Raw genomic sequence first — 57,671 nt, 5'->3', positions numbered from 1 at the left:
GGGCGTGGGGGTTAGATATTGAAAATGGCATTCTAATAGAAGATCCCGACAAAGCGTTGTTGCCTCAAATTGAGTTAGAAAAGCAAGAGATCTTAAAACATTGCCGTCGCATTGAAAGCCACGATGATCTCGAGACACTAACGGATTATCCAGCACCTGTGAAAAAGCTCCTTGGCCAGGCTAAGCGTGTGAAAGTCGACTTTATTATCAAGCGTTTTATTTAACGCAAGAACTGATAATTTTAAAAAAGGGACGAGCGTCCCTTTTTTACTTTCTTATTTTTGATTATATGCTTCGTTGTGTGAGCTTGCTGCGCGACCTGATGGATCGGCATTGCGCTGGAAAGACTCGTCCCAAGCAAGCGCTTCAGGTGTTGAACACGCCACAGACTTGCCGTGAGGAACACACTTAGCTGCCGCTTCTCCTGGAAAGTGCGACTCAAAAATGGTGCGATAATAATAGGCTTCTTTGCTATCCGGTGTATTGATTGGATAGCGGTAATGGGCGTTTTCAAGATCTGAATCGCTCACTTGCTGATTGACATATTCTTTCAGTGAATCGATCCAGCTATAGCCTACGCCATCAGAAAACTGTTCTTTTTGGCGCCACAATACGTCATCGGGTAAATAGCCATCAAACGCCTCGCGAATAATGTGTTTTTCGATACGGCCATCTTTACACATTTTATAGTCTGGGTTAGTACGCATAGCAATATCGACAAATTCCTTATCTAAGAAAGGAACACGTGCTTCAACCCCCCAAGCTGCCATCGACTTATTTGCACGTAAGCAATCAAACATATGAAGTTTCGATACCTTTCGGTTTAGCTCATTGTGAAACTCCTCAGCGTTTGGTGCTTTGTGGAAATACAAATAGCCGCCAAATAGTTCATCGGCCCCTTCACCCGATAACACCATTTTAATGCCCATTGCTTTAATGTAGCGTGCCATAAGGTACATAGGAGTAGAAGCGCGAATGGTTGTGACATCGTAGGTCTCTAGGTGATAGACCACTTCTTTCAGAGCATCTATCCCTTGCTGTACAGTAAAGTGAATAGGATGGTGAACTGTGCCGATTTTATCCGCTACCTTTTGTGCTGCAGCGAGATCGGGTGAACCTTCCAAGCCTATGGAAAATGAGTGAAGTTTTGGCCACCAAGCATCGGATGCATCATCATCTTCGATACGCTTTGCTGCAAACTTTTGTGTGATAGCAGAAATCACAGAAGAATCTAAACCACCAGACAACAACACGCCATATGGCACATCGCACATCAATTGGCGTTTTACTGCGGCTTCTAGCCCATTTTTAACTGCTTCGGGGCTGGCCTCATTGTCTTTTACAGCACTAAACGCTTGCCAGTCGCGTTGGTAATACTCTCTTGGACCCCCTTCTTTTGAATACCAATAATGGCCAGGAGGAAACTCTTCAATTTGAGTACAAATAGGTGTGAGCGCTTTCATTTCGCTGGCGACATAGAGGTTACCGCTTTGATCACGGCCAGTGTAAAGTGGAATGATACCGATATGATCACGACCAATTAAAAAGGCATCTTCCGTTTCATCGTACAAACAAAATGCAAAAATTCCATTGAGATCATCTAAAAACTCAGGGCCTTTTTGCTTGTATAGCGCCAAGATCACTTCACAATCTGATTCTGTTTGAAATTCAAATGGAACGGTCAGTGCTTTTGCAAGCTCTTTATGATTATAAATTTCACCATTTACCGCTAAAATATGTGTTTTTTCAGGGTTAAATAATGGTTGTGCGCCGCTAGAAACGCCAACAATTGCCAAACGCTCATGAACTAGGATGGCTTTTTCACTCGAATATACCCCTGACCAGTCGGGGCCACGGTGTCTTAGTTTTTTTGACATTTCGATCGCTTGCTCGCGAAGTGCAAGGGGATCGGTCTTGATGTCAAGTACGCCGAAAATTGAACACATATTTCCTCATTCCTATTGATGTGTTGATAATATCAACAAATTATTATTGCTCACGGAAGCATAGTTACCATGAGATAGTTTAAGTTCTACCAAAAATAATTTGATAAGTCACACAATGAAATAGAGAAAATGTGAATTTTTTGTGATGTGCAATGGTGCAATTCTGCACCATTGTGGGGCATTACTTATTAGTGTGTCGTTCCAGCGACAAGCTTAATATCTTGCTTTTGTGTAATAGCACTGGTTAATAGGATTTTTATTCCTTTAACTAGGGTGTCAATGTCCATACTGGGTGCACCAGGGTGGTGCGCCGCTTGGGAGGGCAAGTATGGGATATGCACAAAGCCACCACGGCACGCTAAGTCATGTGTACTAAGATAGTGCAGTAATCCATACATCACATGGTTGCACACGTAAGTACCCGCAGTATTAGAAATACTCGCAGGAACCCCCGCCTGAAGCGCACTACTTAGCATACTTTTTATTGGTAAAGAGGCAAAGTAAGCATCGGGTCCGTGTGTAACAACCGGTGTGTCTATCGGCTGGTTTCCCGCGTTGTCAGCTATTCTGGCATCGTTGATGTTAATCGCGATGCGTTCGATGGAGATATCACAGCGTCCACCAGCCTGGCCTAAACAGATCACGATACTTGGGTGATACTTATCTATCGCTTGTGTTAAAGACTCAATACTTTTGTCAAATTCACAAGGTAACTCTTTTGTGTGGATCAGGTGACCTTCAATGGTTTCACCTTCTAATAGCTGAGCTAATTGCCATGAAGGGTTGATGGACTCACCACCAAATGGGGTGAACCCAGTCACGAGGACACAAGGTTTACTGTAACTGGACATTAAAAAACGACTCCGTACATAAGAAAAATATTAATCACCAATAACGTTATAGCGGTTGGTATTTGCACTTTAATGACTTGGTACTTATCTTTTAAATCTAACAGTGCCGCTGGCACGATGTTGAAATTAGCGGCCATCGGTGTCATCAGTGTTCCACAATAACCCGAATACATGCCAATTGCGACGAGCGGTGCAGGATCAGCGCCATGCCCTTGGATCAAAAATGGCAGTGCAATACCTGCCGTCATTACTGGAAATGCGGCAAAAGCATTGCCCATTATCATGGTAAAGAGTGCCATGCCAACACAATACAGCACAACGAGCATAAAACGGTTATCTGGCGAAATAAATAATGTCACTAAGTCTTGGATAGCAGTGCCAGTGTTTGCGACGATAAATACGCCGCCAAGCATTGCAAGCATCTGTGGCAATATCGCTGCCCAGCCTATTGAGTCGACCAAGCGACGAGACTCAGAAAGTGCTTGTAGTGGACTGCCATTGGTTATTTTCCAGCTCACCAGTAAAGCGATGGTGCAAGCGAGTGTCAGTGCTGAAAGCGTCACATGTTCCTGATCGAATAGATAAAAATCGCCGAGCTGGAGCTCACTTAAGATGATAGTACAGATAACAGTAACGATTGGAATAAGTACAGCAGGAACAAACAATTTATTACCAAACCGATTTGCATCTTCTGTTTTGGCTCGTTCGCACGGCATATCGTAATTTCCCATGGACACCATATTCATACCTGCAAGTAGTGCGATGATCACCACGTTGATGCCAATCCATAAATAAGTATTTCGCTCACCAATCAACGCGATAGAAGCATCACCAAAGATAAAGACAGAGCCAAATAAAAACCAAAATAGGGCGGTGGTGAGGCGCTTAGGATGGGCCTTATCTTGTAGCGTTTTCACCACTAAAAACATCACAATAAAGCCAATTAATAAATAGATGTTGTCAATTGAAAGTAAGCTAGATTGTGCGTCAGGAGTGTTCATTAAGCTCATAATGACTCCTCCTTAAGCGCTGAATTTGTATTGCTAGGTGTTTGCTCTTCTTCGCTTTGTTGCTGCTGACAGCGCGCAATTTCTGCCCGGATTTTTGCTTCAAATCGCGCTAACCGGAAAAGATGAACAATGAGCGCGGCAATTGCAGTTGGTATTGCCCAAAGTCCGATATGTAGCGGTTCAATCCCGGCAATGCCGTTTTCTTTTAGAAATGCATCCATCAGTAGTACAGCACCAAAGGCGATAAAAATATCCTCGCCAAAGAACACGGCAATGTTATCGCAGGCGGCAGCATGTGCGCCTATCATGTCTTTTACATCTTGTGGCAGGTCGCCGTATTGGTTTGCCGCAGCGCCGATCGCCATCGGAGCAAGCAGTGGTCTAACGGTTTGCGCTTGGCCCGCTAAATTGATTAACCCCAGCGCAGCGGAGCACTCACGGACCACAAAATACATACTTAAAATTCGAGAAGTGGTCGCCCCTTTTATCCCCGCAACCCAAGCTTTAGCGCGTTGCTGTAAACCGTAACGCTCTAAAATCGCAATCACGGGTAAGATAAGTAGAAAGCTTGCAAGCTGGCGAGAGTTCATAAACTTTTCGCCAAAGGTGGCAATTAAGTCGACAAAGTCTATCCCAACGGCAAAACCAGTAACTAGACCTGCCGAGGTGACAACCAATAAGGGATTAAACCTCAGAGCAAAGCCAATAACAATCACGGCAATGCCTGAGAGGGGAAGGAGATTTAGCTCAGTCATTTTGTTGTTCTTTATTTTTAAGCGCTAACCTTAGCTGATTGAGATGCGCCTGTACTCGGTGAGATTCCTTTGCTGCATCTATAAGGGATGTTGATTTTAAATGGATACAATCACCCGCGCCCAATTGGCTCAAGTGGCGCATATCGGCTTGAATGATGGTACCAATAATTGGATAACCGCCTGTGGTTTGGCAGTCATTCAATAGGATAATGGGCTCGCCACTGGGAGGCAGCTGAATGACTCCTGGGTGGACAGCTTGGGTTGCAATATTATGTGCATGCGCTAGGCTGCTATGACCGCTTAGGCGAATGCCCATACGATTACTGCTGGGATTTACTTTCCAAATGGTGTCGTTTAATACATTCAGTGTCTGTTTGGAAATTAACTCGAGATGCGGGCCTGGGATAAAGTGAATGAGTTTTTCATAGCTGGGCTGCAAGCCACCAACGGCGCTTTTGGTGGTGGTCGGCGTATAGCTTAGTTTGTCCCCTTGTTTAAGAGCTCGGCCGTTTATTCCCCCAAAGCCTGCCATGAGATCGGTTGAATAACTCCCAAGCAGCTTGTCTATGTTGGTAAATCCACCTTCGACCACCAAATAAGCGCGTAAACCATCGCGGTTTTGTTTAAATGTCAGCTTATCTCCGGCTTTAGCACTGTAGCGCCAGCAAGGGTATATCGCTCCATCGTTTAAAGCAGCATTGAGATCTGCCCCAGCGATAACAAAGTTAGTGGGGGCGTGGAAGTGAAACTCGCATAAGCCAATGGTCACTTCGATAGCTGCACTATCGTCGTCATTTGACAAGAGTGTATTTGCAAGTTTAAGCGCAACTGGATCAATGACACCAGCTTGACTTACTCCTAAGTGGCGAAGTCCTTGGCGGCCAATGTCTTGAATAGTTGAAAGTGGCCCAGGTTTAATAACTTCTAGCATGATTTCTCCACAAAACGCACAATATCTCCCGGTTGCAGCAAGCTTGCTGATGAAGAATTTGGGTCAAATAGCGTAGCATTGGTTTGTCCAAGTAAATGCCAGCCACCGGGAGATTGGCTTGGGTAAATTGCACTGTAGCTGTCTGCGATGGCAATACTGCCTTTGGGGACTTTGGTAAGTGGTGTGGATTTTCTGGGTAATTGAAGTGCGGCTGGTAACCCTGATAAGTAAGCAAAACCGGGTAAGAAGCCAATAAATTGTACTTGATAATCAACGCTTGAGTGTAGCTCGATAAGCTGTTTTGGTGTCAGTTGTAATTGGTCTGCTATGCGTTCAAAATCCTGTCCGAATTCTTTGCCATAAAACACCTCAATATGATGGTGTGTTGGCTTTACCTCGGCTATTTCTAGGTCTTGCCAATGTGCTTGGATTTGGTGTTGCCACGCATCGGCTTTACGGGGGTCTTTTAAATAGGCAGTAACGGAAGACTTAGCAGGCACCACATCAATAAAATCACCGCTACTATCAAGCCATTTCTTGAGGGCGAATAATCGTTGATTATTTGGGCTTTTGCTATCAGGCAAACACGTTGCATTTACAACAATTGCTTGCTCACCTAATAGATAACAACTCACATCGGACATAGACAATAACAGTTGGTTGCTTTGGTAAACGTTATATTTCTTATAACACACCTCGCAATTGAAACGAAGTTATTGCTACCAGTTGCCGTTTTGTTGCAGTTACAAAAAAGCCGTGTTTTAACACGGCTTAAAATCTGAGGATTTATTTAGCAGTTAATAGCCATTGACTTAGAAGACGAACACCATAGCCTGTACCACCTGTTGGTACTTCGTCTTTGGCTGAGCTTGAAAGTGCGTTACCGGCAATATCGATATGAACCCAACGGGTGTCACCTGCAAATTGTTGTAGGAAAGTTGCAGCAGTTGTTGCACCTGGACCACCTGAACCTACGTTTTGGAAATCGGCGATGTCAGATTTTAGTTTGTCCTTATAGCCAAGCGGTAGACGCCATACGTTTTCGTTCACAACTTTACCTGCGTTGGTAAATTCTGTAATTAAGCTATCATCTTCAGAGAAAATTGCTGAATATTCGTTACCAACAGCACGAATTTTAGAGCCTGTTAATGTCGCGACGTCAATCATGATCTCAGGGCTGTAATGTTTACGTGCATACCACATTGCATCAGACAGCACCAAACGGCCTTCAGCATCTGTGTTGACAACTTCTACGCTAATACCTTCTGCAGTGCGCAGTACATCACCCGGTGCGATTGAATACTGAGACACCATATTTGCAGCCATACCCATGACTGCTACCACGTTTACGTCTGCTTTGCTTAGCGCCATTGCTTTTACTGTACCAAGTACGGCAGCCGCGCCCGCCATGTCAGATTTCATGCGTGCAATCGAAGCGCCGGTTTTGATGCTATAACCACCAGAATCAAAAGTAATACCTTTACCGATCAGGGCAATCGGTGTCTCGCTGTTACCTTTATAATGTGCAACGACTAAACGAGAGCCGTGCTCACTACCACGGCCAACGCCCTCAAGTGCGCCCATTCCAAGTTCTTTAAGTTCAGCAGGTGCTAATACTTTTACTTCAACGCCATATTGTTCAAGTTCTTTTGCCGCTTTTGCAAAATCTACTGGAGTCATTTCTGTTGCGACTTCAGAGGTTAAGTCACGCGCTAAAAACACGCCAGCTTGAATGTGTTGTAGTGCTTTGTACTGAGTTTGTGTTGCTTGCTTATCAGCAACGTCGAAGTGATAGCTTACGTTAAAAGTGTTTGGCTCTTTTTTGTATACTTCGAAGGTGTGATCGCGAAGGTTTGCACCGTGTGCAAATTGTGCTGCTAACTCTGCATTTGAGAGCGCTCCCTCAACGTCTTCGAATGCAACTGCAACATTCTCCAGCTTTTTACCTTCAAATTTAGCGTGTAAGTTACCGCCAAGTTTGGTCATTTTGCTCGCGTTGAGTGCACCTGCATCACCCAAACCAACAATGAAGATACGCTTATAATCAGAGTCTACCGGTGCCAATACTTCAACTGTTTTGCCATATGCCCCTTTAAAGTCTTCAGCAGCAATTGCGCGCGCCAATTGTTTGCGAGTGTCTTTATCCAGGAACTTTAGGTTACTTTGGTCTTCACCAGCTTGAAAAAGTACCAGTGCATCAGCGTCTGCAAGCTTGGTATTGAACTCAAAGTCAGCGGCATTTGCAGAAGTCATGCTGGCAACCGCCAGCGCTAAAGCAGAAAAACGCGTAGTCAATGACATAATTTTATCCTCAGATAACTAAAATTGCGGCGTTTTTACCTTAATCAGAGAAATTTAGACACAATTTGTCGGTGAAGTAACAGGTTTTACCGTTCAGTGACATTAGGTAAGCGGCTTGTCAGCACAATGCCTAATATCGTGATCATAATGTAGAGTGCAAGTAACACTGTAATTGAAAATGCCGAGGCAATGACACCAAGTGCGCCTGTTAATAAAAGCACAATACCGATAATTGTGTTACTGAGCGTGACGTAACTGGTGCGTTTGTTTCCTTCAGCCATATCGACCACGTAGGTTTTGCGGCCCACGCGCACGCCTTGATGGGCGATAGCAATAACAAAATAGCAAAGTGGAATGAACCAGATTGTTTCTAGCAGTGAAGAATAAAATAGAGAAGTTGCCAGTAGTATTGCAGTGATAGCAACGGTGATTGTAGCGCCATACATCATCACGTGTTTACTTGATTGATCGGCAAGACGACCCCAAAAAGCCCCACTGACTAAACTGGCAAGCCCAGACACCGCTAATAAAGCTGCCAACACCCATGCTCCGTTGCCGATATTCTGCTGCGCCAGCACGGTGAAATAGGGTGGAATAAGCGCGGAACTTAACAAAAGCCCACGCGCAAAGATAAACTTTTTCAGTGTTGGGTCTGTTTTTAACAGCGTGAAATCTTGCTTTATTTTATCTAATCCGTTTTCTCCGCCTTCGGTGGCGCCTTCATATTCTTTAATTTTTGAGAACGTTAACGCACCTATCAGCCAAAAAATTGCTGCCAGTACTAGTGTGATCACAAAGTTGACGTTGTTTACTTGAGTGGCAGCGATAAAAAACCCAACACCAAATGTAACGGTTATAAGTCCACTGACAGAGGCGGCTTGGCCGCTAAGCTGGCCGCGCTTTTGTTTAGGGATAGTTTTACCTATGACATCTTTTGACGACACAGAACTTAAGCTGCGAGCGATGCTAAAAATCGTCAGTAATCCAAGTACCAACCAAGCGTACAATTGATTTTCAGTTTGTTGCCATGCAAGCAGTGCCATAAGCAGTACACAAATAGCTTGAGTGAGTGCGCCGAGAGACCAAAGGTGCTTTCGTTTAGCGTGCTTACGCACCCATTGGCCAATAAACAATTGTGGGATCAGTGAACCGGACTCGCGAATGGGGACCAGAGCCGATATCAAATAAGCAGGAGCACCGAGTGATTGCATCAGCCAAGGTAGCGTGATCTTTGGGTTGAGTAGGGCATCTCCCAATTGACTAAATAGTTGACTCAATAAAATAAGCACGTAGTTACCGGGAACTTCTTTACACGCCTTATCATCAATTGCTTTACAGGCACGCGCTTCATCATCATTGGTTAGCTTTTGATAGAGATTCTCACTTATTTTACTCACACCTATTCCTTTATTTTGCAGTTTTGCAGACAGCACTACTTCACTATCATGAACGACTTTAGATGAAATGATAATTAACCTTAGACGGTCTCATTTAATACGCAGTAAATCATATTAAGTTCAATAAGTATGAAGTGATAATCATACTTAGTTGTGACATACAGTATTGAGAGGGTAGTAATGAGAACATTACAGGTAGCCGCATCGATAGGGTTTATCATGATGTTAGGTGTGGGTGTATCTGCGCTCGCGGGGACAGATATGCCCAAGCCTAAAGTAGATGGCGCAAGTAACCATATTAAAACGTTAGTGTTGGGCTCTGGTTGTTTCTGGGGTCCAGAAAAACGCTATGAGAAAATGACGGGCGTGATAGATGCTGAGTCTGGTTATGCAGACGGTAAAGGGTTTAAGCCAAGTTATAGAGAAATCATTAAATCGAGCCGACGCTTTGATGAAGACAACTATGCGGAAGTGGTAAAGGTAACTTACAACGCAAATCTTATCACCACCGATGCGCTGCTAAAGTACTACTTTGAAAGTCATGATCCAACCCAAAAAAATCGTCAGGGTAATGACGTTGGAACGCAGTATCGTTCGATCATTCTCTATACTGACGATCAACAAAGTGACAAGGCCCACACATTAAAAGCGCAGTATCAACATTTATTATCTGAGCAAGGCTATGGCGACATTCAAACCAAGATTAAGCCGCTTAGAAAATTCTATCCAGCAGAAGAGTATCATCAAAACTATTTAACCAAGAACCCCAAGGGATACTGCCCAGATCACAGCACGGGAGTGACCTTTGAAAAGGCGGCGAAAGATAAAACAGATAACACTATGCTAGCCCAAGGTAAGCATATTGTGATTGTTGATGCTAAAAGCTATTGCCCTTATTGCGAAAAACTAAAAAAAGAGGTGTTAAACGACTATCAAGGTGATATCCCACTTCATTTTCGCTATGCAGATCAACTCGAGGGGCTAATGATAAAAACCGCGACTTGGGCGACGCCAACGATCTTATTTATTGAAAATGGTGTTGAGTCCCTTGGCTTTCAAGGTTTTATGGCGAGAGAAGAGTTTTACAAGGCACTCGGTGCTTTTAAGCTAGGTCGTTCAGAAGCTTTTGACATTGCCTTTCAAAAAGGCACAGAAAGACCATTTTGCAAGCAGTATGATATCTTTAAAAACACACCTGATGGCGTATTTATCGATAAATTAAGCGGCAAGATTCTTTTTGACACCCGAGATAGATTTAACTCAGGCACTGGGTGGCTGTCGTTTACCCATCCTGTAAAAGACAGCGTGACCTATCACAAAGATTTAAGCCACGGAATGGTGAGAACCGAAATACGCTCAAAAAGCAGTGGCATTCATTTAGGCCATGTATTTAAAAATGAAGGGCCAAAGGGTCAAGACCGCTATTGTATCAATGCCCAAGTACTTGAGTTTAAAGCAAGGGAGGCGCTTTAGGTATTACGCCTAAAGTCACCTTTTGCTGAGTAGGCAGACATAAACCAAAGTCGAAGTTACTTTTGTGTATTAAGAGAACATGTTTACTTGTTAACTTTTCAAAGTGGTACTTTGGCTGCTTCCTCCTAAAATTTGATCTGCCGTTCATGTGGCCATTTATACTAATTTGGCTCTAGACTAATATGGTAACAGGTTGATTTTTATTCAATACCCAGTTAGTTTCGTCAACACTTAACTTCAAAATACGCAAAAGGAATTCTTATGCACCGTATACATATTCTGTGTCTAATTTGTTTGTGGTGGCTCATTACGGTACCGACAGCGGCTGCCAATGAAACTCCTCACCAAGTCAAAGCACTCAAAATCACTACGCTGTCGACCATGCTTGCGGATCGTGGCATTGGCGAGTGGGGATATGCAGCATTAGTTGAAGTGGACGGCCGAAAAATTCTTTTTGATACTGGTAATCGGCCGCAAACGGTGCTGCAAAATGCGCGAGACTTACGGATCGATTTGTCCGATGTGGAAGACGTAATTCTAAGCCATAATCATGGTGACCACACCGGCGGACTAGAAACGTTAAGGACCGAGCTAAGTAAAGAAAATGCAAAAGCAATGTCTCGCATTCATGTTGGTCACGGTATTTTCGCAAAACGTGCAGGTAGAGAAAACCGCATGCACGCGATGAAACTCGCGCTTGAAAAACAAGGTGTGGTTTTCAAACAATACAGTGAGGCGCAAGAAATTTACCCAGGGGTTTGGTTAACAGGCAATGTTGAGCGCGTTCACCCCGAACATAACTGGAGTGGAAATAGCAAAATTGAAGGTAAGCACGGCCATATAGAAGATAACATTCCAGAAGATATGTCACTGGTGATAAATACCAAAGATGGTTTTGTATTAATAGCTGGTTGTGGGCATGCGGGCATCATCAACACGATGGAACACATAGTAAAAACGATCCACCCCACAGATATTACGACGGCGATAGGCGGATTCCATTTAATGAATGCGGATGATAAACACTTGGCATGGACAGCAGGTAAATTACAGCAGTTTGGCTTAAAAAATATGATGGGGGCACATTGTACAGGCATTAACTCGCTATACGTGCTGCGTGAATTGATGAAGTCAAACCGCAAGCAGATGGTGGTGGGCTCTGTGGGGGACAGTTTTAGTTTAAGTGAGGGCGTAAAGGCTGGCTATATCGCCCGTTGAGCCAATGTAATTATCTGTATCGTTCGTCAGGCAAAAGATAAATCGGGAGATAATGTATTACCAAGTGTTGGTGAACTAAATGCGCTTATAAAACGTCCAACACTTTCGATATTCAAAGATTGAGGTTCCGATGAGTTTTCTCCGTAAATATAAAATAAGTGCTCTTTGCTGTATCAGTGGGATTTTGTGTTTACTTGCTTATGAGTTCACCGATTCATACATTGATGAGAATGGTTTCTTAGTTGAGCCATTTGGATTTATTCCGCTATTTTGGCTTTTCCAGCTACTGGCGTTGGTGACTTTGGTTATCACTTTCGTTAAACATAGGAAAGTTCAGTACACGGACAAGTGAAGCGAATTTAGTTCAATCAGTAATGTAATCACTGACATTGCGGGATTACACCGACAGAGATAGATGAGCTTGACCTGAATTATTATCATGGAAATATCTTTCAGAGTGGTTTTTTATGGCACTACATTTTTGTACTTTGCCAAAGATATTGATGATTTAGTTAGGGTATTCAGCGAAAAGATAATGTGAAGGCTGAATTTAGCCTTCGTAAAGTGTTTAGTGTAAGCACCTTTTTTCACCCATGCATAATATTGCAATGACAGGGACAGCTAATAAGAAAATAGCGCCTTCTGCGATATCTCTTAGTGGTGTCGTAATCGCTGCTGATGCCTTTTCTGAAAAACTTTGTGCAACGCTAAAGTGGATTACGAGTGGGTGCTCAAATTGTTTGAAGTGAGCAAAGTTCAGGTCCCGATTATCATATCTATCACCAACAAGTTTGACAGAAACACGACCAGACTTAAAACCATAGTCTTGGGCTTTTGTTTTTATCTCGTTCGGTGTATTAGGACTTAATAGAATATCAACCTTTCCTTCTACGCTTCGCATTGAACTGATGTGAAAGTCATTTCTTTCAAGAGAGATAAATGCCAAAAACGGGCTATCGAGTAGCTTGGCTAAGGTGGGATCAGTACGCAGTATGTAATGATGCTCTTTTCCAACAAAGATGAGATGTTTACCGTCTTCAGTTTTTAAAAAGGTCGAGATTTCATCTTGATAAGACGTGGTTTTAGTGATCTCATGATAGGTTGAACATGCTGTTGAAAAGCAGAGCAATATCGTTGTGAGTAGGGCTAATTTGAGGGTGTGTATCATTTTTGTCATTTTCCTTCCTTGACGCATTTTTTATTCGTCGCGAACAGTACGATAATCGGTACTAGATTGGCAACAAAAATTTAATTATTTGACGCGAATTACATTGCTAAAGTCATAAAATAGGCGTATACATCGCGTCGAATTCTCGCTTTCTTTTTTAGGTGTATCTGTGGACTTTTTTTGGGTGTTGTTACTCATTAGCTTGAGTGCAGTTTTCGCGCTGTGTGAAATATCATTGGCAGCGGCACGCAAAGTTAAATTACAAACCTTATTTGATCTTGGTGACATAAGAGCCAAGAAAGTATTATATTTGCAAGCCAATGCGCATCAGTTTTTTGCTGCGGTACAGGTGGTACTCAATGCCTTGGCAATTGTTGCGGGTATGATAGGTGAGTCGGTGTTTACCCCTTATGTATTGCAACTACTAAACTGGGTTGCAAGTTTTATGTTTGCTGATGTTGCGGCTCATGCCTCGATGTTATTGCAAATATCCACAGTGGTGTCGTTTTTACTGATCACATCGTTATTTGTATTGTTTGCTGATTTATTGCCAAAACGAATAGCCATGGTCATTCCAGAAACTATCGCGATGCGATTTATCCATCTTATGCTTGCCAGTGTATGGATTTTTAAGCCAATTATCTGGCTATTTAACGTGTTCGCTGATTGGATTATAAAGCTATTCAATTTACCAAATGAGCGTGACGAACAAGTCACGCGTGATGATATTTATGCGGTGGTTGATCAAAGTGCTGAGCAGGGGGAACTGTGCGAGCATGAGTACAATATCATTGGCAATGTGCTCGACCTTAACCAGACTAATATTACCCAAGCGATGATCAACCGCGATGCAATCGTGTGGTTAGACATTCAAGAATCAGAAGAAAACCTGAGCACGTTAATTCAAGCGCACAGTTTTCAACAATATCTGCTGTGTGACGGCTCGCTCGACAAAGTGATAGCTGCACCTGAAGCCAAACAACTGCTAAGCAATATTTTGGCTAAAAAGCCGTTACTGGATGGTCAACAACAAGAATTCCATAAGCCGGTCATTTTACTTGATACCCTAAGTCTTTCCGATGCGCTAGATGGGCTGAAAAGTCATGAAAGCAACTGTGCGGTGGTGATCAATGAATTCTCAACTGTGGTTGGGATGGTAACCTTATCCAGCATCTTGAATTTAATTGCACTGAAAGACGACCAAGCAATAGAAGCCCAATTTCGACAAAAGGATAACACCCGATGGCTAGTGCAGGGTGATATGTCGATTAAGGACTTTCAAGCTTCGGTGATTGAGTACGAGTTTGAACCGATTGAAGCCATAGAAACCCTAGCCGGTTTTGTGATCCACAGGTTAAAGCATTTTCCTGCCGAAGGAGAGTCGTTAGAAGTGGATGGTTTTAAGTTCAAAGTAATAGAAATTCAAGGATTGGCCATTAGGCAAATTGAAGTAACCAAAGAGCCCCAACTATAAGGGGCTCAGTGTTTCCAACACCGCGTTGATCTCTTTTAGCACCAAAGCCGAGGAATCCTGCATAAAAAAGTGCCGACCGGGTATCGCTTTAGGCGTGATACCTTGTTTAAAGCAAGTTTCCCAATGGTGCATATCCGCCCCTGTTGCTGCTTTATCCCGAGTACCATATAACACGGTTGCAGGGACGTCGAGTTTACAAGCCGACTCGTATTGATAGGTCTCTCCCAGCTTAAAGTCTGCTTTTAACGTTGGCAGCATCAGTTGTTGCAGCTCGATATCGTTGAGCAAAGCCGGTGGTAATCCGCCCATTAAATTTACCGCCGCAATGAACTTCTTATCGTCAAGAGTATGGTAGGGGGACTTTCTTATTGCATATTGCGGTGCCTTCCTAGCTGCAATAAACAGGTGTTTAACGATATTACAACCGCTATGTTGAAGTGCTAAAGCAAGCTCATACGCAATATAAGCGCCATTGCTATGACCGTAAAAAACGCTGGGTAGTGGTGTTGCCTCGCTCAAAATAGGTGCTATTGCTTCGACCAAGGTATGAATATTATCAATGGCAGCTTCATGACTTCGCTCCTTTCGCCCGGGTGCTTGGAGAGCATATAAAGCGACATCTTCTGGCAGTTTTCCTACCCAGTTTTGGTAAACAGCTGCATCTGCGCCAGCAAAAGGAAAGCAAATGAGTTGTTTGCGAATGGTGTTAGGCTTATTGAGTAAGGAAAACCATTTAGAAGTAGAAAGCTGGTGGTTTATGCGCTCTTCTATTTTATGGGTAATCACGATACCTCCTTCACGGAGTAATCGGTAGCACTTATTTTGCTAGCAATGAGCCCTAAATGATTTCTAGCTAAATACAAGCTTAAAGCCGCTTGAATAACCACAGTTATCACAGACAGATGCCATAGTAACTCTACGGAAACTCGTTGTGTAAGTACGAGCCAGATAACAGGTAAAACAAAAGTGAATAGTCTGGAAGCATTGCTTATAAGAGAGGGGAAAGTATTACCTGTAGCCTGAAATATTCCCGAGCAACTATAAACGATACCTGTGGCGATGAAGTTAAATGCAACAATCTCCAAAAAGTACTGCGTTTGTTCGATGACATTTGCATCATTTGAGAAAGGAGTGGCAAGCAGGTGGCCGCAGTTTATTGCGATAACAGACATGAGCAACATAATGATTGACACACAGCACATTACCCAAAAAAAAGCATATCTAAATCGTGCTAAGTTATTTGCACCAAAGTTTTGCCCTGCAACTGCAGGAAGCGAAAAGACAACAGCCATCATGGGTAGAGAAAGTCCTTGAATTATCTTTGAACCGATACTGAGTGCTGCTTGGACATCCGTTGAGAGATCTTTGATTGCCCAAAACGTCAGCGAAATGTAGCAAAAGGTTAGCGTTAACTCGAGCCCAACGGGTCCGCCGATAACGAGTAGTTTTTTGATGGTGGAATGATCAATTTTCCATGCTTTTAGATCAATTCTTAGATAACCATCTGCTTTTCTGAAATATAAAAGGGTAACGACAATAGCTAATATCATGGAAATTGAACTTGCAAGTCCAGCCCCCGAGATCCCCATGTAAGGGATGGAGCCCCAACCGGTTATAAGTAAAGGGGATAGCAAGATATTGAGAAGGAGAGATCCGAGCTGAGCAAACATCATAGGTTTAACTATTCCTATACCTCGCATCGCTGCTCCCAAAGTAATAAATAAAAATTGCATTGCGAGACAAGGAATAAACCATTTAGTGTAAATCATAGCCGCTTCTCGAACTGCCAAGTCTGTAGTGGTATGTTGAAGGTAAAATTGGATTACAAATAGCCCAAAAGATAGCACCACCAATCCTAATATGCAGGACAATAAAATCGCTTGATTGAAGATTGAGTTTGATTCAGCTTGGTTTTTCTTGCCCACGGAGTTCGCAATTAATGTAGCGGTTCCAACGTTTAAAATCTGGCTAATCGCAAAAATAAAAAAGAGTACATTGCCAACTAAGCTGAGTGCCGTCGTTTCTGCATCACCTAGCTGAGATACAAAATAGAGGTCGGTAAACATATAAAGTGTATGGACAAGCATACCGATAGCCAATGGCAAGGCTATTGATATGATATGTTTTGGAATTGAGCCTTGAGTTAAATCTTTCACACTATCATCCAATATCATGGGTTGTTGATGGCACTTTTTTCGGCCTATTTGCCGTGCGTTTATCAATATTGCTGTAATTTGGACGTTTGCCTTTTGAACTTATAAACCACTTAAAAGGGTGCAAAATACCAAGTCCAATGGCCGAAGGGGCAGGGAATAAATTTGGTTTAGTAACACCAATTTCCTGAGGTGAGCGCTCGGGGTGGTACTGGAAACTGTTAAAGGCTTTATCCCAAATACTTAGTTCAGAGCCGTAGTTTCCTGCTTCTTGTAAGTTGGTACTGTGGTGAAACCGGTGCAACTCGGGGGTTGCAATAAGATGATTTAGCCATCCCATTTTGACATTGATATTGGCGTGTATGAAGTACCCTTGCAATACCGTAAATTGACCGGCAATAAATACGCTTTCGGCAGAAAAGCCTAATAATAGAAAGATAAGTTGAATCGTAACTGCGCTTATAATTACTTCAAATAGATGTACAACAACATTATTACTTGTTGTTACCTTGTTCGGAGTATGGTGAATACCATGAAAGCTCCACAAAGATAGGTACTTGTGCTGCAATCTATGAAGCCAATATCCCGTAAATGAACTAACGAGAATTGCTAGAAACACATTTTGTGACAGTGTTAGTGCATTTTCCTGAGGTGCCAAATAAATGGAGATGGTGCGAATGATGCCCGCGCCAATCGCGCCATAAATCATCACTAAAATGAAATAACGTCCATCTCTTTGCCATTCCTTTTTGCTTGGATGCCAGCTATGCCGAAAAGGATTTATTCTTTCCATCACAACGAAGTAAAAAATAACGAATAAAACGGTGAAAAAAGTAGTGATACCAAGTTCTAGTTTTTCTGTAATCGCAAGCAAACTAATTGCACTAACTATTAAGAAAATGACTGGGTAGCAGAGTATACTCATAGCTTTAGCGGCCCTATTTTTTGTAGCTAAGTTATGCATATTGTTCATTCTCTTTTGGTTGCGTCGCAGTGTTGGCATTGCTTAAAAAAGGCGTAACTCGAAACCGTTTGCTATCTTGTAGACAAAGATATTGGGCTATATGTCTGCCGCTAGCCACGGCCTGAGCTACACCATTTGATGTTCCCCAGTGACCCGAAAAATAGAAATTATCCAAGTGAGGTAAAGTGGGCCCATGTCTGTTGATGTATTTTTCAAACTCTTCTGAGTAAGGAGAGAATGGGTCCCAACCTAATACTGTGCCATTGTAGTTTTTGGTATATCGTTCACAAGTAAGCGGTGTGACAACATCTATAAACTCAACGTTGTTCTCTAATTCCTCAAAGTGCTGAGAAAGAAATTGTAGTATCTTAGAGCCAACATCTTTCTTGGCGACTTTATATTCTACAGAGCGTCTTCGACGGGTGTGACTATTTCGTCCAATACTGATATGTTCGGATTGAACACTGTTTGCGTTTAAATTTTGCCATGGTTGACTGTCAGTAAGGTAAGTAATGTAGAGCACTGACTTACCTTCAGGAGCCTGCTTTGGTAATAGAGTGCTTCTAACTTGTACAGCTATTCCGCCGTGGTTAATACCTATCAACTCTGATTTCAGTTTATCGTCTATTAGATAGGTTGAATAAGGATCATGATCAGTGTAATCCTTATTAACGGCAATAAATACGGCAACTAAGCTAGGAAAAATGATGCCCTTTGGATCGTTATGCAAATGGCTATACATTTTATCCATTACAGGGTGAGGGTAGGCACCCTTTAATAAGTGTTGTGTTGTGTTGTAACTATCGCTTGCGCTGATCACGTAATCTGCAAAGTGTTCTTGTCCGTTGCTTAGTCGGATCCCAATAGCTTTATTGTTCTCAACCAAAATTTGGTCGACTTTCGCTTTATAGTGGATTTTTCCACCTAGTTTTTTCACTCTGCTAGCCAACTTTTTAGCCAATCCTAATGAGCCGACATCCGGAACTCCTATCGTTTTATCCGCGGCATTAGCAATATTAAAAGCGAAGGGCATAACTGGAAAATTCCCAAGTCTGTCATAAATTATCCAGTTAAGAGATTCAGCTAAAATAGGATTATTAAAGCGTTTTGAGTAGTCTTCTATACTGATAGACATTGTGTTCATCAATGTTTTCATGTAGGGAAGCAACTTCCACATCATTTTAGCTTTTTCCCACCATGTCATGAGTCCAGTATTTTTTAGAAATGGAAAGTGGGGACTACAACCAGCTAGTTTTCTAATATAGCCGCAAAACTCTTTAATATGCTTGGTATCTTCAGGAAATTGTTTGATTAAACTTAACTCGAGCTTATCGGGATCTGCGTGGAAGGTAACTTTTTGTCCATCTGGAAAAATTACGGTGTTGAATGTTTTAATATGGTAGATTGAAACGTCATCGAGGCAACCAAGTTCATTCCAAATTAATGACATCTCATCTTTGTGTCCTGTACCTTTTAACCAACTCAAGCACCAATCAAAAGTAAAGTCCTTTCGCTGCCAAGAAGTACAGCATCCTCCGGGAGTTTCATGTAGCTCAAATATTGTCGTTTCGTAACCATTCATCTGGCTGTATGCTGCGGTGCTTAGACCTGACATACCAGCTCCGATAATAATGACTGATTTTGTATTTTTTGACATTGTTATTCCTTGTCATATTCGGCGTGCATGTAATACAGCTAAGCATCGCCGAATAGTTATCTTGATGGTCTTAAGCTGTTTCGCAGGTAAGTTCTTGAAGCACGGCGGCAATCTCTTGGCACCAGTCGTTGATGCGCTGCTCGGTGAGTTCTGGTTGGTTATCATCATCAAGCGACAAGCCGAGAAACTCGCTGCCGTCTTCATTTAGCCCTTTCGATTTGGTGAAGTGGTAACCTGAATTTGGCCAGTAACCAATTGCTGTGGCGCCTTGTTCGGTTAGTTTATCGTGTAAGATGCCGATACCGTCTTGAAACCACTCGTCATAACCAACTTGATCGCCCTGACCGAAGATGGCCACGATTTTTCCGCTGAAATCTTGCTGTGTTAGGCTTTCCCAACGTGACTCCCAATCATCCTGTAAACCACCGTATTCCCACGTTGAAATACCAAAAATCAAAAACTCATAATTCTCGGTTAAGGTTAATTCGGTGTCTGCTATATCAAAGAGGTCAATGGTAAACTGGTTTAGGTTTGCTTTTATTAATTCTGCTGCGGCTTCAGTGTTACCTGTTGTGCTGCCATAAAATAGGCCAATACGAGTACTCATAATATTTCCTTTTAATTCTCTTGGTTAAGCAACATGCTGCTTTTGTTCGCTATAAGATTGAGGTTGGTGTAGTGGGTTTTCACCGATCCAAGCCTGAAACGGCTTGTTATCATCACGGCATACAAAGTGCAGAACATGCCTGCCTGTAGCTGCTGCACGGATCAATCCGCCGGTTGTCACCCAGTGACCAGCCATATAAAAGTTACTAAGGCCAGGCAGTCCCGTTGTCCCGTTGGCATTTATTTCGTCTTCTAAACTTTCACCACTTTCCAAAAATGGCTGCCACGCCAATACCGTTCCTTTGCTGTTGCGGGTATAGCGAACTTGGGTCAAAGGGGTCGCGATGTCGATATATTCGATATGCTCTTTTAGTCCCTCAAAATGAGTGGAGAGCTTATCGATTATAAATTCACCTAAGGTTTTTTTAGCGAGGCGATATTGAACGCTACGCTTGACTCTAGTGTGATGGCGTTTAGTCGCCGTTGTTTCTTGGAAATTATTTAATTCAGCCCACGGCTCATAGGTTGAGAAGTAAGTGATATAAAGCACGGATTTGCCCTCTGGGGCGATATGCGGGTAGTGTACATTGCGCACCTGCACATTGATCCCCGGGTGCGTCATACCAGGGCAGTGGACAAGATCTTGTTGATCTAACAAGTGGGTGCGGCAATGGGGTTGATGGGTATAGTCTTTGTTTACCCCCAAAAACACAGAGACGTATCCTGGGAACATTTGACCATCGGTCTCCCTTAACTCGTCGTATAGCTTGTCTAACACTGGGCTGGAATACTGACCATCAAGCATGTTTTTTACCACATCCGTACCGTCACATGCTGAGATCACGATATCAGCATACATTTTTTGGCCATCGCTGAGCTCGACACCGATGGCTTTGTTGTCTTCGACCAAGATCTTGTGTACTCGGGTGTTGTATATGATGTCACCCCCCAACTTTTTATATCTTGCTTCCATCGATTGTGCGAGACCTAACGAGCCACCTTCGGGCACACCTGCATTTTTTTTCGCCGCGCAGGCCAAATTAAAGTAGAAAGGTAATAGCGGGAAACTAGGATGTTGCTCATAAAAGATAACGTTAAATGCCTTTTGCAGCAGCGGGTGTGAAAACTTAGCGGCAAAGTCCGACATCAATGTCGCCATGGATTTGCGGATTAAATTAAATTTTTTGATAAACGGCCACATCATTTTTAGCTTTTGCCAGCGTGACATAATGCCAACTGGCACCAGAAAAGGATAAGCGTCTATCATTTTGACGAATTCGCGAATGCCATCGCAAAATTGTTTGATGAGTTTCTTGTCAGCGGGAGAAATGCTCAAGAGGTGGGCTTCAAGTTTATCTGGATCTGCGTAGAAATGTACTTCTCCTAATTCTTCATCAATAACTGAATTGAAGATTTCAAAGTCTCTAATTTCTTTATCATCCAGCGCACCTAACTCTTGCCAGATTTGATTCATGCCGTTGCCTGAGCCACTGCCCAGAAGCCAGCTAATACACCAATCAAAAATATAATCTCTGCGTTCCCACGATGTGCAGCAGCCGCCGGGAATATCGTGCAGTTCTAAGATCACGCTCTTGTAGCCGTTCATTTGTGCATAGCTACCGGTTGAGAGTCCACCCATGCCGGCACCTATGATGATCATAGATTGTCTTTGTGTGGTCATAATTCTGTCCTTAAAGTCGTTAGAAAGCCCCAAAGCGATGGCTTTGGGGCAAGCTGTTACTCCACATTTGTTGCTATTTTCGCTTGGCTTTGGGTATCTTGCAGAATACTTTGCATAATTGCGCCGTTGCCTGCCTGCATCATATCTGGCATCAACATTTCCTCATGTTTACCAACTCCCTGATAGGTAATGACCTCGGCGTCTGATGCTGCATCCCAACTGGTTAGACGAGCAGCTTCTGCATGTGCATTTTGCTCGACGATAAAGTGCAGTTTTGCGTGAACCTGACCTAGATTTTTCACTTCATAACACCAATCGATATAGTCTCTCGCTTGTGCCAGTGTATGCTCGTGTACCGTATTTGAGCCGGTGTGGCGGGCGAAATGTGCTTTTAACTCTTGCTCAAAGTGCGCGAAGTCTTGTTCCCGCATTTTGATTGTTTCGGTGATCCTGAATGAGTCTAAGATCACTACATCCCCGACACGTTGACCTCGGCTTTCCAGCTCCTTAGCAATCTCAAAGGCTAAATTACCGCCAAGGGAGTATCCAAATAGGGTATAGGGACCATGAGCTTGAATTTGCATAATTTGGTCGGCATAGTCGCTAACCTTAGTGTCACTTTCGAGATAGTTAAAAGAGATCACTTCAGTGTTAGGCAATGCGTCGGCAAATGCCTTGTAGACGATGCTGTAACCACCCGCTGGCGGCAGTGCAAATAAACGACTAGATTGACCCGCATTGAAGATAAGGTAAGGGGACGCGCCCGTTTCTTTTCCTGTTACTACATCTTCAATTGCACTCGCCATGCCATGTAAGGTTGTAAATCTAAATAGCTGATTAACTTCCATTTTGATGCTGAAGGCTGATTGGATCCTGACCATTAGCTCAATCAAATATAAAGAGTTACCGCCGAGGGCAAAAAAGTCATCATGAAGACTAATGGATTTTTGCCCTAGCATATTGGACCAAATCTCAGCGAGCTGCTGCTCAAATAAGGTGGCAGGCGCTACGAATGCTCTTACCAACTCAGCGACTTCAACCTGTGGCAATGCCGCCGCATCGATTTTACCGTTACTCAGTAATGGAAATTGATCAATGGCAACTAGCTTACTAGGTACCATATAGCTTGGTAGCTGGTTCTCTAACTGTTCGAGGACAAATTCAGTACCGACCGCAAGCTCCGACTCAAAGTAGGCAATTAATTGGGTTTGCCCATGTACTTCTATTCCTTTTACATAGCTTCGCTTAATTCCTGGGATCTGGTTGATGCTAGACTCAATTTCTCCTAGCTCAACGCGGTGACCTCGTATTTTTACTTGGTTGTCGATACGTTGCAGAATATGTAGGTTTCCGTGTTTGTCCCACTTACCTAAATCACCCGTTTTATACACCCGTATGGTGCTATTTTCTGATACGGGAAGTTGAATAAATTGACTGGCATTTTTCTCTGGATTATTGAGGTAGCCAAGGCTTACGCCTTGCCCTGCAATTGCAATTTCGCCGACTGCGTTACTCGATACCAATCGGTTTTGCTTATCGAGCAAGATAAGTTGCGTTGCATTGAAAGGCTTGCCGATTGGCACTGTCGTACTGGTTTCTAAGTACTGCTCTGATTCCTCAAAGAAACTACTGTCTATGGTTGCTTCAGATGTGCCGTAGGAGCTAAATAGTCTTGCATCTTCCAATAGCAGTCCTTTTAGTGCACGGTATTCAGCGATTTGCCACTGCTCAGAGCCAACAATCACTCGACGTAAGCTGGTAAAACCAACCTGACTTTGCTTTGCGAATAAGATGAGATTACGAACCACAGAGGGCACAAACTCAATCGTATCAATCTGCTGTGTCTCAATGAGGTCATACAACACCGGCATGTTCAGCATCATATTTTTAGGACACAACACTAAGTGCTTCGCATTGTAAAATGCGCGCGCGAGATCGCCACAAAATACATCAAAGGTTGGACTGGCCAATTGTAAATGATGAGTGGTGGGTGCTAAATCAAATTGAGCTAACCAGTCCACGGCGATCGTAGCCCAGTTTTGGTGGCTAATCTGAACACCTTTTGGCGTCCCCGTAGACCCGGAAGTAAAGACAATATACGCGATGTCATTTGGCTGATGATTTAACGCCAAATTGTGCTCGCTGATTTCATCTCGTTGGCTTTGGAAGCTTTCCCAAAGTAGTGTCGGGTGATCTGATGTTAGCGCTTCTTCGCAAAGTAGTAACGCGCAGCGACTTTGCTCAAGCAACAGCTGCTTGCGTTCATTGGGTTGCTGTGGGTCAATTACCACAAAATGATGACCTGCTTTTAACGTAGCGATACAAGCAACAACTAATGCGATAGATTTTTCAAAATGTAAGGCAATCGTTTGACTAGCTTGATCATCTAGCTGTGAATTGATTAGTCGCGCTAACTGGTTTGCCTGACCGTTCAGTTCGCAATAGCTTAAAGTAGCGGCAAGTTCTCCAGCATTTGCTTCACAGGCAATGCTAAGGGCAGGAAGCTTCGGGCTATGTTGCGCCGCATTTTCTATTTGGCTGACCAAAGTCGGTAATGAAGGTGCGTTTTTTTGACTTTCAGCAAATGTCGCCAAGGCATCTATTGCGTCTGGACTTGCTAAGGTAAGCTCTGAAAGTGGCCGATTTGGACTGTCAACAACCATTCGCGTCAGTGCGATATAGTCCCGAGCTAGCTGCGCTATCGTTTCGATTTCGAATAGGTCGGTATTATATTTTAATGTGCCTTTGAACACGCCATTTTCTTCATAGGTCGAAAGCGTAATGTCAAATTGACCTTCTTCTTCAGGCAGTTCCATGAATTGCATAGGAAAGCCCTTATAGTACGCGACATTATTTTCATCCATATGTGATTGTTCAACGCGGTGATTGAGCATCACAAACATGATCTGAAATACCGTAGAGCGGCTGGCATCATGTTCAATACCAAGCTTATCCACTAACAGCGCAAACGGATATTCTTGGTGATCTAGTGCATTGAGGGTAATGTCTTTCACCTGTGCTAAAAGCGAAGTAAAGTGCGTTTCAGGATCAAACCTTGCGCATAGCGGTAGGGGATTGACAAAGTAACCATAGACGTTTGAAAACTCTGGATTTGTACGACCGGCCACGGGACTGCCAATAATGATCTCATCCTGCTGAGTATATTTATGCATGACTGCGTAATAGATGCTAAGCAACGCCATGAACATGGTGGACCCTTGTGCCTTTGCAAGGGTATTCAATGAAGACGTGAGGGCTTTATCCAACTCAAAATGATATGAATCACCAACGTTGGTGAGTACCGCAGGTCTAGGTTTGTCGGTTGCAAGGTCTAATACGGGGATCTCAGCAGGTAAGTGATTCTGCCAAAACTTATAGTTTGCCGCGCCGCGTGGAGAGTGAACAAAGCGTGTTTCCCAATCGACAAATTTTTCATAGCTTGACGTTATCTCGCTGAGTGCTAACGGTTCACTTTTTGCAAAATGCGCATACAGTGACTGCATTTCATCGATAAACATGTAATTTGACCATGCATCTGAGATGATGTGATAAATCGTCACTGCAAAGTAGTAGCTTTGATCATTCTGCTTATACAAATACAGTCTAAACAGCGGGTCGTGCTCAAGGTCGAAAGGCTGTTCATTGTCTGCAATCATCATAGGTTGAATATCTTCCCAAGACTTACCATGTACATCAATGACTTGCAGTGCATCCTCGCGATGAGTCCAGACTCTTTGATAGGGTTCGCCATCTTTAAAGAAGAAGTTTGTTCTTAACATTGGGTGGCGAGCAACTACAGCACTAAGGGCTTTTTTCAGCGCGTCGATATTCAGGGCACTAGGAATGTGCATCGCGCCGCCGATATTGTAGGAAGCGCTACTTGGGTTGAGTTGATTGATAAACCAAATCGCTTTTTGTCCATAGGAAAGTGGGAATTCAGCTTCCACATTGGCATCAGATACGATAATAGAGTTAACCTTGGTCTCGGAAACCGGCTGAACCTGCGATGTTTCTGTGGTTATGACTTCAAAGCCAAGCGACTCAACGAGTTTGTCATTAAGCTCTATACTTAATTCGTTGATAGATGCACCACTTAGAAGGCGTACAATCGTTAGGGTTTCACCAAAATGGGTGGTGATCTTATTTCTCAGCTCTGTTGCCATAATAGAGTCAATACCGAGATTACCGAGCGATAGATCTAATTCCACTTGCTCTCGTTTACAGCGTAATACTTGGCTGACAGCATTAGCGAGATGATCGGCAACAAGCGGTAACCGAAGCGCGCTGTCTGTTTGCTGGTATAAAGGAGCAAACTCTTGCTCTTGGTGGCTTTGCTTGTCGTTTTCTTGGGTAGCCAAGTGACCAAATAAACTCGGCTTTCCTGCATACCAATTGGTTACTTTGGACCAATCGGCGTCACACACTAAGAGTTGAGGTTGCTCTTGGTCTAGAATACGTTCAAGCACAGCCATCCCCGCACTTGGTGAGATGCAGTTCATGCCCCTTTGGTTCTTGTAATGTTCGGCGAGACCCAACTCTTCAATCATACCAATAGCCCAAGGGCCCCAGTTGATGCTTAGCGCCGGAAGACCTTGATTGCGACGGTAGTGGGCGAGGGCATCTAAGAAAGCATTGCCAGAAGCATAGTTTGTTTGCCCTGCGGTAGTGACTTGAGCTGCGACAGAGGAGAAGAGTACAAAATGCTCAAGGTCAACTTTACTGAGGGCTTTGTGAAGCATCAACGCACCAATCGCTTTGGTGTCAAATACACCGTCAAATGCTCTGGTATCCATATTGCCAAGTAAAGTGTCATTGACGATACCAGCACAGAAAAATAATCCGTTGATTGGTGCTTGTGCACTTAGATGATAAGACTCAAGGGCTGCCTGAAGTTCACGCTCTCGAGTTAAGTCAGTCTGCCATAACGAGACGTTAACGCCCTGACTCTCAAGGTGTTGAATAAACCGAACGCGCTCATAGTTACGGTCGCTTGAGGTAAGTTCTGACCAACTCTTACGCTCAGGTAATTGACTCCTACCAAGCAAAATGAGGTTTCGTGCACCTCTATCGACGAGTAGCTGACAAACTAACTGACCGATTGAACCAAATGCACCCGTGATCAATTGTGCTTTATGGCTTTGCACGCGAGTTGGGAAGGCGGGTTGAAGTGACGTTGCCTGCTCTAAACGAGCAACATAGGCCTGATTTTCCCTAAAAGCAACTTCCCCTTCTTGGCGGTCACTTAATAATCTGGCTGTGATATGTTCGGCATCATTTTGGCCATCAACATCAATGAGGCCACCCCAATTATCAACCAATTCTTGCTGTGCGAGCACTCGGCTAAATCCAGTTAACGAAGCGGACATCACCGCGGTAAGTTGCTCGCTATTAACGAGGCTAGCGTTACGTGTTACCACGTAAAGCGGGAATTTACAGTCTTGTTCCACTACGGTTTTGGCCAGGGTCAACAATGAATGCAGCGAATGACGTTTTTCTCTTTGCAGCTGAGCAAGGGTCAGTGATTCTATCGCGCTGTTATCTAGACTAAAGCAATGCACAACGCCACGAATTTCTTGTTTGCCCAAAGTCTCGATAAGTTGTGACAGGTGATCCCGTGAATCGGGAACTAGCCATGCATGACAATGGTCTCTGTCGATATCAAAGTATTCTCCAGATTTAACGATACAGCTAGAGTGGCCAAGCTTTGCTAAACGGTCGGCTACCTGTTCAGCTGTTCCTGATTGATCTGCGAGAAGCACCCAACGACCCAATGTGTCGGTTTCTTGTATTTCCTGCTCTGGCTCTGCAAGCCAATTAACTTGGTAAAGCCAGCTATCTATGGTTCTGGTGGTGATCCCACTTGCAGCGGAGTCAACACTTTGCGCAATAAAGTTTTTGATAACACCAAAGACTTGACCAGACTCATCACAGAGGTATAAATCACCGACCGTTTTTTCGTCGTCACGATGAGTGATTTGGGTATAACACCAAAAGTCAGTATTGTTCTGCTCGCAAAGTAAGATCTGCTCTAGCATCACAGGTAAGCGGATAGAAAATTGCTGAGCATTAGCACTTGCAAGCTCTGTAAATACTAACGTCTGGAAGCACGCATCTAGTAGACTTGGGTGTAGGGTAAATTGTGTTGTTCGCTCAAGTTGAGTAGGCCAAGAGATTTTGGCAAGCACGCCGTTGTCTGTTGCCCAGATCTGTTCAATGGCTCTAAAACATGGACCATATTCGTAACCAAACTCTTTCAGGTGTGCATAAAACTCATCGTGCTGCTGTGCGCTGGTGGCAGCACTACGAATAGTATTGAGATCAATAGGCTCAGCAAGGTTGGCGCTTTGTACTCGGCGGATTGTCCCTTGAACATGGCGGGTCGTCTTGCCATCTTCAAGGCTCACCACTTTAAAATTCGGTTCATCATGGTGCAAAATGAATTGCACATTGGGTGCATGTTCATTATTCAAAAATAACGCTTTATCGATGACAAACTGGTCGAGTGCATAGCTACCATTGCCCCAAGTCTCTTTGGCTGCAGCATACGCCATTTCAATAAAGCCAGCAGCAGGGAAGAGGGTATTCCCTTGGATTTGGTGACAGCTTAAAAAACTATCGCGATTTGTGTCGGTAACAGCGTTCCAAACATGTTCAGCTTCACTGCGTTTACGGCCCAAGAAAGCATGGTTACTTTGCCCTAAACGCACTTGATTAAAGTACTCAGGCTCGGTCCAAAAGCGCTCTTGCAAGAACGGGTAAGTTGGCAAAGTAGTGAACTTACCTCGACCGTTTATGGCTGACCAATTTAATTCAAAGCCTAAACCAAATAGTTGAGCTGCAGCGTGGTAAAAGGTGTGTTGTTCGTCTGATTTACGGCGCATACTCGAGACCACAACACTTGAGCAACTTTGTTCTTCTGCGGTTTCGGCAATAGATGCACCAAGCACAGGGTGAGGACCTAGTTCCAAAAATGCTTGATAACCTTGTTGTAATATTGCGCGGGTGGCATCAACAAAGCGCACGGCTTGACGGACGTTGAGCCACCAATAGTTAGCATCAAGCTCAGGTCCCTCAGCAAGTGTTCCTGTTACCGTTGAATACAATGGAGTATGTGCGGTGTTAGCTTGAATACCAGCTAAACACTCGAGCAATTCGGCCTTTATCGGTTCCATAAACTGGCTGTGGTAGGGCACTTCAACGCGGAGAAACTTGCAAAACACACCTGCTTCGCTCAGTTGTGCTTCAATACTGTGTAATGCATTTTCTTCACCTGCGAGGGTGACAGAGTTTGGACTGTTTACCGCTGCAACTTCAACTTGGTCGTTGAGATAAGGCGTGACATCACTGTCAGAAAGTCCTACCGCCATCATTTTACCTGTGTTGCGGCATTGATGTTGTAAACGGCTACGATGGACTACGATGGTGCAAGCATCTTTTAATGAGTAGACCCCAGCTTCATAAAATGCCGCCGCTTCACCGGTACTGTGGCCAACGATGACATCAGGGGAAATGCCGTGCTGACGCCACATTGCTGCAAGTGCGACTTGCACGGCAAAGTTTGCCGTTTGAACAAGCCAAGTGTATTGCATGTTTGACGCTGATTCATCGGCAAGCATTTCATCAACCAATGACCAATCTGTAAGCGCTGACATATAGCTATCACACTCATCGATCATCGCTTTAAAAGTTGGCTCTGATTGGTACAGCTCACGGCCCATTGCCCACCATTGCGGCCCCATGCCGGTGAAAACCCACACGAGTTTTTGCTCATCTTTTTTTAGTGTGCGCAATGTACTGGCCGCAGCAAATTCAGCATCATGACTTAATGTTTGCAGTTGTTGTTGCAGATCTTCTGCATTTTTGAAACAAATTGCATGACGATATTGATGGTGTTCACGGCGCTCACCCAATGTGTAGATAATATCATTGAGTGATGCATCGCTGTCTTGCAAAAATTCATTATGCGCTTTGGCAAAGCGATGAATCCCGTGTTGATCTCTTGCACTCAATGGATAAAGTTTTAGGCCATTCTCATTTGCTGGAGGTATTGATGTTACTTCTGGCGCAACAAATTCTTGAATAACCGCGTGGGAATTGGTTCCACCGAAACCAAAGGAGTTTACCCCCGCAACGGCTAAACCTTCATGCTTAGGCCAAGGTGTAAGTTTAGTGGGGATCTCATACGGCGCGTTGGCGTAATCAATCTTAGGATTAATTGATTTTAAGTGTAAATGCGGTGGGATCTGTTTGTTTTGAATGGCTTTGACCGCTTTGAACAAACCAGCCATGCCTGCGGCTGCCTCGGTATGGCCAATATTGGTTTTTACTGAGCCAATGTAGCATTTATCGTCTTGATTACGGTTGATTCCAAGGAGTGTTCCAACTGACTTTGCTTCAATAGGGTCGCCAACAGGCGTGCCTGTGCCGTGCATTTCAATGTACTGCACTTTACCGGGGTCAATATTCGCTTTGGCATAGGTTTCTTTCATCAAGCGCAATTGGGCATCGCCGTTTGGTACCGTGATCCCTTGTGTTTTACCGTCTTGATTTACACCGGTGGCTAAGATCACCGCATGAATTGGGTCGCCATCCTTAATCGCATCATCTAAGCGCTTGAGCACAACGACGCCAGCGCCTTCAGCACGGACATAGCCGTTGGCGGAGTCGTCAAAAGCATGAGAAAAACCAGTCGGAGATAAGAAACCGCCTTTAGACTCGGATACAGTATATTGTGGTGCCAAATGTAATAGCACACCACCTGCGAGCGCCATATTACTGGCCCCGGTTTGTAGACTTTTACAGGCCATATCTAACGCGACAATGGAGGAGCTACAAGCAGTATCGATTGACATGCTGGGGCCATTAAAGTCAAAAGTATGAGAGATGCGATTAGAAAGCATCGTCATCATGACACCCGTCGCAGTGTGAGCATCAATGTTATCAAAATCTGGGTTAGTGAATTGCATAATTTTATAATCAAGCGTAAACCCACCCATAAAAACACCGACCGACTCACCTGCGAGCTCAGATGGCTTTTGCCCACCATCTTCCAACGCTTCCCAAGTTACCTCTAGCAATTTACGCTGTTGAGGGTCCATAAATTCGGCTTCACGAGGCGTGATCCCAAAAAATGCTGGATCAAACTTATCGATATCATCGATATAGCCACCCCATTTTGAGCTCAACTTGCCTTTATTCGCTTTTACAGACGAATAATGAGTACCGATATTCCATCTCGATTCTGGGGTTTCTATGATGCAATCGACACCATGTTTAATATTTTCCCAAAACAATTCAGGACTATTCGCGTGACCTGGGAAACGACAACCCATGCCAATAATTGCTATCGGTAGCGTGTCGTTTGCGGGGCGAACAGAGCGTTCATTTTCGATTGCCATAATGCATTCCTTGAAGTTATCTATTTTCTATTAATTAGCGAAGTTGCAGCAGTTCATCTTGAGCGGTTGAGTGAACATGAAGCGTAGGGTAGAGCAGGCGTTTATAGATGCCGTAGTAAAGCTGTTGAAGCTGGATTAAGTCGGATGTTGTTGTGTGTTCATCTATTTGATGAATGGTTTTGTTCACCAGTCCGAGTTCTAGTACTGAGGTCGATATCTCAGCAATAAAGCGGCCATCGGAAGTTCCCCCTGCGGTCGATAGTTTTGGTGTGAAATGACATTGGCTGTTGATTTCATCGCAGACGATAGCGAGGGATGGCGAAGGGATCTCATCATTATTTACGCAGTAATAGGGTTGACAGGGGTTGCTGGTCGTTAATGCATAATTGAGCGTATGTTCTTCGATGGCCTCTCTTACCAGCTCGACCAATTCATATTCGTCGTATGCGGGTGTATAACGGATATTAAAATTTAGCTGACATTGGCTTGGAATGATGTTGTCAACAAAATCTCCTGAATTTACATGGGTGAATTGCAGCGTGGTCGAGTCAAAGTCATCACAGTGCTTAGGCCAATCCATCGACAATAGTGCTTGCATAATATTTTGTGCTAGATGGATGGCATTGGTCGCTTTTTGAGGGTAAGCCACATGCCCACTTTTACCATGTAAATTGACGGTAAAAGACAAAGCACCACGACGACCGACTTTCAGTGTGTCTGCAACTCGCGCTTCTGAGCTTGGCTCTCCGACCAAGGTAAAATCAAATGCAATACGCTGCTGTTTTAAAAAATGAGCGATCCGCTTGGTTCCGTGTTCCGCTTCGCCTTCCTCGTCGCTGGTGAGTAGCAACCAAAGCTCTTTTTCCGGTACTCCAAATTCTGTTACTAAAGCCTCAATCGCACAGAAAAAGGCGGCAATAGCGCCTTTCATATCAACAATACCTCTGGCGAAGAGACAGCCATTGTGTTCTGTCAGCTTAAAAGGGTTAAACTGCCAATCTTGTGCACTTCCGGCCGGTACTACATCGGTATGACCAAGAAAAGCAAACCTAGCGTCACTATTGTTACCTATACTTGCTACTAAGTTACTCACATCACGAACAGGCAAGTGCTTGATTGAAAAACCCAAAGTCCGCAGCTCTTGTGCTAACCACAGTTGGCACCCAACATCATCCGGCGTGATTGATTTGAATGCGACTAACTGCCGTGCAATGTCAACAACGCGGTGGCTGGCATGTTCATCCTCTTCAATACCTTGAAACTCCTCATGTAGAGCCTCGATATCCTCTAGCGCTTCAGAGACAAGTTCGTAACAAGTGTTTGAAGAAAAGCCATTCATCTCAAAAAACCTTAATGCAGAAGTATGATAAATAGGCAATTAAAAGTGATGCTGTACACATTTTAATTACACCCCGTTCACAAGTTGCGTATTCAAACATTGAAATTATTTTGATGCTAATGATTTTATTTTGACTAAATTAACCTAAATAATTTTATTGTTGTTTTTTGTGGACTAATTATTTTTGTTATTTACAGTCCTGTTTATCTGGTTTTTATATTTGAGTTTTATTGAATTAAGTTTGGTGTAAATGCTCTATGTACTAATATTCTGAATGTCTGAAAAATAATTCCTCTTAATAATCAGTAGTGGGTTTTTATTGCTTTAGCTATGTCTTGTGTTATTCGGAATTAAAAAAGTTATGGTGTTTAGGATAATGAAATTGTGAATTTTTAAATGGTGCGAGTTTATTGTGTAAAACAAGCTATTAAGATAAATGGAATTAACTTTCCTTATCTCTCTTTGTTATCGTTGTGATGTTTTATATGTCAATTTATTCTAATTAATGAGAGACCCAAAAGGTGTGTATTTACGTAAGTGGGCAAGATTTTTTTGTGATGATGCTTTAAGGTTGAAGTTGTTTTTATAAATTTAATGAATTTATTCTTGAGTTGTCATATTTAATGAATAAAATAGCAAGCGCTATAGAGTTTTTATTCAATATTTTGATTACTGTTACAGTGTCTTGCTGTTTTTTATCTATAGCGCTGACTTAAATTAAGGATGAAAAATGAAAAAGCTAATCACCGCACTCGTTGCATTCACTGCATTGTCTGTATCTGCTCAAGAAGTAGAAGAGGCGAAAGCCCTCGTTACTCAACAAAACATTAAAATTGTTGCTATTGGCCAAAGCGGCTGGGATCCAATTTGGAGAGAGCCTACCTGTAGCATCCAAAAAACGGATGAGGATGCTGTTGGTAATGCTTACATGATCAGTCATTACGACATGTGTTTATGCCAAAACAGCAAAAAAGCGAGCTATCTAATTGAAGATACGCAAAGCAACCCTAAGCAAGCTGCGGTTATTTGTTACCTAGAGCAGTAATCTAGTCAACAGCGGCAGAGCAAAGTACTTGCACTTTACTCTGCTTTTATCACTGCTGTTTCCTTTAAGTTCAGATTAGCTAAATTAACTGACTTTTTGCTTCGGTGTGCTAAATAACCTGAGCTGCGGATAATTAATGCCTTTCTAGCAGCCAGTTTTAGCGCTAACTGCGTTGAATTCACTTCCAATAGCCAGCTATTGGTGCGTAAATCCGCCTTGTTTTCCCTAAAACTCTCTGGCTAGACAAGGAAAAACTAAGTTGTGCTTTAGCAACAATGAGTTGGAACACTCCTTATCCAAACCTCAGGTTAAATAACTTGCCTAACTTCCAATCGAACTTTACAGCGCTGACTGCCGTTAAGATTAAAACAATCCCAAGCGTTTGTAGTATCGAAATCGTGTGCTCGAATGCAATAAAATCTACAAACAGCGCCACGACCGGATAAATAAAAGAAAGAATAGCAATTAATGTGGTGCTTAGGCGTTGAAACGCGTCATACATGATCACATACATAAACCCTGTGTTGACGACGCCTAAGAATAAGATGTTACCCCAGCTCGATGAAGTCTCTGGGAAGTGTGCAAAGTCAACCCAAGGCAACAAAAATAAGCCACCAAAAAAGATTTGGATCACAGCAACCACACCGGATGGCACTTGGCTTACCTTTTTCGTCATCAGCGTTGTAATGGTATACAGAAATGCAGCTCCAAGTGCTAGTAGCAGACCAAAAACGGCTTGGTTACTCTCTTGTGCAAAAATCACCGCGACTATTTCTTGATACGGGATCCCAACAACCAACCATAATCCCACCACGGCGATGGCCAACCATAAAAGGATTGCCTTACTTGGATACTGACGATAAAGCACCGCGCTTAATAATACCAACATCAAAGGTTGTAGATGGTATGCGATGATTGAAATTGAAAAAGGAATATAGTCAAACGAGGCGAATAATAGCACCCAGTTTCCGACCAGCGCGATACCGCCGAGCAAGATGGTCATAAAAACAGGACCTTTAAACACCTCTTTTGTCAGTTGCTTTGTTACGAGCACGTATCCAAGAAGGCACAATGCGCCAATAACACAACGTAAAAATACCACATTCCAATAGGATTGTTCTGCACTGACGACAAAGTATCCTATGGTGCCGGACAGCACCATAGCTATTATCATCTCTATTGAACCTTTCTCTTTATCTGAGCCAAACATTGTTCACACCTTGTCATATTCAATTCTATACTTGCATATTACTTAGGGTTTGCCGTATTACTAATAGACAATAAAAGGCTAATTTTTCTAATTTCCTAAAAATGAAAGGCAAAAATGCGAAAACTAATTAATAATGAAAAATGGTCGCTTGATGCGATAGATAGCAAGCTTATAAAGCTGTTAGAAAACAACAGCCGAGTGTCTGTTGCTGAAATGGCCCGGGCTGTGAATATGTCTTCACCGAGTGTGAATGAGCGCATGAAACGTATGGAAGAGTATGGGGTAATTCATAAATACAGTATTGAATTAGACCCAGAAAGCTTTGATTACCCGCTGACGGCGATTGTGCGTATTCGTCAACATCCCGGTAAACTAAAACAACTTGAAACGATGATCCAAAGCATTCCTGAAGTGATTGAATGTGACAAAGTGACGGGAGAGGATTGTTTTTATGTGAGGCTGTGTTTTGAGAGTATGCCTAAGCTAGACGAAATTCTGGATAAAGTCTCGACGCTGGGTGATACCCACACATCGGTGGTGAAATCAACAATAGTCAAACGCAGAAACGTGCCATATCAGATCCGCAAAAGGTAATCGCTAAGCATGGCGAGCAGTAAAGTTTTGACGGGATCAGCAAGGCGCAGCTAAACGTCAACAAATTTATAGTTTGTCACACTTTTTATAGCAATCCTGCCATCAATCTGGTTTTGAGTATGTTAGTATCCGTGCAGCAGTTTTTTACGAGATAGATTATGTTTCAACCAGTTAGCCTCTTTGTTGGGTTAAGATATAGCCGTGCTGCGAAAGGCAATGCATTTATATCGTTTATCTCATTTTTCTCAATTGCGGGTATCGCCCTTGGCTTAATGAGTTTGATCACCGTCAGCTCAGTGATGAATGGCTTTGAGCAAACCTTAAAAGCCGCCATGCTTGATTTGATCCCGCATGTGCAAATTAAGGAAAATGAGCAACTTGATCAAAATAAATTACAAGCCATTGAAAATCATCCATTGGTTAAGCAAGTTTCGCCATATGTTGCAAGTGACGTAATTCTACAAACCAATCAAGATTTGGTGGGTGTGCAACTTCAAGGGTTATTTCAAGGGTATGAAACTGTGTTAGATGACGCCATACGTGCCGGCAGTTTAACTCGATTGTACGAGCAAAAATACCAAGTGGCCCTGAGTCGCTATTTAGCCAATAAACTTGGCGTAAGCGTTGGTCAACAACTCCGCGTGATCATGCCTGAATTCACCACATACACACCGCTTGGCCGCACACCGACGCAGCGCTTATTCACCGTAGCTGCCATATATGATGGCCAAAGCGAAGCTGACACTTATTTGGCATTTGCCGACGGGAAGAGTTTACAGCGGTTAATGCGCAAGAAGCCAGAGCAATACGACCTTAACATTCATTTATATGATGCTTTTAGCCTTCCAGATTTTTATCAGCAAGCGAACAGCTTGTTACAAGGGCTCGAGACACAGGATTGGCAAACTCAGCAAGGCACATTGTTTGCGGCGGTTGCAATGGAAAAGCGCATTATGTCGCTATTACTTGGCCTTATTGTGATAGTGGCTGTATTTAATATCATTTCAGCGCTATCTATGATGGTGAGTGAAAAGCAAGGGGAAGTGGCTATTTTGCAAACGCTTGGCTTTACACCACAAATGATAGCAAAAGTGTTTATGGCGCAAGGGATGTATAACGGCATTTTTGGCACACTCATTGGTGTTGCTGGTGGATTATTGCTGTCGAACAATATTAATGAGGTGCTCCACCTCGCAGGCCTTCAGTTGCTTGGTGGCGCCGAACTTCCGGTCAAAATAGAATTAACAGATTTAACGATTATGGCAGTGGGCAGCATATTGCTAAGCTTTTTAGCAACCTTGTATCCAGCTAAACGCGCGTCGAGTGTGCTGCCAGCAGAGGTATTAAGATATGAGTGATTTAGTCATTGACTGCCAAAACTTGGTCAAAAGCTACCAAGATGGTAAAGCCGAAGTAACGGTATTAAAAGGCGTTGATTTATCTGTAACCCAAGGTGAGATGCTTGCGATTGTAGGTAGCTCGGGTTCAGGTAAAAGTACTTTACTGCATATTCTAGGTACCTTGGATAAAGCATCCACCGGCAGTGTAAAAATCAAAGGTGTGGAAGTTGGCAAGCTGTCGCGTAAAAAGCAGGCGGAATTTAGAAATAAGCATTTGGGTTTTATCTATCAGTTTCATCATTTGTTGATGGAGTTTAGTGCGGTTGAAAACGTGGCGATGCCCTTATTAATTGCCGGTAATAAAGCAAAACAAGCCCGTGAAAAAGCATTACATATGCTCGATAAAGTGGGCTTGAGTCATCGTGCTGATCATAAGCCTTCAGAGCTTTCTGGGGGGGAGAGACAGCGTGTTGCGATAGCAAGAGCACTAGTAACAGAACCAGATCTGGTGCTAGCTGATGAACCAACTGGCAATCTTGATAAGCATAATGCCCTGAGAATTTATGACTTGCTGGCTGAACTCAATCAGCAGCTAAAAACCAGCTTTGTTGTTGTAACACACGACTTAGAGTTGGCAGATAAGCTTGGTCGTGCAGTACAACTGGACGATGGCAAAGTAGGTGTGTATCAGCATGCTTAGTTATTTTTTAAGCAAACGCTTTAGAGAGTCTAAACGTCAGCTTGGCTTTATTGGTTTTTTGACCCGTGCTTCTACGCTAGGTGTAATGCTGGGTATGGCTGTATTGATAGTCGCACTTTCTGTGATTAATGGTTTTGAAGAACAATTAGAGCAGCGCCTGTTGTCGGTGGTGCCACAAGTGAGTTATCAAGCACCTTACGACCCTATTCAAGCGTGGCAGCAAAAAGTAGGGATCTTAGAGGGTCAGCGTGGCATCGTAAGCGCGACGGCTGAAATTAACTTAACAGCCATGCTGCAATACAAAGGCACCTTAAAAGCGGCGCAGTTAAAAGGGATTGCACCGAATAGGCATCATACGGTGTCGAGCATAGGTGATTTTATAAAAGGTGCGGAACTAAAAGCATTAAAACCGGGTGAAGTGATCATCGGCAAAGGGATAGCTGATAAACTTGGCGTTGTGGCTGGCGATAATATCCAGCTATTGGTTGCTAACAAACATTCGGATAATCCACTCGCTGCGCCAAAGCGATTAACAGCGAAGGTGGTGGGGCTTATCGATATGGGCGGGCCACTTGACCAAACATTAGCCTTAGTGCCACTTAACGCACTGCAAGAAGCGATGGATTTTAGAGAAGACCAAGTAACGGACTTGCGTGCTAAGGTGAATGATGTGTTTCAGGCACAACAAATTGCGACATCAGCGGGTAGGGCATTACCCGATTTAGTGTACGTATCATCTTGGTTTCGAACGCAAGGCGGACTGTATCAAGATATTCAGATGGTGCGCACTATCGTCTATCTCGTGGTATTTCTGATCATCGCTGTAGCGAGCTTTAATATCGTCTCTTCTATGGTGATGGAAGTAAAAGAAAAGCGGGCGGATATCGCCATTTTGAAAACCATGGGGGCACAGGACAGCACTATTTTCGCGACTTTTGCGCTACAAGGTGTGACGTATGCAGGGATTGGTGCACTGTTAGGCACTGGGATCGGCATTTTTATTGCCATTAATATCCCCGATATTTTTAAAGCCTGGATCAATATGAGTGATAGCAATCCGCTTGAAGGCGTCTACTTTATTGAATACTTACCGAGCAAAATTATTTGGACAGACATTTATATCAGTTTAGTCACGACTTTTGTTATGGCAGTCGTTGCAAGCTTATATCCCGCTTGGCAAGCCACCAAAACGGATCCTGCCAAAGTACTGGGAAATGGGTAACAATATAAAATCGTAGGTCGGCCTTTAGGCCGACATCTAATGGGCCGACATCTATGGCCTGACATATCTACAGGCCGATACGCCCATTCATCATTGCATGGCCTTATCTCATTTGCCATGACACACGCACCGTAGGTCGGCCTTTAGGTCGACATCTTTAGGCCGACATCTTTAGGCCGACATCTTTAGACCGAAAACCCGCCTCTTACAAGCTTTGAGCGTAATGATAAAGCGCTTTTAAGATCTGCATATTGCGCTCATTACCTTCATTTTCTGCGACTAAATTTTCAAGCTCTAGCATAAAATCTTCAGCTGAAATTGAAGGGTTATCTTCATTATGCATCAACTTGTTTTGGCAGTATTTACGCCATTTATCAAGTTCTACAGGTGAGAGCGACTGTGGCCAATTTCTTGCCCGATAGCGAAACAGCAAAGTGTTAAATTTACCGTCTTCAAAATCCAGTTCAATTGTTGCCAACTCTTCGGGCGATGCATTGCGAATGATTGCAAACTTGGCTTTATCGGCTTTGCTAGTGAAACCATCGTAGAGTTGATAATCCGGGTTACTTGGTTTCTCGAATCCCTGTTCATCGCTAAAGACTTCTGCAACCTTATCTCTTAGCTCTGGACGTGCTTTAAGATACTTTAAGTTTTCTAGGCATTGCTCGCGGTCAATTCCAAGTCTTGCCGCGTTTTCGGGCAAGAGGGTCTTAGCTGGTGCTACCAGCGGGCATTTATTGATATGTACTAGTTTTAATCCGACCGGTAGCTCATCTTCACCCAATTCACTGCGTTTTGTATAAAGCCGTTGTTTGAGTGCCTCAACGTCAAGGTCATTCAATACCTTCGGCGACTGTGTTAAATCAAAGCAGATCACGGCATTACTATTGATTGGGTGAAAGCTCATCGGCGCAATCCAAGTTGTGCAACCTTGTTGTGCCGGAAACATAGAAGAAACGTGTACTAAAGGCTGCATATTGAAAACGTCGATTAGGCTCGACACCGCTTTTTTATGTCTGTGATTAAAGTAGAACTCATACAGTTTTGGCTGTTTGGTTTTAATCAGTTTAGCCAGCGCAATCGTTGCGGTAACATCACTCAATGCATCGTGGGCGGCGCCATGCTCAATGCCATTGGCGACGGTTAAGTGTTCGAGTTTAAAACTCGGGTTGCCATCTTCACGGGTTGGCCATTTAATTCCTTCAGGGCGAAGCGCATAGCAGGCTCTAACTAGATCTATAATGTCCCAACGGCTATTGCCATTTTGCCATTCACGTTCATAGGGGTCATAAAAATTACGATAGAGGCTATAACGGGTCAGCTCGTCATCAAACCGAATACTGTTATATCCAGCAACGCAGGTTTGCGGTTTGGCAAATTCCGCGTGGATTTTTGCCATAAACTCGGCCTCGGTCAGGCCTTTTTTTAGTGCTAACTGTGGTGTGATCCCTGTGACCAAACAGGCTTGAGGGTGCGGGAGATAGTCGGGCGCTGGTTGACAATACTCAATCAGTGGCTCACCAATAATATTGAGATCCAGATCCGTTCTGATCCCAGCAAACTGGCTTGGCCTGTCTTTTTGCGGCGTCGCACCCCAACTCTCGTAGTCGTGCCAGAAAATAGTTGGGATGTTCTGGGCATTATTCGGTGTATCTGATTGGTTTGTATTTGTCATAAAGTCAAAAAGTTATTCTACTGTTTTTGTTTGTTTTGGTTAATCATATTTGTCGTGATGGTATGACAACTGTGTATATTAATGTGTATATCAGTTCACACCAGTGTGTATACCGTGATAACTAAGCTGTTTGCCGCTATGCGGATACATATGACTAACGATAGATAGGCATTATCGCATAGAGGCGCGCTTAGAGTAAGGCGTAACCATGGCGGATTGTGTTATTAAAGCAGAGCAAAGCGATAATTGGGGAAGCGACATCACTTATTGCTTTATCAAGCTGCCCAATTATCTATTGAGTAATCACTAAACCGCGATTAAAAGCGCTTTCTTTGAAAGTTTTTCCACATAACAACCGTTATAACTATCAATAGGCTTGAGACAACAATCAAGACATTAAAATTAAGTGTGTGGTTTTCGTAGGGCATGACTAGCAAACTTGCGATGGTGCCGCCAGAGGCTATCGCAAAGTGCTGTATCGCATTTTGCAGACTAATAAAGGTGCTGCGCTCTTCTGCGTGAAGTGAGGTTATAATTTCTGTCACTAAGATCATAGAGCGGGTAGCGCTTGCAATCACAAACAGGGTAAAAAGTCCGGCTGCAAAAATAACTGAACTTATCGTAAAACCAAACAAGGCCGCCAATATCATCAAGGCACTAAGAAAGTAAATTAAGTATGAGGTTGTGTGATTGTTTAGCTTACTTCGAGCGTATAGCTGAATTGCAATAAATGAACACACACCACTTAACAAATAGCATGCGCTTAGCATCGAGCTTGAGATGCTTAAGTTGGTAATTAGCATCACCGGAAATTGAGTTGAAATTGCAAATGTACTTAGCACCACAAAAAATGCAATGAATAGAGCATATTTAAGGGTTTTGGTCGGGTGAAATGTGTTGACTGGCTTTAGGTTGCTATCGCTGCTTTGCGAAGCTTGCTTTATGTTTGAGAGAAAAATAAATGTAAATAATAGCGCTGTAATGGCTAAGCTGCTTCCGAGTATCATGAACCCCAACTGCCAGCCTTGATTTGCTGTGATAAATAATAGCGCAGGGATCCCAATTGCCAAGGCGAGTGGAAAAGCACTCAACAGTATCGCGGTGTCCTTTTTCTTATCGTTTTCATGGCTTATCTGGATCACCAAGTTGAGATTGAGTACTACTAGTGCGCCGCCACAAATGCCAGTCAATGCACGTACGAAAAGCAAGATATAAAAACTCTCGAGTACTGAAGTAAGCAAGGTTAACAATGTGGTTGCAGACAGAAAAATAAAGACCTTGTATTTCTCCTTTGAGAGGTTGCCTGAACCACGCACCCATAAACAAGTGAAAGCGGCGGCAATTGCATAAGCTGAAACGAGTAGTCCTGAATTTGATGGACTGATACCTGAACTTAACGCCATTTCTGCACTAAAGGGCACGATGATTAATGCATCTAATGCGATTAAAAAGTGGATGACAAAACATAACCCAAATTTCGCTTTTGGGCTCGCGAAGGTGGTCATTGAAGCTGAAAACATGGACATCCTTAATTGATATAAACAAAGAAGTCTTCATTGTATTAGCCTTAATTAGGTAATAAAGTGTCTATTATTGAATTGATAAACCCATATGTTGGGCTAATAAAATGATTGATCAGATTGACCCTCAGTGGCTTAACAGTTTCCACTGTGTTTATGAATGCTTAAGCTTCAAACAAGCGGCAGAGTTTCTGGATATACCAACCTCCAACGTAAGTCGTCATATTGCACTACTTGAAGAAAAGCTTGATGCAAGATTGTTGGAACGAACGACAAGGCGGATCTCAGTGACAGAAGCGGGTGAGCAGCTTTATGTGAGTACAAAGCCGTTAATCGATTCGCTGTCGGATGCGTTGCAAGAAGTCAATAAACATGCCTCTACGCCAATGGGGCATTTGCGTATAGTGATGCCCGACATCCCCATTCTTGGTCAAGCAGTGGTAACCTTTTGCGCTGCACATCCATTAATTTCAATAAGTTGTGATACTAGCCTGAGTCCAAGAGAAAATCTCTTAGATGGCTTTGATGTCGTGCTTTACTTTCATCGTGGTAAGCTTGAGGATAGCAATTGGGTGGTTAAAGAGCTGGCTCGATTACCAAGCGTCGTAGTGGCGGCTCCCAGCTTGCTAGAAAAGCATACTTCGCCGTATAGATTAGCAGATTTACAATCTCTACCTTGTATTTCAACCCTTACCGCAGTAAACGGTACACCTTGGATATTTACTAACAATGAAAGAAGATTAACGACGGTGAATGTTAAATCAAACTTTAGGGTAAACAGTGGGTTTATAGCTAAGTCTGCCGCGCTTTCAGGGGTTGGATTTGCTATCTTGCCACTGAACTCCTGTAAAGCAGAAATTGAGTCAGGCGCGCTGGTACCACTTAAATTAGAGCAGCAACCGGAAGACCTTGTACTTTATGCGTTCTATGCTGGCCGTAAACATCTGGCCAAAAAAATATCAGCGTTTTTGGCACATTTAGAACGCGCGCTACAATGACTATCTTTTGATTTCTACTTTAGGCCAAATCACCATTGATCGAATCTAGTAACTCAATAAGTGCTCGTGCTTTTTGCTCGTCGATACTTGGAAATTTACAGCGGATCTGCTCAGGAATTGTGGCAGCTTGATGTTGCAGATCTTGACCCCTACTTTGTAGTTTTACCACTCGTTTGCGCTTATCTTTTTCGTCTTTAACGATTGAAAGCAGGGCTTTGTCAGTCATTTTCTTTAATATTTGTGTCATAGCACCGCCATCGATGGCGGTTTTCTCTAGTAACTCAGCAATGCTGATTTCATCTTTCTCCCAAAGTGCCATCATCACCACATATTGAGGGTAAGTTAAGTCGAGTTTTTGTAAAGATGCTCGGTAAGCACGGGCAATACCATTGGAAGCCATGTAGAGGCGGTGGCAGATTTGAGCGTCTAGTTTTAATTGTGGGTAGTTCATCACATATTCCTACAAAGTAGCTAAGCTATATTTTAATTTGCACACAAAGTATTTGCAATTCTAAAAAATTGAATCTATTATTTTGCATGCAAAATAAATGTTTAATTGATTTTACTTCATCTAGAGTAAAGCCTCGCTGCGTTAGGGTGTAGGTGAGTACTCTACAAGCACAAACTTAGGAGAACGAAATGAAAGAACTACAAAGTATTGCATATACGGCGAAAGCCACTGCCACAGGTGGCCGAGAAGGTGTGGCAAAGTCTGACGATGGTCGTCTTGATGTTGCGCTTTCGACACCAAAAGGCTTAGGTGGGGATGACGGGCAAGGGACTAATCCGGAGCAATTGTTTGCAGCAGGTTATGCGGCGTGTTTTATTGGCGCATTAAAATTGGTGGCAGGCAAAGCAAAGGTGAAGTTGCCAGAAGATACACATATTAACTCTGAAGTGTCTATTGGGCCAATTGAAGGTGGCTTCGGGATAGCGGTGAAATTGGCGGTATCGGTTGGCGACTTAGACAAAGACACGGCGCAGTCACTCGTTGAGAAAGCTCACGAAGTTTGCCCATATTCAAATGCTACTCGTGGCAATATCGCGGTTGAGCTTTCAGTTATTTAACTAACCTGAGGTTTGGATAGGGAATGAACTAACTAACTGTTTTTTAATCACCTTAAACTATCTTCTTACCTAGCCAGTGAGTTTTGAGGATAACAAGGCGAATTTACGTACCAATAGCTAGCTATTGGAAGTGAATTCAACGCAGTTAGCGTTAAAACTGGCTGCTAGAAAGGCATTAATTATCCGAAGCTCAGGTTAACTCACTCAAGTGAGACAAAGCCAGCGTATTTTGACGCTGGCTTATGTGTTTTCTAACGGGTCGGTAACTTTAAAGCAGTGAATATCACCACCCGTTCTAAAATCAACACGTTTAACTTGCTCAACGATTTCCACCGTATTATAGCCATTGAGTAGACCAAACATTGCCGCTTGTTGGCCTGAGCCGATGGCATAAGATTGCGCTAAGGGTTCAGATTTACAGGTGCCCCTTTTTACACAACCATACCATACGCCTTTTTTGGGGTGGTATTTAATGAATTCCAGACTCTCAATTGTATCAAACTGATTATTTAAAAAATTGTGCTGCAAATTGTATATATCGCATGTTTGCCCGGTGCAAAACACTCTCCAACCATGATAATCAAACCACTTTTGGGCGTTATCGGTAACGATGATCTTGTCGGTAGTGGTTCTACTATCACAGGCTATTTCTGCTGTTTTTGCGTTATAGACAATGGTTGTCATTCCTTTTGACTCCTATGAAATTACACTCGATGAAACTATGCAACGAGCGCAGGTAAAAATGCTGATGGTATAAAGCCTTGAATGCTAATTGAATGTTGCACAAGAAGAAGTTTACCGGAGGTGAATGTCTGCTTTCAGGCTAAGATTATAAGAATTTTACGATGTTATTCAATTGTAACTTAAGTGACCTTTCTTCAATTTAGCTTATTACATCTAGCCACATAAAATGGGACGAAATTGACCGTTAACTCACAATCGTATTTATCACTTCATAAAGTTTTTTCATATCTATCGGTTTTGCGACGCAATTATCAAACCCAAGCTGCTGATAATTTTCTAAATCACCTGACATCACGTTGGCTGTGACGGCAACAAGCGGGGTTGTTTTATCTTGTTCTCTGACTTCTGAACACACTTTTAGGCCATCTTTTTTTGGCATCTGAATATCTACAAAAAAGATATCAGGTTTCAATTCGTGATAAAGCGCAATCGCTTCTTCACCATCCTGAGCTATGACAAGATTCGCTTCAGTTGGTTTAATCATGGCACTAAATATTTTTTGATTAAGTGGGTTATCTTCAGCAAGCAGCAGGTTTTTATCCTTCAAGGCGGGTATAGCCTGCAAGTCTTGCATGATAGATTGTTCTGGTGCGTCGCAAATATCGAGTACGAGTTCAACTGTAAACTCACTGCCGATACCTTCTTGACTCGTCACCGTAACACGGCCGTCCATTAACTCAGCGAGTTGCTTTACAATTGCGAGTCCAAGACCGGTTCCTCCATATTTTCTGGTGGTCGACGAGTCAGCCTGTTGAAATCGATTAAATAACTTCTTGAGCGCGACTTCGGAAATACCGGCGCCCGTATCTATTACACGGATGGAGAGATGTTTACCGCCATCTTGGAGTATAACGGTTACAGAGCCGTCACTGGTAAATTTAACGGCATTGGATATCAAATTTCTCAGTATCTGCTTCAAACGCAGCGAATCACCAAGTCGATAGGGGTTAGCGAGTTCCTCAGTATGAATAATCAGGTCGATTTGCTTAGCACTGGTAGTGTGGACAAACTCTTGTTTTACTTCAGTAACAATACTTTTGATATCCACCGCCGCTGATTCCATCTTTAATTCACCAGCTTCAATTTTAGAGAAATCAAGTAAATCATTGAGTAAGCTAAGTAATGTTTCTGTGGATGTCATGCCTTGTGCAATGAGTTCTTTGGAGTCTGCTGCATTTCTATGGTGCTTCATTAACTGAAATACACCATAAATACCGTTAAGTGGCGTTCTTAATTCATGGCTCATGTTCGCCAAAAAGTGACTTTTTGCTCGCTCTGAACTCTGTGCTTTCACTTTTTCACTTTCAAGAGAGCTGATCTGCTCTTTGATTTGTTTCGCAAGTTGGTTAAGGGTCACTTGAAGTGTTCTTAATTCTCTAAATTCAAATTCGCTTTTCGCAGAAACGTAATGTCCTCGTTTCAGTCGTTCACAATGGCGTTCAAGTGCTTGCATCGGATTGGTCAACCGTTTTGCTAATCGGCGTAAATACCAGGTGAGTAATACCACTAGCATCAACCCAATAAGCACTATGTATAACACCGCGCGTAAAATGTCGTTACTGTATACTTCGGCTTCTCGTTGTAGCTGTAAATCAAGTTCTACAAAATCGTCTTTTAGTGAATAAATAGGGCTGCGGTACACACCTTCAGTAGCATTTGAGTAATGTGTTCCCTCAAGCACAAGGTTTCGACTGGTGAGCCAGATAGAACCTTTTCCCTGATTGGAATCTAAAAATGGTTCAAGATCGACTTCGAGGAAAAGTACACCTGTATATTTATAGGGACGCATTAACGATGATAATTTTTGTCTAAGGGGAATGGCAAGAAACAACTTGGCCTGATCAGACGGTTTTTTTTCAATGCTTTCAACGGGGACAACAAGTTTGTCGATTTTTAAAGTGCGCCGCTGTTGCGAGAGGACCTTGTGAGCATGCTCGCTAAATACCGAATTGTCCCAACGTAGGGTGTCAAACGGATATCCCTCTACGGTAAAGACGGAGCCATCGTTGATAAACGCAGATTTTACCATGTCGGTATTGTCGACTAAGTTAGTTAGCGCCTTAACCGCGTATTGAGTAAACAGTAAATCACTCGGTAAGGTAGATAAAATATGGTCTTCACTTAATGGTGCAACTTGATAGATAAGCTCATTGACTTGCGCTTTAAAATCGCTGATAAGGCTTGCGCCAGTGCGTTTAACGTCTTCTTGCTCTAAGGTTGCTTTTTGTTGCATCAGGGAAAAGCCAACCATCGCAACCAGTACAACGAGGAAGAGAGAGAATAATGCCGTAATTTTTCTTTTTATTTCATCAACGATGCTGCGATTTGCTTTCATTCTGTCCCGACTTTGTGACGATAAATTGCATATATTGCGTCGTTTCTTCGACACTATACACACCACCTAGATAGCGTGTTAGTCCCTTTAACATGGCTTCCCAAATATAGGCCATAATAGGTTCATTCGGTTGTGGATAGGTTTCTTGCAAAGAGGCAATCAGTTGAGACAGTGCTTTGTCGCCGCGTTTTGTAAGTTCAGCTAAGCTGTCCCCGTTTGCTGGCAGCGCATTGAGCTCATCCCATAGTTTATCTTGTACCTTCTGGCTTTGCATAAAGTCAACAAGCTGCTTTAAATGCGGACCTTTTTTCGATTCTATGCCATTGGCAGGAAAAGCCAGTACATGAGACGATGCGAGAGACATCAGCTGATGATTACCCCACCTTGGTAAAGGCGCGATGGCTAGGTCGTCTTTAAGCTTGTCTTTAAGTTGACGATATGCCCAAATTCCATTCACAAAATAATCAAGCTTGCCGGTCTTAAAGCGATTCATTAAGCATTGGTATACACAGTCAGCGTCTATGATCCCGCTATTGAGTAGTGATTGATAATTGGAAATTGCGAGGCGCATCGCTTTGGTGTCAAGCTGTGGCACGCCGGCCTGAATGAGATTAGGCTGAAGGGCGTTTGCAAAGGTCACAAACCAATACATTTCATAAAAATTCCAGCCGAGCGTAGGTTTGTCTGCTACCGCTTGCTGTGCGTAGGTTTGTAAGTCGGTAATAGGGTGTGGCGCAAGTGCACGGTTAAAGTAGAGTACAAGATGGTTACCGTACATAATTGGTACGCCCTTAAGCTCACCATTGACCTTACTGTTCTCGATGACTTTTTGTGTGAGCTTTTTGCTTAACCAAGACTCAGGCACCTGAGAAAATTGCAGTTCTGACAATCCCATATAATCGCTTGGAATAATAACGGCATCTGGTAACTGCAGGGCATCTGCATACAACAATAACTCGCTTTTTAACTGATTGTTGTTAAAGGCAAGAATATTAACTTTAATACCCGTCTTTGCACTAAATTCTTCAAATAATGGCTGAAAATCAAAGTTTTCAAGTCCTACCGCGACATCTATCTCTGGCGGTTCACTTGCGCGTGCATTGACTGGGCTATAAACCAGAAGAAGTAACATGAACACCAAGCAAAGCATTTTACCCGGCATATCAGTACGCTTCCTTTATGGGCCTAAAAGTAAAAGGCATGTTAATGTTGCTCGGCATGGGGCATTTCTTACATAAAACTAATCGGATGTGCTTGTTATTGTAGACCAAATTTTTCTGTTTTAAATTATTTTCAGAATGACAAATTCAATTTACTAGGCAATTCAATTCTATTTCAGCCGTGAATAATTCACTAAAACACGATAAAATAACAGCCAAATAAGAATGATGAGTACGTCCTTGCTATGAAAAAAGGGTTTATGCTGGTCTGCGATGGCAGCAATGGCGCTGGAAAAACAACGGTTATTACCGGATTGGAAGCGCATTTAAAACAACGTGGTATTGAAGTTGTGATGACTCGTGAACCCGGTGGAACAGAGATCTCAGAGAAGATCAGAGAAATCATTCTAGATCCCTCAACCCCAGAAATGGCTGACATGACGGAACTTATGTTGTTTGGGGCCGCGCGTGCTCAGCACGTTCGTGAAAAAATTATTCCAGCACTTGAGCAAGGCAAAGTCGTTATTTCTGATCGATTTGACGCTGCAACATTTAGTTTCCAACATTATGCAAGAGGACTAGATCTTGCCACCATCACAACCATTAATCAGCTTGCGCTCGGCGGTTTTCGTCCAGACATGAATTTGATTTTGGACTTGGATCCTGAAGAGGGCTTAAAGCGAGTCAAATCGCGAGGTGAGGGGTTAGATAGACTTGAGGATGAAAAGCAACAATTTTTGCAGCGCGCACGTGAGGGCTATCTCGTTCAAGCGAAAAATGACCCTGAACGATTCACTGTGATTGATGCCAGTCAAACTAAAGCACAAGTACTTGAGCAAAGTATTGAACTGCTTGATAGCTTGATAGCCACACACCTAACAGTGGATGGTAATGAATAATTTGCTTCCAAGTTGGCACAGCGGCGCTTTGAGTTATCTTGCTCGGGCACAACAAAACGGTCGTTTGCACCATGCTCAGCTGTTATCGGGTAAAAAAGGCGTAGGGAAATCTCTGCTTGCGGCGCACTTGGCAGATGCACTTTTATGCTCACATCCACAAAATCTCACTGCCTGTGGGCAATGTAAGCCGTGTAACTTGAACTTAGCTGGTAATCACCCAGATAGACTGAGTGTAGTGCCTGAGGGAAAATCAATCGGGGTGGATGAAATTCGAGAGATTACACATTTCTTGAACCATTCAGCGCAGCAAGGTGGCAATAAAGTCGCGTTGATTGAACACGCGCATTTGATGACCCATTCAGCCGCTAATGCGCTATTAAAAACACTTGAAGAGCCAAATGCTAATCGTTATTTGGTCGTTACCAGCGATGATGACAGTAAGTTACCTGCCACCATTTTGAGCCGTTGCAATAAAGTGGCGATTCACTCGCCCAATCAAGCAGAAGCAGCACAGTGGCTGGCTGCTAAAAATGTCGCTTGTGATTTCCCTTGGTTTGACGAATTTTCTCTACAGCCATTTATCATCGAAGCGTGGCAACAAGAAGGTGTGCTTGACGATGTGACTGCGCTTTATCACGCGGCGAATCAATTAACAGTAGAGAGTGCGCAAACGGTTGAAAAGATTTTATTAAAGCACAGCGCAATGAGCGATGTATTCGCCCGTTTTTTGCTCAACCGTCTTAGAGGGGCGATGACTCAAGGGAATGGTTTGAGTTTTAGCCAATATCAAGACTTGGTGGGCTTAGTACATCGGTTTATGTACGAACAGAAAAATGTGTTAGGGTTAAATCAAAACCTTAGCATTTCTAATTTACTTTTTGCCTTACAAAAACAGCTATAAAGAGGTGGTGCATGCAAGAGTTACTTGCGGATTTTGAAGATTTAGATGAGCTATATCGTTGTTATATGCCATTTCTGAAATCCGGTGGCATATTTATCAAGTCCAATGCCCATTTTGATATGGGGCAAGAGTTAAAGCTCAGAGTTACCTTGCCTGACGCCTTAGAAGCGGACGAAGTTGACGTGGTCGTTGCTTGGTTAACACCGCAAGGCGCGCAAAATTCTAATCCACCTGGGGTTGGCGTTGCGTTTGTTGACGCGCCAGCTCTTAACGATAAAATAAATAAGCTTTTGGGTGCAACTTTGCATTCAGATAAACCAACTTACACCATGTAGAGCCAGTATGATTGTAGACTCTCACTGTCATTTAGATAGACTCGATTTTGAAAAGTTAGGCCTAAGCCTTGAAGAAGTACTCAGCAACGCGAGACAAAAACAAGTAGAACACTTTTTATGCGTTAGCGTGACGCTAGACCAATTTCCATCCATGTTAGAAAAAATAGCCCATTTTGATGATGTTTCTGCATCTTGTGGGGTACATCCACTGGATCAAAAAGATAAATTGGATGTTGAAAGGCTAGTGCAACTGGCGAGTAATGATAAAGTCGTTGCTATTGGTGAAACTGGATTAGATTATTATTATTCAAAAGATACGCATCAGGTACAGCAAGAAAGCTTTGCCGGACACATCGATGTGGCTAATCAGCTACAAAAACCACTGATCATTCATACTCGCGATGCAAAAGCGGACACGATAGACATTATGCGTGCTCACAATGCGCAAAATTGCGGTGGCGTGCTGCACTGTTTTACCGAAGATTGGCCGATGGCAAAGCAGGCACTAGACCTTGGTTTTTACATTTCAATCTCAGGTATTGTGACGTTTAAAAATGCGACCGCGCTTCAAGAAGTCGTTAAGCAGATCCCTATGGACCGATTGCTGATTGAAACCGACTCACCTTATCTTGCGCCTGTACCGCATCGTGGCAAAACTAACCAGCCTGCGTATGTACAAGACGTTGCATATTATATTGCTGACTTAAAAGGAGTGAGCTACAAAGCGCTTGCAGAGCAAACCACGAATAACTTTTACTCTTTATTTAATTTGGTGAAACGCCAAGATGGTAGCACAACTTAATCAGCTACCTCAGGTGTTGATGGGCCCGCTGGTTCGGCGAGCTGAGCAGAATAAAATTTGCATCCAGATTGTTACTTGTGAAGCCGTGGATATCTCGGCTTCGCTATTGGCCCATCAATGTCGATGTGAGGTTGAGACATTTCAGCTCGGTGCAGCCTGCTTTTTGCATTTTTTGATGATATGCAGCGAGAAGGCTCTGCCAACAGCACAGTTGCTTGAGTATCAAGTGCTCATTAACGGCGCGGCGTATAAGCCAGATTACCTGCGTTACGGAGAAGAGCTTAGCTTTGCGATACCTGCTAAACTGAATCAAATATTACATGGCTCATGCCGTAACCCGCATCATCACGCTAAAGACAGTCTACATACTGCGGATCAGTGGCAGGAGCAGCAGCGCGAGCTTGGTGAGTTAGGTGCTGACTTGTGTATTTTTTCTGGCGATCAGATCTACGCAGATGATGTTGCTGGCGCCATGTTGTTGGCTATTCACCAACTTATAGCAAGGCTAGGTTTGTTTAAAGAAACCAAATTGCCAATGCACCTACCAGCTGATCGGCAAGCTCAGCTTTACCATCGTCACTTATATCTACCGAAGACGCCATGGCAGGAGCGCTCAAAGTTTTCACCGGGCTACTGGTTTCGAAAGGATGAACCGCACTTTTCTAGTGTTAAGGCCTTTAATCACCTAATTTTCTTCGAAGAGTTTGTCGCCTGTTACCTGTTAAACTTCTCTCATCTTGCTTGGCAGTTGGTTAACTTTGATGCGCTTCATTATGATGGTGGTAACGACAAAGTTAGGCGAATATTTGAGTCCGAACTTGACGCCCTAAAAGGCTTTGTCGAAACGTTGCCTAGTGCTGAGCGGTTGTGTGCGAACGTGCCTGTATTAATGATGTTTGACGACCATGATGTGACCGATGATTGGAACTTGACAGCTAAATGGGAACAGGCAATTGCAAACCATAAAGTGAGTCGCCGTATAATCAGTAATGGCATCATTAGCTATTGGCTGTTTCAAGGCATTGGTAATGATGCGTTTGAGTACAGCGGGGCGCTGACATCTGGTTTTAATTCAAGCCTGATTGACAACGAATGGCACTTTTCGGCGTTTGACAAACAAGTTCGTCGATTCACACACTGGCATTATTGTTTAGATACGTTTCCAAAAGTGGTGGTACTAGATACTCGTACACACCGCTGGCGTAATGAACAGGATTTCAATGAACCAAGTGGTTTACTCGACTGGGAAATGTTGATGGAGCTGCAAGACACGCTTATTGACCACAGTGCAGTATTGATGGTAAGCCCAGCGCCAGTATTTGGGGTAAAGGCAATAGAAACCATACAAGCTGTATTTAACACCTGTGGTGAGCCACTGATGGTGGATGTGGAAAATTGGATGGCACATGAAGGGGCTGCAAAAAAGCTCATTGAAATTTTTAAGCGTCCAGATACACCTAAAGAAACAATTATACTCTCCGGCGATGTACATTATTCGTTTTGCTTTTCGGTTCAGGCACGTTTTGGACGTCATGATAACCGCATTTGGCAGTTAACTGCATCAGGAATAAAAAATGAATTTCCAAAGCCGCTTATCAATATTTTAGATAAGATGGACACGATTTTGTATGCCAAATATAGTCCTCTGAATCTCTTTACGAAACGTTGGCAGCTATCTGTAAGTAAGCATCCTTCTTCACTAAAAAAACATGGCTATTTGGTGTCAGACTCTGCGATTAGCTTAGTCACGCTTGAAAACGGCTTGCTAGAAAAGTATGAGCTACTACACGGCACGGGGATCCACAGTCATTTTGAGTTATAAATCCTCGAAGGCTGAATACACCGTTTTTAGCTATTTGTAGCTTAGCTCGGTAGCGCATATATGCTTGCATGATGCGCTAACCCCATCAAAAAACACATGCTATTTTTCGCTTTTGCTATAGTTAATATAACGCGGGCTAACATCTCGACTATATGACTCTACTCAAGCGCATGTATTTGTTCGTTGTACCATACAGCACACTGAAATGGTTTTGTGTGGTGCTGCTATTGTTATTACCGAGCTTTCCTTGTGCTGCCAGTTTTCCCGAATTTAGCGATACGGCGCAGGTTATGCGACGCTATGACTATAATTCTGGCCTCAGTCAGGTCACTATCACTGCCATTACGCAAGATCAACTCGGGTACATTTGGGTTGGCACACAGTCAGGCCTAAATCGTTTTGATGGTCATGATTTTGTTCAATTTGAAGTAAAACAGAACTCCAAACATCATCTCTCTGGCGGCTTTATTACCTCACTATGCCACAGTGGTAAATATATCTGGGTTGGAACAAGTACAGGGCTTAGCATTTACGATACTGAAGCGGGGACCTTTCGCTCTATCTTAGCGGCGCAGAATGAGGCGGTTAGCTCAGATAGAGTGAAAAAAGTGGCCTGTTATGGTGAATCAGTCACAGTATCAACAGAAGAAGGAGATGCTTATCGGGTTAACTACCAAACTTTAACGCCTGAAAAGCTCTATTTAACCGGTAAATTTGTTCGTGAAGTCCAAGAAACAAGGGATGCATTTGTTTACCTCAACGCAGATGGCCTAGTTAGTCAGCCTAAAGACAAAGTCGGAGCCAATGTTCTGTTGGAAGGTGAGTTTAAAACACTGTCGCTTTCCCACGGACGCATATTCGTGGTTGACGCGGATGATAAAATCATTAGTTTCGACACTCAGTTCAATAAAGTGCAATGGCAAAAGTCGGTCAGCGCGAAAGTAAACCTCAGCATTCATCAAATTAAAGTCAGAGCGAATGAAATACTCGTCGCTACCAATACAGGTGTGTTTATTCTAGACCTGCAAGGTAATACCAAACGTCATTGGTATCGTCGTGCAGAGCAATATGACGGACTACAAGACAACAATGTTCTGAGTGTTCAACGAGATAGAAATGGTGATTTGTGGATTGGCACGGAATCACAAGGGCTGCACTTTTTTAGTCAACTAAGCGAGTCGTTTGGCCATGTTGGTGAACAAAACTTTCCGCACGCGCCTTTGGGGCATCCAGATGTTAGGAATTTCGCATTAGACAGTAGTGAGCGTTTTTGGATAGGTACGTCATCCGGTTTATATATTTATCAAAAATCGAGCTTTATCGAAGCGCATCGAATTTTCCCGAGTTTATCTGCAATCAAAGGAAGCTTTATCACCCAAGTAAAGATTTATGATGACACCTTGTGGGTAACAACAAGGGGAGATGGCGTTGTTAGATACGCTTTAACACAAGGAGAATACAGCCATTTGATGCCAGACTCTGATAATGGCCCAGAACTCAGTTTTAATGATGTCATTGAGTATCAATCTCAGATCTTAGTGAGTTCAAGGACGCTAGGTCTTATGAGGTACGACGAAGAGTCGAAAACCTTAGTGCAGTTTTTTGAAAATCGTTCAGATGCGCCTTCACACGTGTCGTCGTTTAAAGTGGTCGGACAGGACCTATGGTTTGGTTCTATTGGTGAGGGGTTGTTTAGATTTAACAAAGGTCAGCTTCATAACCTCACCACACAGGATGGCTTAAAGTCGAATTTGGTCTTTATGATAGATGAAGATCCATGGCAACGTATCTGGGTCGCAAGTGAAGCGGGTATTAGTTTAGTTGATAAACAAATGAAAGTTGTCCGTACTATTGGTGAGCAAGAGGGACTAGGAAACCAAGCTGTGTGGGGTCTGGTTTACGATGACTACGAATACATGTGGCTTGGCACCAGTGGTGGGCTGTCGCGCGTCAATGTAATGGATTTTGCCATTGATAACTTTTTACCCATTGATGGAGTACAGGCACATGAGTTTAACTACAATGCCGCGTGGAAAGCCCCTGATGGCCGAATTTTTATGGGCGGAGCCAAAGGCTTTAATCAATTTTTTCCTCAGAATGTATCAATTTCAAATACCGCGCGACCTATTTTGGTTTCCACAATCGAATTACTAGGCGAGCCATTAAAGCCAAGTCTCGATGGGATCCTCACGGTCGCACCGGAGCTTGCGGGTTCATTGCGGCTACGTTATGACCAAAATATTATATCGCTACAATATTCAAGCTTAGATTTTGGTTCTGAGAAGCTGAACTTTTATTACCGTATTAAAGGATTAAGCGACAAATGGTTAAAACTTGCAAATGGAGCGCGGCAAATAAACTTACTCCAGCTTGAGCCCGGCACCTATCGAGTAGAAACCTATACCGTAAATCGCTTTAATATGCAGTCGCCCGTTCATGAATTTAGTATTTATATCGCCGCGCCAATTTGGTGGAATGCCTACTCGAAAACCCTTTACACCTTAGTCATTGTGCTGATCATCGCTGCATTTGTTCGAGCGAGACAACGGCGCTATCAACAAGTAGTGCGGGATAATCAGAAAATGTCTGCGTTACAAGAGCGGTTGGAGTTGTCGTTGTGGGCGAGTGGTGACGAACTTTGGGACTGGCATGTTGAGTCGGGTAAAATTTATCGCTACAGCGTGAATCCAAGGATCGACTTTAGTGAACTCCAAGATAAACTTATTCTCAATGAGCTTGACCAGTTTGTACACCCAAAGGATTGTGTGTTACTTGAGGAGCGTCTGCAATCCTGTGTCGACGGACGAGAAGACGTGTATGAACTGTCTATTCGAGTCAAAGATCAACAAGGAGAGTGGATCTGGGTATTAGATAGAGGAAAGGTGGTGGCCCGAGATGACAATGGTAGAGCAACGCGGATAGCTGGGGCACTAAAAGATATTGCTGATTTGAAGGCACATCAACAAGCCTTGCAGTCGTTAAACGAGCAACTTGAGATAAAAGTCGCGATGCGCACCGATGAGCTATATAAAAAGAATCAGAAACTTGAGCAAGCAATGTTTGAGTTAAAGCAAACGCAAGAAGACTTGATTGAAAGTGAAAAAATGGCGTCTTTGGGTGTTGTGGTTGCGGGTGTTGCGCATGAAATCAACACCCCGTTAGGTATAGCTATCACCGCACTTTCGCATAATGAAGACTGTTTATCTGAGCTGGTAGAAAAGCTTGAGAATAAAACTCTTAAGCAAAAAGATTTGGTCACCTCCATCGATGCGCAGCAAGAAGGCTATCTCCTGATCAGTCGCAATCTGCAAAGAGCAGAAAGCCTTATTAGTAACTTTAAGCAAGTTGCAGTCGATCAATCCAGTGAGACGGAGCGTGATATTAACCTGCTTGAATATATCAATGATGTATTCGATTCACTCAAACCATTGGCTAAAAATAAAGAAGTATACTTGTCTATAAATGGGAATGCTGATGTAAATCTCTCCACCTATCCAGGCGCGGTTTATCAAATAATGGCAAACCTATTTAACAATTCCGTTATCCATGGCTTTGAGGGGAGTGCCTCTGGCACAGTCAGCGTGTTAGTCGAGGCGACAGATAGCCACTGGACTATTGTATACCGCGACAATGGTGTTGGCATGGACGAAGCAATGCAAAAGACCTTGTTTGAGCCATTTGTAACCACAAAACGTAATCAAGGCGGATGCGGATTGGGCATGCATATTGTTTATAATTTGGTAACGCAACTTTTAAAAGGCGAGATCCGCTGTAAAACGGCGAAATTACAAGGTGTCGAAATTACAATAAAAGTACCTTTCAAGAAAATAATGGCTGAAAATTAACTTAGGTGAATTACTGCAAGCTAACGGCCTGTGACAATGCTTCTTTTAGGAGTTTGTCATGTTCTTATTATCTCAAGTTTTGGTTACCGTTGCTGTTTTACTCGATCTCGCCTCATTTCAATTTATGAAACGCCAGCAGGTGTTATTGGCACTAAGCTTGTCGACTGCACTCACTGCAATTCACTTCTATCTACTTGATGCTATGGCTGGTGCTTTGCTTATGGCGGTTGCGAGCCTCAGATATCTGGTGTTTATCAAGTCGCAGTCAAAGCGCTTGCTTATCGGGTTTCTACTACTCAATACCGTGCCACCTTTAGTACACTTAAATGCAAATTACGAACTTTATGCTGTTTTTGGCAGTATTTTATTGACATTAGGGGCATTTATTCGCGCGCAGGTGGCATTTAGGTGTGTGATGATGTTAGGTACTGTGTGCTGGCTGATACATAATTGCTATGTCGGCTCACCCATGGCAATTGTGCTAGAAAGTACTTTTTTGGTGAGTAATTTGATTGGACTAGGGCGAATTTATATGAAGCGTAAAACAAATAAGTTGAAGGTTGAGTAAAACGCTCTGGCTAGCAGCCTAATTGAAATGGGTCCAATTCTACTGCTATCGACACCAATTAGATTAAATTTGAATATATCAAATAATTCAATGAATTAGGTTGTTCCATGTCTGCTTTCTAAGCTGTTTGTAATGAGTTCAAGCGGTACCAAAAACGAGCTGAAATAAAAAATTAATAAATAATTCCTATCCAAATCAAAGTGTTATTATCTTTATATGTAATTATTGCATAATTAATATTGTATACAATATATCTATTGTGTATTGTTTGTTCGTTACCAAAAAAACACTCAAATCAATGGGAACAAAAGGACAACAATATGCGTAATAACAAAAAAACAGCGCAAACACTGTGTAAATCACTCACAGCATCAGCACTTGCTCTAGCATTGGGGACTACTACTGCATTTGCTGCAGATGGCAATAGCACTGTGAAAGGGAGCATCGTTAATAGTCAAGGTCTTGAGTTATCGCAGGCTCAATTGACCTTTACACATAAAACTAAGGGGCTGAAGTTTGCTGTACAAACTAATGGCAAGGGCGAATACATTTTACGTAACCTGCCT

Annotated in this window: 44 protein-coding genes (2 of these 44 only partly in view); 20 read left to right on the top strand and 24 right to left on the bottom strand. The window is 43.1% G+C overall.

The window, feature by feature from the left end:
- Window positions 1–224 carry the final stretch of a CDP-diacylglycerol--serine O-phosphatidyltransferase gene (pssA, locus tag A587_RS0110330; RefSeq protein ID WP_017217520.1) on the top strand. 1,102 nt of this gene lie to the left of the window's left edge, so 224 of the gene's 1,326 nt are visible here — the last part of the coding sequence; its start codon lies off the left edge, out of view; the stop codon is at window positions 222–224.
- A 51-nt stretch (window positions 225–275) separates the two neighbouring features.
- Here pssA and asnB read toward each other — a convergent pair whose 3' ends face one another.
- The 8 genes from asnB to A587_RS0110290 form a co-directional block, all read right to left on the bottom strand.
- On the bottom strand, window positions 276–1,946 hold the full coding sequence (gene asnB, locus A587_RS0110325; RefSeq protein ID WP_017217519.1) for an asparagine synthase B: 1,671 nt from the start codon (window positions 1,944–1,946) through the stop codon (window positions 276–278).
- Window positions 1,947–2,134: 188 nt separating this feature from the next.
- Complete coding sequence (gene pcp, locus A587_RS0110320) at window positions 2,135–2,797, bottom strand: pyroglutamyl-peptidase I (protein ID WP_017217518.1); 663 nt, start codon at window positions 2,795–2,797, stop codon at window positions 2,135–2,137.
- Complete coding sequence (locus tag A587_RS0110315; RefSeq protein ID WP_017217517.1) at window positions 2,797–3,807, bottom strand: DUF979 domain-containing protein; 1,011 nt, start codon at window positions 3,805–3,807, stop codon at window positions 2,797–2,799. Before A587_RS0110315 ends, pcp begins: the two co-directional genes overlap by 1 nt.
- Entirely contained in the window at window positions 3,804–4,562 is a 759-nt protein-coding gene (locus A587_RS0110310; RefSeq protein WP_010372454.1) for a DUF969 domain-containing protein, read from the bottom strand. The genes A587_RS0110315 and A587_RS0110310 overlap by 4 nt, the downstream gene beginning before the upstream one ends.
- Entirely contained in the window at window positions 4,555–5,493 is a 939-nt protein-coding gene (locus tag A587_RS0110305) for a biotin-dependent carboxyltransferase family protein (RefSeq protein ID WP_017217516.1), read from the bottom strand. Before A587_RS0110305 ends, A587_RS0110310 begins: the two co-directional genes overlap by 8 nt.
- The gene (gene pxpB / locus A587_RS0110300) at window positions 5,487–6,137 is read right to left on the bottom strand and encodes a 5-oxoprolinase subunit PxpB (protein WP_017217515.1); all 651 of its coding nucleotides are present in this window, start codon (window positions 6,135–6,137) and stop codon (window positions 5,487–5,489) included. Before pxpB ends, A587_RS0110305 begins: the two co-directional genes overlap by 7 nt.
- 142 nt (window positions 6,138–6,279) lie before the next feature.
- Window positions 6,280–7,794: a leucyl aminopeptidase gene (locus A587_RS0110295; protein ID WP_017217514.1), complete on the bottom strand. Its 1,515-nt coding sequence runs from the start codon at window positions 7,792–7,794 to the stop codon at window positions 6,280–6,282.
- A gap of 86 nt (window positions 7,795–7,880) precedes the next feature.
- Window positions 7,881–9,191, bottom strand: coding sequence for an MFS transporter (locus A587_RS0110290; protein WP_017217513.1), 1,311 nt, complete (start codon window positions 9,189–9,191; stop codon window positions 7,881–7,883).
- Window positions 9,192–9,371: 180 nt separating this feature from the next.
- On the opposite strand from A587_RS0110290, the gene msrA reads away from it, so the two are divergent.
- The 3 genes from msrA (at window position 9,372) to A587_RS0110275 (ending at window position 12,234) form a co-directional block, all read left to right on the top strand.
- Complete coding sequence (msrA, locus tag A587_RS0110285) at window positions 9,372–10,664, top strand: peptide-methionine (S)-S-oxide reductase MsrA (RefSeq protein ID WP_442852597.1); 1,293 nt, start codon at window positions 9,372–9,374, stop codon at window positions 10,662–10,664.
- A gap of 261 nt (window positions 10,665–10,925) precedes the next feature.
- Window positions 10,926–11,882, top strand: coding sequence for an MBL fold metallo-hydrolase (locus A587_RS0110280; protein ID WP_017217511.1), 957 nt, complete (start codon window positions 10,926–10,928; stop codon window positions 11,880–11,882).
- Window positions 11,883–12,012: 130 nt separating this feature from the next.
- Complete coding sequence (locus tag A587_RS0110275; RefSeq protein ID WP_017217510.1) at window positions 12,013–12,234, top strand: DUF3955 domain-containing protein; 222 nt, start codon at window positions 12,013–12,015, stop codon at window positions 12,232–12,234.
- A 216-nt stretch (window positions 12,235–12,450) separates the two neighbouring features.
- Here A587_RS0110275 and A587_RS0110270 read toward each other — a convergent pair whose 3' ends face one another.
- Complete coding sequence (locus tag A587_RS0110270; protein ID WP_017217509.1) at window positions 12,451–13,059, bottom strand: hypothetical protein; 609 nt, start codon at window positions 13,057–13,059, stop codon at window positions 12,451–12,453.
- 160 nt (window positions 13,060–13,219) lie between these two features.
- Between A587_RS0110270 and A587_RS0110265 the strand changes: the two genes are divergently transcribed.
- A complete protein-coding gene (locus A587_RS0110265; protein WP_017217508.1) occupies window positions 13,220–14,524 on the top strand; it encodes a hemolysin family protein in 1,305 nt (434 codons plus the stop codon).
- Here the strand turns inward: A587_RS0110265 and A587_RS0110260 are convergent.
- The 8 genes from A587_RS0110260 to dapE all read right to left on the bottom strand — a co-directional run bounded on the left by A587_RS0110260 (window position 14,519) and on the right by dapE (window position 32,322).
- The gene (locus A587_RS0110260) at window positions 14,519–15,310 is read right to left on the bottom strand and encodes a thioesterase II family protein (RefSeq protein WP_017217507.1); all 792 of its coding nucleotides are present in this window, start codon (window positions 15,308–15,310) and stop codon (window positions 14,519–14,521) included. The genes A587_RS0110265 and A587_RS0110260 overlap by 6 nt on opposite strands.
- Entirely contained in the window at window positions 15,307–16,680 is a 1,374-nt protein-coding gene (locus tag A587_RS0110255; RefSeq protein WP_232288048.1) for an MATE family efflux transporter, read from the bottom strand. Before A587_RS0110255 ends, A587_RS0110260 begins: the two co-directional genes overlap by 4 nt.
- A gap of 4 nt (window positions 16,681–16,684) precedes the next feature.
- Complete coding sequence (locus A587_RS0110250; protein ID WP_017217505.1) at window positions 16,685–17,641, bottom strand: sterol desaturase family protein; 957 nt, start codon at window positions 17,639–17,641, stop codon at window positions 16,685–16,687.
- Window positions 17,634–19,298: a phytoene desaturase family protein gene (locus A587_RS0110245; protein WP_017217504.1), complete on the bottom strand. Its 1,665-nt coding sequence runs from the start codon at window positions 19,296–19,298 to the stop codon at window positions 17,634–17,636. Before A587_RS0110245 ends, A587_RS0110250 begins: the two co-directional genes overlap by 8 nt.
- Before the next feature lie 70 nt (window positions 19,299–19,368).
- Window positions 19,369–19,905 carry a flavodoxin FldB gene (gene fldB / locus A587_RS0110240; protein WP_017217503.1) on the bottom strand — a complete coding sequence of 179 codons (537 nt, stop codon included), beginning with the start codon at window positions 19,903–19,905 and terminating at the stop codon, window positions 19,369–19,371.
- A 24-nt stretch (window positions 19,906–19,929) separates the two neighbouring features.
- Entirely contained in the window at window positions 19,930–21,585 is a 1,656-nt protein-coding gene (locus A587_RS0110235) for a phytoene desaturase family protein (protein WP_017217502.1), read from the bottom strand.
- A 56-nt stretch (window positions 21,586–21,641) separates the two neighbouring features.
- Window positions 21,642–30,983, bottom strand: a complete 9,342-nt coding sequence (locus A587_RS0110230; protein WP_017217501.1) for a hybrid non-ribosomal peptide synthetase/type I polyketide synthase — start codon at window positions 30,981–30,983, stop codon at window positions 21,642–21,644.
- 34 nt (window positions 30,984–31,017) lie between these two features.
- A complete protein-coding gene (gene dapE, locus A587_RS0110225; RefSeq protein ID WP_017217500.1) occupies window positions 31,018–32,322 on the bottom strand; it encodes a succinyl-diaminopimelate desuccinylase in 1,305 nt (434 codons plus the stop codon).
- 730 nt (window positions 32,323–33,052) lie between these two features.
- Between dapE and A587_RS0110220 the strand changes: the two genes are divergently transcribed.
- The gene (locus tag A587_RS0110220) at window positions 33,053–33,367 is read left to right on the top strand and encodes a hypothetical protein (protein WP_010604891.1); all 315 of its coding nucleotides are present in this window, start codon (window positions 33,053–33,055) and stop codon (window positions 33,365–33,367) included.
- Between the two features lie 292 nt (window positions 33,368–33,659).
- On the opposite strand, the gene A587_RS0110210 is transcribed toward A587_RS0110220, so the two are convergent.
- Complete coding sequence (locus A587_RS0110210; protein WP_017217498.1) at window positions 33,660–34,577, bottom strand: DMT family transporter; 918 nt, start codon at window positions 34,575–34,577, stop codon at window positions 33,660–33,662.
- Between the two features lie 114 nt (window positions 34,578–34,691).
- On the opposite strand from A587_RS0110210, the gene A587_RS0110205 reads away from it, so the two are divergent.
- The 4 genes from A587_RS0110205 to A587_RS0110190 all read left to right on the top strand — a co-directional run bounded on the left by A587_RS0110205 (window position 34,692) and on the right by A587_RS0110190 (window position 38,433).
- Window positions 34,692–35,171 carry an Lrp/AsnC family transcriptional regulator gene (locus A587_RS0110205; RefSeq protein ID WP_017217497.1) on the top strand — a complete coding sequence of 160 codons (480 nt, stop codon included), beginning with the start codon at window positions 34,692–34,694 and terminating at the stop codon, window positions 35,169–35,171.
- Window positions 35,172–35,329: 158 nt separating this feature from the next.
- A complete protein-coding gene (locus tag A587_RS0110200; RefSeq protein WP_017217496.1) occupies window positions 35,330–36,529 on the top strand; it encodes a lipoprotein-releasing ABC transporter permease subunit in 1,200 nt (399 codons plus the stop codon).
- Window positions 36,522–37,211 (top strand): lipoprotein-releasing ABC transporter ATP-binding protein LolD, encoded by a 690-nt coding sequence (lolD, locus tag A587_RS0110195; RefSeq protein WP_010372515.1) that lies wholly within the window; start codon window positions 36,522–36,524, stop codon window positions 37,209–37,211. Before A587_RS0110200 ends, lolD begins: the two co-directional genes overlap by 8 nt.
- Window positions 37,204–38,433 carry a lipoprotein-releasing ABC transporter permease subunit gene (locus A587_RS0110190; protein ID WP_017217495.1) on the top strand — a complete coding sequence of 410 codons (1,230 nt, stop codon included), beginning with the start codon at window positions 37,204–37,206 and terminating at the stop codon, window positions 38,431–38,433. Before lolD ends, A587_RS0110190 begins: the two co-directional genes overlap by 8 nt.
- Window positions 38,434–38,638: 205 nt before the next feature.
- Here A587_RS0110190 and sbcB read toward each other — a convergent pair whose 3' ends face one another.
- Window positions 38,639–40,108, bottom strand: a complete 1,470-nt coding sequence (sbcB, locus tag A587_RS0110185; protein WP_017217494.1) for an exodeoxyribonuclease I — start codon at window positions 40,106–40,108, stop codon at window positions 38,639–38,641.
- A 317-nt stretch (window positions 40,109–40,425) separates the two neighbouring features.
- A complete protein-coding gene (locus A587_RS0110175; protein WP_017217492.1) occupies window positions 40,426–41,628 on the bottom strand; it encodes an MFS transporter in 1,203 nt (400 codons plus the stop codon).
- A gap of 107 nt (window positions 41,629–41,735) precedes the next feature.
- Here A587_RS0110175 and A587_RS0110170 point away from each other — a divergent pair, with 107 nt between their 5' ends.
- Complete coding sequence (locus tag A587_RS0110170) at window positions 41,736–42,626, top strand: LysR family transcriptional regulator (protein ID WP_010604665.1); 891 nt, start codon at window positions 41,736–41,738, stop codon at window positions 42,624–42,626.
- A 19-nt stretch (window positions 42,627–42,645) separates the two neighbouring features.
- Here A587_RS0110170 and A587_RS0110165 read toward each other — a convergent pair whose 3' ends face one another.
- Entirely contained in the window at window positions 42,646–43,077 is a 432-nt protein-coding gene (locus A587_RS0110165) for a MarR family winged helix-turn-helix transcriptional regulator (protein WP_017217491.1), read from the bottom strand.
- A 188-nt stretch (window positions 43,078–43,265) separates the two neighbouring features.
- Between A587_RS0110165 and A587_RS0110160 the strand changes: the two genes are divergently transcribed.
- Window positions 43,266–43,694: an organic hydroperoxide resistance protein gene (locus A587_RS0110160; RefSeq protein WP_010604667.1), complete on the top strand. Its 429-nt coding sequence runs from the start codon at window positions 43,266–43,268 to the stop codon at window positions 43,692–43,694.
- A 240-nt stretch (window positions 43,695–43,934) separates the two neighbouring features.
- Here A587_RS0110160 and A587_RS0110155 read toward each other — a convergent pair whose 3' ends face one another.
- From A587_RS0110155 to A587_RS0110145, 3 genes are all read right to left on the bottom strand, one after another.
- Window positions 43,935–44,378 (bottom strand): hypothetical protein, encoded by a 444-nt coding sequence (locus A587_RS0110155; RefSeq protein WP_017217490.1) that lies wholly within the window; start codon window positions 44,376–44,378, stop codon window positions 43,935–43,937.
- A gap of 244 nt (window positions 44,379–44,622) precedes the next feature.
- Window positions 44,623–46,773, bottom strand: a complete 2,151-nt coding sequence (locus A587_RS0110150) for an ATP-binding protein (protein ID WP_017217489.1) — start codon at window positions 46,771–46,773, stop codon at window positions 44,623–44,625.
- Window positions 46,748–47,935 (bottom strand): sugar ABC transporter substrate-binding protein, encoded by a 1,188-nt coding sequence (locus A587_RS0110145; protein WP_017217488.1) that lies wholly within the window; start codon window positions 47,933–47,935, stop codon window positions 46,748–46,750. Before A587_RS0110145 ends, A587_RS0110150 begins: the two co-directional genes overlap by 26 nt.
- Before the next feature lie 243 nt (window positions 47,936–48,178).
- Between A587_RS0110145 and tmk the strand changes: the two genes are divergently transcribed.
- The 8 genes from tmk to A587_RS0110105 all read left to right on the top strand — a co-directional run.
- Window positions 48,179–48,832, top strand: coding sequence for a dTMP kinase (gene tmk / locus A587_RS0110140; RefSeq protein ID WP_017217487.1), 654 nt, complete (start codon window positions 48,179–48,181; stop codon window positions 48,830–48,832).
- Window positions 48,825–49,733 carry a DNA polymerase III subunit delta' gene (gene holB, locus A587_RS0110135; protein WP_017217486.1) on the top strand — a complete coding sequence of 303 codons (909 nt, stop codon included), beginning with the start codon at window positions 48,825–48,827 and terminating at the stop codon, window positions 49,731–49,733. The genes tmk and holB overlap by 8 nt, the downstream gene beginning before the upstream one ends.
- 11 nt (window positions 49,734–49,744) lie before the next feature.
- Window positions 49,745–50,068, top strand: a complete 324-nt coding sequence (locus A587_RS0110130; protein ID WP_017217485.1) for a PilZ domain-containing protein — start codon at window positions 49,745–49,747, stop codon at window positions 50,066–50,068.
- Window positions 50,069–50,075: 7 nt separating this feature from the next.
- A complete protein-coding gene (locus tag A587_RS0110125; RefSeq protein ID WP_010604674.1) occupies window positions 50,076–50,870 on the top strand; it encodes a TatD family hydrolase in 795 nt (264 codons plus the stop codon).
- Entirely contained in the window at window positions 50,854–52,692 is a 1,839-nt protein-coding gene (locus A587_RS0110120) for an alkaline phosphatase D family protein (RefSeq protein WP_017217484.1), read from the top strand. Before A587_RS0110125 ends, A587_RS0110120 begins: the two co-directional genes overlap by 17 nt.
- Before the next feature lie 215 nt (window positions 52,693–52,907).
- On the top strand, window positions 52,908–56,537 hold the full coding sequence (locus tag A587_RS0110115) for an ATP-binding protein (RefSeq protein ID WP_017217483.1): 3,630 nt from the start codon (window positions 52,908–52,910) through the stop codon (window positions 56,535–56,537).
- 58 nt (window positions 56,538–56,595) lie between these two features.
- Window positions 56,596–57,105, top strand: coding sequence for a YgjV family protein (locus tag A587_RS0110110; RefSeq protein ID WP_017217482.1), 510 nt, complete (start codon window positions 56,596–56,598; stop codon window positions 57,103–57,105).
- A 320-nt stretch (window positions 57,106–57,425) separates the two neighbouring features.
- A protein-coding gene (locus tag A587_RS0110105) for a TonB-dependent receptor (RefSeq protein ID WP_017217481.1) crosses the window boundary here: on the top strand, window positions 57,426–57,671 show its 5' portion. The gene runs 2,739 nt beyond the window's last position; the window shows 246 of its 2,985 coding nt (coding positions 1–246); it begins with the start codon at window positions 57,426–57,428; the stop codon falls past the right edge of the window.

This window comes from Pseudoalteromonas sp. NJ631 (assembly GCF_000276645.1).
Lineage (GTDB): Bacteria > Pseudomonadota > Gammaproteobacteria > Enterobacterales > Alteromonadaceae > Pseudoalteromonas > Pseudoalteromonas piscicida.
Note: the sequence above shows the minus strand (reverse complement) of the source record. Positions and strands in the feature narration are given on the sequence as shown.

What these genes read in the sequence shown, in the direction of transcription:
- A587_RS0110220 (WP_010604891.1), top strand. Translation starts at nt 33,053, where the DNA reads ATGAAAAAGCTAATCACCGCACTCGTTGCATTCACTGCATTGTCTGTA.
- A587_RS0110170 (WP_010604665.1), top strand. Translation starts at nt 41,736, where the DNA reads ATGATTGATCAGATTGACCCTCAGTGGCTTAACAGTTTCCACTGTGTT.
- A587_RS0110245 (WP_017217504.1), bottom strand. Translation starts at nt 19,298, where the DNA reads ATGTCAAAAAATACAAAATCAGTCATTATTATCGGAGCTGGTATGTCA.
- pxpB (WP_017217515.1), bottom strand. Translation starts at nt 6,137, where the DNA reads ATGTCCGATGTGAGTTGTTATCTATTAGGTGAGCAAGCAATTGTTGTA.
- A587_RS0110200 (WP_017217496.1), top strand. Translation starts at nt 35,330, where the DNA reads ATGTTTCAACCAGTTAGCCTCTTTGTTGGGTTAAGATATAGCCGTGCT.
- A587_RS0110205 (WP_017217497.1), top strand. Translation starts at nt 34,692, where the DNA reads ATGCGAAAACTAATTAATAATGAAAAATGGTCGCTTGATGCGATAGAT.
- A587_RS0110210 (WP_017217498.1), bottom strand. Translation starts at nt 34,577, where the DNA reads ATGTTTGGCTCAGATAAAGAGAAAGGTTCAATAGAGATGATAATAGCT.
- A587_RS0110125 (WP_010604674.1), top strand. Translation starts at nt 50,076, where the DNA reads ATGATTGTAGACTCTCACTGTCATTTAGATAGACTCGATTTTGAAAAG.
- A587_RS0110145 (WP_017217488.1), bottom strand. Translation starts at nt 47,935, where the DNA reads ATGCCGGGTAAAATGCTTTGCTTGGTGTTCATGTTACTTCTTCTGGTT.
- tmk (WP_017217487.1), top strand. Translation starts at nt 48,179, where the DNA reads ATGAAAAAAGGGTTTATGCTGGTCTGCGATGGCAGCAATGGCGCTGGA.
- pcp (WP_017217518.1), bottom strand. Translation starts at nt 2,797, where the DNA reads ATGTCCAGTTACAGTAAACCTTGTGTCCTCGTGACTGGGTTCACCCCA.
- A587_RS0110110 (WP_017217482.1), top strand. Translation starts at nt 56,596, where the DNA reads ATGTTCTTATTATCTCAAGTTTTGGTTACCGTTGCTGTTTTACTCGAT.
- A587_RS0110305 (WP_017217516.1), bottom strand. Translation starts at nt 5,493, where the DNA reads ATGCTAGAAGTTATTAAACCTGGGCCACTTTCAACTATTCAAGACATT.
- A587_RS0110270 (WP_017217509.1), bottom strand. Translation starts at nt 13,059, where the DNA reads ATGACAAAAATGATACACACCCTCAAATTAGCCCTACTCACAACGATA.
- A587_RS0110130 (WP_017217485.1), top strand. Translation starts at nt 49,745, where the DNA reads ATGCAAGAGTTACTTGCGGATTTTGAAGATTTAGATGAGCTATATCGT.
- A587_RS0110230 (WP_017217501.1), bottom strand. Translation starts at nt 30,983, where the DNA reads ATGGCAATCGAAAATGAACGCTCTGTTCGCCCCGCAAACGACACGCTA.
- A587_RS0110190 (WP_017217495.1), top strand. Translation starts at nt 37,204, where the DNA reads ATGCTTAGTTATTTTTTAAGCAAACGCTTTAGAGAGTCTAAACGTCAG.
- A587_RS0110175 (WP_017217492.1), bottom strand. Translation starts at nt 41,628, where the DNA reads ATGTTTTCAGCTTCAATGACCACCTTCGCGAGCCCAAAAGCGAAATTT.
- A587_RS0110310 (WP_010372454.1), bottom strand. Translation starts at nt 4,562, where the DNA reads ATGACTGAGCTAAATCTCCTTCCCCTCTCAGGCATTGCCGTGATTGTT.
- A587_RS0110165 (WP_017217491.1), bottom strand. Translation starts at nt 43,077, where the DNA reads ATGAACTACCCACAATTAAAACTAGACGCTCAAATCTGCCACCGCCTC.
- A587_RS0110280 (WP_017217511.1), top strand. Translation starts at nt 10,926, where the DNA reads ATGCACCGTATACATATTCTGTGTCTAATTTGTTTGTGGTGGCTCATT.
- A587_RS0110315 (WP_017217517.1), bottom strand. Translation starts at nt 3,807, where the DNA reads ATGAGCTTAATGAACACTCCTGACGCACAATCTAGCTTACTTTCAATT.
- holB (WP_017217486.1), top strand. Translation starts at nt 48,825, where the DNA reads ATGAATAATTTGCTTCCAAGTTGGCACAGCGGCGCTTTGAGTTATCTT.
- A587_RS0110120 (WP_017217484.1), top strand. Translation starts at nt 50,854, where the DNA reads ATGGTAGCACAACTTAATCAGCTACCTCAGGTGTTGATGGGCCCGCTG.
- A587_RS0110155 (WP_017217490.1), bottom strand. Translation starts at nt 44,378, where the DNA reads ATGACAACCATTGTCTATAACGCAAAAACAGCAGAAATAGCCTGTGAT.
- dapE (WP_017217500.1), bottom strand. Translation starts at nt 32,322, where the DNA reads ATGAATGGCTTTTCTTCAAACACTTGTTACGAACTTGTCTCTGAAGCG.
- lolD (WP_010372515.1), top strand. Translation starts at nt 36,522, where the DNA reads ATGAGTGATTTAGTCATTGACTGCCAAAACTTGGTCAAAAGCTACCAA.
- A587_RS0110160 (WP_010604667.1), top strand. Translation starts at nt 43,266, where the DNA reads ATGAAAGAACTACAAAGTATTGCATATACGGCGAAAGCCACTGCCACA.
- A587_RS0110235 (WP_017217502.1), bottom strand. Translation starts at nt 21,585, where the DNA reads ATGACCACACAAAGACAATCTATGATCATCATAGGTGCCGGCATGGGT.
- sbcB (WP_017217494.1), bottom strand. Translation starts at nt 40,108, where the DNA reads ATGACAAATACAAACCAATCAGATACACCGAATAATGCCCAGAACATC.
- A587_RS0110150 (WP_017217489.1), bottom strand. Translation starts at nt 46,773, where the DNA reads ATGAAAGCAAATCGCAGCATCGTTGATGAAATAAAAAGAAAAATTACG.
- asnB (WP_017217519.1), bottom strand. Translation starts at nt 1,946, where the DNA reads ATGTGTTCAATTTTCGGCGTACTTGACATCAAGACCGATCCCCTTGCA.
- msrA (WP_442852597.1), top strand. Translation starts at nt 9,372, where the DNA reads ATGAGAACATTACAGGTAGCCGCATCGATAGGGTTTATCATGATGTTA.
- A587_RS0110250 (WP_017217505.1), bottom strand. Translation starts at nt 17,641, where the DNA reads ATGCATAACTTAGCTACAAAAAATAGGGCCGCTAAAGCTATGAGTATA.
- A587_RS0110275 (WP_017217510.1), top strand. Translation starts at nt 12,013, where the DNA reads ATGAGTTTTCTCCGTAAATATAAAATAAGTGCTCTTTGCTGTATCAGT.
- A587_RS0110295 (WP_017217514.1), bottom strand. Translation starts at nt 7,794, where the DNA reads ATGTCATTGACTACGCGTTTTTCTGCTTTAGCGCTGGCGGTTGCCAGC.
- fldB (WP_017217503.1), bottom strand. Translation starts at nt 19,905, where the DNA reads ATGAGTACTCGTATTGGCCTATTTTATGGCAGCACAACAGGTAACACT.